The organism is Calothrix anomala FACHB-343 (assembly GCF_014696435.1).
Lineage (GTDB): Bacteria > Cyanobacteriota > Cyanobacteriia > Cyanobacteriales > Nostocaceae > Aulosira > Aulosira anomala_A.
Window position 1 is genome coordinate 57,672 of sequence record NZ_JACJQG010000011.1, and the last position, 57,671, is coordinate 115,342.

Below are 57,671 nucleotides of genomic sequence, written 5' to 3' on the forward strand. Positions count from 1 at the left end.
TTGTAGAGTATTTACAGCTTGGGTGTAAGCTGCGATCGCGCCTGGTTCATCTCCTTGTACTTTCAATAATCGCCCTAATTGCCATTGCCAACGGTATGCAATTTCTGGTGTATTAATTGACTGTGCTAGCACCAGCGCTTGTTGAGTTAAGTCTTGAGCGATCGCCCATTGTTGAGTTTGCTCGTAAAGTCCCCCCAGTTTCCCCAAAGCATAGGCTTGTGCTTGTTTATCTCCCAAGGTTTTTGCTTGTTGGAGGTTATTCGCGACTAATTGAGCAATATTTTCTGTGGTTGGCGCATTGGGGAGATTTGCTTGTTTGAGGCGAATTAAACTCTGAGCTAAATTCAGTTGAGCATAAATTGCTGTTCGACTAGGAGGTAAATTTACCAATTGCGGTTGAATTTGACTCCATAATGCTTGCGCCGGTGTCCATTGCTTAGTATCAATTAAAGTACTCAGTTGATTTAATTGCGATCGCATTTTCAGCATTGAAGAAGGTGCAATATTTACAGCTTGTTGATATAAAGCCAAAGCCGATGTTGCATCTTGGTTAGCGCGCGCCACATTTCCTAAATCAATCAATGTCGCACTCATCTCTGCTGGCGATTGTAACTTTTGGGCGATCGCTAAACTTTGTTGCAATACCTGCTGTGCTGCTGTCAAATTCCCCACTAATCGCCAACTTGCTCCTAAACTGCGTAACCCAGCCGTTTTGATCGGTGAATCCGGTTGTTTTTGTAAAATTTTATTTACCTGATTTAAGGTAGATAAAGCTCTGCGATATAGTCCCAACGCCTTTAAAGCCTGAGATTGATTGATCAAACTACGCAGCACCCCAGTCTCATTTTTTACCTGAGTATAAGTAGCCGTGGCTTGTTGCCAAGTCAAGAGTGCAGCTTCAGATTTTCCTGTTGCTAACTCCAGACTACCTTGGGTGTTGAAAACTTGAGCCAAGACTTTTAAATATTCTGGCTCTGTATGTTTTCCCTGTAACAATTCTCGACTACGAGTAATTGCTTGGGTAGCTTCAGTCCATAAACCTAATTGCTGGTAACTCAGTGATAGATTGCTCAAGACTCTGGCTTGATTGAGTCTATCCCCCTGTGATTGATAAATCTGCAGCACCTGCTCCCAGATTTTGATTGCTGCTAAAAATTGCCCAGCATCATAATATTGTCTGCCTTGCTCCTCCTGCTGTGCCACATTGGATGATACTTGCATCAGTGATGGTGGCGAAGCATCCATTTTGGCGATCGCAGGTAATAAACTCCCAACTAACCCTAAGAATATCCAGAATATAAAGACAATTAACCGAATATATAATCGTTTCCAGCTACTTTTTTTGAAAAAATAATAGAGATTAATCTGCATAACAATTAGTTGAGGGCGACCAAGTACTATAGGGAGTTGCAGTAGCAGACTGTGCTGATAAAAACACCTCACCACGTGAATTTACTACTAAGGCTTGGGCTTCGACGATGGAATTAGCACTAGAAATATCTGAGGTTTGAGAAGGTCTTTCAGCAATATTTCGCCAACTTTTGATCGGATTAGTCACTAAATCTTGAAGCAGACTATCGCTACTGAGTAAAGCTTCGGGATTTGGTGATACTCCTCCTCGTCCAGTCACAACAAACCGATTAGCAATTTGCTGTTGCTGACTGAACGAACTCGCACTACAACCTTGAGAGATCAATTTAGAAGTATCGGTAATTTTTAGAGGTAAGTTGAATAAAGCCGAAGTAGGATCGGCATTCAAAGTTTTAATTTCAACAACACCACTAACACCAAAAGTAGAACTAGCAGTAATATCACTTAAAGCAGTCTGTTGTTGGCGAAACTGTAGCCCAAATACATTCTCAGCTTGAATGTGAATGTTACCCCCCCATCCCTGAAATGCATTAGCGGTAATATCGCTATTTCCTAAAGGATCTGCAATTAAAAAAGTGGTATTAATCTTGATATTTCCGCCATTACCCTGTTTGCTAGCAGTACCAGCAGTAGCAGAAATCAAGCTATGATTCTGAATTTGCAGAATATTGCTGACTGTGAGCGCAATTTCCCCCCCATCATCAGCCGTGGTTTCCGCTAAAATTTCTCCACCGCGATCGAGTAACAGATTACGGGCTGTTAAATCGATATTACCCGCTTTTCCATCTCCAATTCCTTGGACAAATAAGCCACTGTTTACTTGACCATTAGGAGAGCGATTAATTAAGTTGACTGTATCATAGGCATTAATAGTTACATTACCGCTAGTACCTGCACCCAAGGTAGAAGCAGAAATCCTCGCCCCATCCAGGATAAATAAATTACCTGTATCAACACTCAAATTACCAGCCGGAGCATCACCAAATGTAGCGGTAAATAAACCACTAGATGATCGATCCCTTGGAGAAGTCCCCAGCAATCGAATTGTGTCTGTAGCTGTCACCTTGAGGGTACCGCCAGGGGCGTATCCCTGAGTTCCCGCTTGAATCTGCGCCCCATCTCGAACAGTTAATTCCCTTGCATTAATAGTGACATTACCACCCCAGCCCTCATCTCTAGTAGAGCTAGAAATTCGCGCCGTATTTCCTTGCAGTAGCAATTCTCCAGTATCTATAAATACGTTTCCTCCTCGACCTTTAGCACCAGGTTCTACCTGAGCAAATAAGCCACTAAAGGTGATATCCGTAGAGTCTCCCAAGATTGTTACCATCTGCGGAGCAATTACAGAAAGACTGCCTGCATCGCCAGTATTAAAAGTACTAACCGATACTTGCGCTCCACCTTGGAGCGATAATTTGTTAGTTACCAAGAGAATATTACCGCCCTGACCGGTAGCTCCTAGCTCAACTTGGTTAAATACACCGCTAGCTTGAGCAACAGTAGGAGAACTGAGGATATCTATTGCTGGAGCGTAAATTTTAATACTGCCTGCTGCACCTTCAGCAAACGTCGAAGCTGAGATCCTGGCACCATCACGGATATTCAAGATTGGGGTTTCGACAATGACTTCCCCAGCCTGAGCAAAACCAGTAGTTTCTGCGGACAAACCGCTAGAGTAAAGCGTATTAAATATTTCTCCTGTTCCGCGTAAGTCAATAGACTCAGTTGCTTTAACTATGATTGAACCACCAAAACCGCGATCGCGAGTATTGGCTACTATTTTTGCACCATCTTCAATACTCAATTTTCCAGCTGCAATTCTCACATCCCCACCAGCACCTAGTCCTCTAGTCTCTGTGCCTAAAATACTCAAGTTTGCCAATTTCACATCATCAGCGCGAATAGTTAAGTTACCACCAAGGCCAATATCTTCTGTTTCCGCAGAAACCATTGCAAAGGGGCCTTGAACTGTTAGTTTCACAGCTTCTAAGTTGACATCTCCACCGCGCACTGAAGCAGATGTCAGAGCCTGAATCATAGAATCATTCAGCGTTAGTTGGTTAGCTCGGATATTGATTCCACCACCGCTTTCGGTGCCATTCGCATCTGTATTAGCTAAAAGTAGTGTTTCATTTAAGGTGACGACTTGACCTTGAATTTGGATATTCCCACCACCAGCACCGCTAACGTTAATCTCAGCGCCATCTAGCTGAATTGTTTGAAACTTATTCGCACCTGTATATCCCACAATAAATCCTTGAGGACTTGGGGTCAGGCTAACAAAACTGTCATCCCCCACACTACCCAATTCCACCCGACCACCAGGCGCAACTAGTAACTTGTTAGCTACAGAAATATCACCGCCAACTAAAGCTAAAGTTTGACCAGGCTGGACTGACAATTCTGGTGTAGCTAAGTCTGGACTCTCTACTGTTATATCTCCAGATTTGCCAGCAAATTGTAAACCCAAGGGAACACTGACAGTTAGTAAAGGTGGCGCAGGATTAATCGCACTAAATACATCACCATTAGATAGCTTTAAACTACTAGCAGTACTAGCAATAAATGAGCCTGTAATATCTAGGGAAGCATTCGCGCCAAAAACAATACCATGAGGATTAATCAAAAATAAGTTTTTATTCGCTTGGATTAAACCATTGATTTGAGATTTTGAGCCGCCGGTAACACGGCTAATAATGTTCTCAATACCTGGGTTGTAATTATTGAAAATAGCAGAACCACCTTCAGGTACAGAAAACTCTCTAAAGCTGTGAAACAGGTTACTACCTGCTTGGGTTCCGCCTGTAATTACAAAATCCAATCCCGGTTGAGTACCTGGTGAAACAACAGTTTGTCCATCAGGCAGCTGATTATCTGGAGAAATTTGGGCAATTGTTGGGTAAATGGTGCAGAAACAGCTAAGAGTAATTCCACCTGCCATCAGTAGGTGGCAATAATAACGTCTCAGCGCTGGAATCATTGCTTGGTTGCGCATTACCTAAAAACATTTGAGAGAAAATAGAGCTTGATTGACCAAAATTTACGATCAATTTATCCGTTCTGATAATGTGGATGTTTCTCCCAATCAAAGATGTCTTCGTCTGTATCACCAGACTGACGCCAAGTAATTCTCCCTCGCAATGTATCTAATAAAGTTTGCTCAACCACATCATTTAAGTTATCCCAAGATAGATCTTCACGTTGCAGCAAAACTTTGAGTTTTTGCAAAGCCGTCATTGCTGCATTCTCCTCCTCAAAAGAGAGAGGCCCGTCACCCCGCAAGGGATCTCGCTGTACAGCCATGATTCCCTGCCTCACAGCTGTGACAATTTGTGGGCGCAACTCAGTTTTCCCCCGATGCCATTGCCTTTGCCAGCCTCGCTTGCTAGTCGCATACAGCGCAGGTAGGCGATTTAATGCATAGGCAATTACCTCTGATGGATTAGTGTATTTGGCAGTTTTCGCAGGTAAAGCTTGAAATTGTTGCTCTACTTCCTCTACAACTAGTACTTCCATCACATTTCGAGAGTTTTTGGTAAATGCACGCTGCTCTTTAGACTGCTGGACTGAAGCATGACCCTGATAAACCATACAAACAACTCCGTATACAGAAATACAATTTTCACTTCTACTTACGGCTTTATATTTCCCGGAGATTGAGTCTAACTAACATGTTGTTTCACGCTTGCATATGTATGTAAAATAACTAAGTACAAGGCAATGATGAACAACTCTTGCTGGATGCATTAACGTTTAAAGATAGTAATATTTGCGTGGTAAAAATTTAAATTTTAGTTATGGATATATATTTACCGAACACAATTAATTCCTATTATGAAGTTAAAGTAAAGCATTATGTGTGATGAAAAAGACATATAACCGAGTATGTATTACTGTGTAACTATTGACATAACAAGAATTAAACAGATTTAATCTAAAATTAATGTATAAAATAATACTCTTTGTCTATAGTTTTAATTAATTTTGATAAAACTGTAGTGAAGTCTTCTGATTATCACCTCAGAGAAATTGCTCTGTTATATATTTTGCAACTGATATAAAGTTAAGTTACAGATGTGCATAAGTAAGTATTCTGATTCCTTAACTCAAAAAATTAGTAAGCATCATACTTTTTAATTGCTTCATTGCACAAGATTTGAGCATTAAGGCTATTTTCAGATGTTCTGATTGAGCATCTCTAATATCGAATATGAGCCAATACCTCGAGCAAAATGTTCAAAAAAACTTGTTTACTTGCAATCTAAAAAGAAAATCATGAAACCTAAACTCAAGTACAAAGCAAATCTGTTTACGCAACTTACACTAACCTTAGTTTCATTAAGTATTATTGCTCCAGCCCAAGCGATACAATTCAACTTTACCTATGCTGCAAATACTCCTCAAGAAATCAGAGATGGGTTTGATAAAGCTGGTGATATTTGGACTTCTAAACTAAAGGACAAATATTTTGATATTAATTGCTTTTGTAATCGTGATAGCACAGTCAATATTTATATCAATTTTCAAGAATTATCTAACAATCAAGCTTTAGCAGGAACAATTCCAACTATGCTAAAGGTTGGGTATGATGATTATCTTACAAGCAGCTTTCAAAATATTACTTCTAATGATGATTTGCTAGCAATGAAAAATATGCAAATCAATAATACAGATAAAAGTGTTTTTGCTAACAAAACTTTAAGTGAACTGCAATATATTAACAGAAAATCTATTAATTTTTTTGGCTCAGAATTCAGCATGGTAATGGATAACTTGGGAGCCGTGAATGTCCTTAATTCTCAACCGATAACACCATCTGGTAATCGGATCTTAGATAATAACGATAATTATAACAATAAAACTATTTGGCTGAGTACTGCTAATGCCAAAGCCTTAAATCTGATTGCTGGTAATGAGAGTGGATTTGATGCCCAAATTTTTCTGGGGAAATCAATGCTAAATAATAATGGAGAATTAATTAACTATTCCCAATGGTTAGCGCAGCAATCAGGAGTAGATAATTTTGTTCAAGATTCTATTTGGGACTTCTCAAGAGTTTATTCTCCAGAGGCTACTGTTGCTAGTAACAAATTTGACTTTCTTAGCATAGCTCAACATGAAATAGGCCATGCATTAGGTGTAGTTAGCGGTGTTGATGTTTTGGAATCATTGGTTGCTACAGTTACTCCAGATAATAGTCTACCTTTACAAGATAACGATCTAACATTTGTCTCGCCAATAGACTTGTTTCGCTATTCTGACATTAGCAAGAATCAAGGATTGTTTGATTGGTCGTATGGAAATGGCAAGTACTTTTCTCTTGATGGTGGTAAAACTCGTATAGCTAATTTTGATGGTGGAGATTATCAAACAAGCCACTGGAGTGCTAGTGAAGGTAAAATTTTAGGAATTATGCACCCAGTGCTGAAAAAAGGTGAAAAATTAGAAATATCAAATCTTGATTTACAATTACTAGATGTCATCGGCTGGGATATCAACTCACAATCTCTGGATACGATTGCAGTAGATGTTAATACCAACCTAGCAAAAAAACTTTTAGTTAATACTAGTATTAGCAGTGTTCTGGAAAATTATATTTTTAGGGGTGGTAGAAATTCTACAGTTAGTGGAATGACTTACTTAGAAGCATTCGCTATGAATTATTTATCATTAGATGAATATGAAGCAACCCAAACACAATCTAGTATAGATGACATGATCCAAAATGCAGACTTAAATCAAGACTTTATTAGTCATAGTCATGATATTACCTCTGTTCCAGAGCCAAGCACTAACTCTGGTCTGGGAATATTAGGATTAATGGGCTTGGGCTGGTTATTTAAGCGTTGTAGACGATTAAATAGTCTAAATGATTAGCATCATAGACTTAGTAATTAGCTAATAAAATATTAAATTAAAAAATTATTTATTAAAAAATTTTAGTTGTGATTTTTTACTTAAGTAGCATTGCGGAATATACTTAGATATAAAAAGTCATTGTTAACATAAAGTCAGTAATTTAATTATAGTAAATTGCTAACCAATAGAGTATTTATGGAATAGGTATAACTCAGAGAAAAAAATTAAATCAAGCTTTAGGCTGGTGAAGATAATTATGAATCGCAAAGCATTGACTGCTCTCTGTTTGACATCTCTACTTACCCTTTCTTGTGCTATTCCTAATCAGGTAATGGCTGATGACACTCAACCAAAAGAGGGCTTACCTGGACGCCGAATGGGAGGCGGAACCCGTGGAGAATGCTACAGTAATGCAGGCAAATTAATGGCGTTGGTTCCAGAAAATAATCTGGTTTTAACCCAACAAGCTTATCCAAATATCCTATTTTATATACCTCAAACTTCTAAGCCAACATCAATAGAGTTTGTGCTTAAAGACGATAAGCGTCAATTAGTTTATGAAAAAACTTTCACCAAAGATGCTGCGGAAACTAAAACCGATTCTGGAGAAGTGATTAATCTCAGATCTCTGGATTCTCAATCTCTACCTGAACTGACAATTAATCAGAAATACCATTGGTATTTATCGATTATTTGCGATCCGGAAAATAGAGCTAACGACATTGTTGTACATGGATGGATTAAACGAGTAGCTGTTGACAAAAACCTGGCGCAAAAGCTAGAGCGAGCATCTGTGTTAGAGCGCACTCATCTTTATGCTCAAGCTGGCTTGTGGCAAGATGCGCTAGCTACATTAGCAGAACTCCGGTACGATCAACCTCGCGATACAAAGTTGGCTACTAGTTGGACACAGTTATTAAACTCAGAGAATTTAAATGCGATCGCTCAAGAGCCACTATTGAGTATCAAAATTTACAAACAACCTTAATTACTAACACAGTTATATTTTCATTAAGCAATTCACTCATACTAGTGTCAATACCGGGAATAATCATCATAGGCTGCGTTAGCAACATAACGCAGCCTATGATGATTTGAAAGTACTTTCTCGGAAAATCTAACCAGCAACTTTTGCACTCAAAAAAACCATCAAACCAAGTACAAGATTACTTTTAGATGAGTTTTCTGTAGATTCTTAGGGAACAATCTTATACAAGGAAAGCATCAGTTTGTAGAAGTTTTTGCCGCAATTGATACGGTAGACATCACTTCATCTGAGCATTCACTGATTAAAGTCCACTCTATCAATCTAGTATTGTGGTGATTGCTAAATACTCCAGAAAATTTTTGTCTTTAGTATCCGTTGTTACTAAAAATTGCCAACGCCAAGTGAATCGGTCTATCTTTAAACTGAGTTTGGGGCAATCGGTTTTAGTAACTAGCATTCTGATTACTGGATTAGTGCTGGGTGTCAGACAACTCGGCTGGTTAGAGTTCTTGGAATTGGTCTGTTTTGATAATATGGTGCGTCTTGTAGGCGATGCAGGCCCCGATCCACGATTGTTAGTCGTGACAATTACAGAAGCAGATCTTCAAGCACAGAAACAGTGGCCTCTTAGCGATCGCACTCTGGCTGAAGTATTAACAAAGCTGCAACAGTCCCAGCCTACAGCGATTGGCTTAGACCTTTACCGCAATCTCCCACAACCACCGGGACATGAAAGTCTGATGCAGCAACTTCAAGCGCCTAATGTTATTACTATTACTAATCTTGGTGATACTAATGCAGAAGGAGTTTCTCCGATTCCTGGCTTATCTCCAGAACATATTGGTTTCAATGATTTTGTGATTGACCCAGATGGAGTTGTACGCAGGAATTTGATATACGCCTACCAAGGTCAGGAACAATACTATTCTTTTTCGCTGCGTTTAACCTTGAAGTACCTCGATCAACAGGGTGTAACTGCTAAAGTTCATCCAAATGTACAGTTAGGCAATATTATATTCCCTCCATTAAATTCTAATTCTGGTGGATATCACAATATTGATAGTGCAGGCAATCAAATCATGATTTCCTATCGATCGCCTAAGCAAATTGCTCGTCAGGTGTCATTAACACAAGTGCTGCGGGGTGAGTTTCAGCCAGAATGGGTGAAGGATAAAGTAGTATTAATTGGTACAACTGCCTCTAGCTTAAAGGATTTGTTCTTCACTCCCTACAGTGCTAGCAAATCTGCAAACCCAGCTATGCCTGGGGTATTAATTCATGCTCAACTTGTCAGTCAACTTCTCAGTACTACTTTAGATAGACAGCCTATTTTCTGGTTTTGGCCGGAGTGGGCAGAATATTTATGGGTATGGACTTGGGCATTGATTGGGGGTGTTATAGTCTGGCGAATTCGTCAGCCCTTAATCCTGGGAGTCATGGAAGTAATTTCTTTAGGCGTTCTATGTATTATTTGCTTTAGTATATTTACACAAGCTGGCTGGATACCTATAATACCAGCAATGTTAGGGTTTGTAGTTACAGGCGGAAGTGTTTTGGCTTATAAGCTGAGGTACAATTCGCTGCATGATGCCTTAACTAATCTGCCAAATCGCGATCTGTTTTTGAAACAATTAGAATGGGCGATCGCGGATACAAAACTCAGTCAAAATGCTCGCTTTGCTCTACTATTTTTAGACATCGACCGCTTTAAGGTAATTAATGAGAGCCTTGGTCATCAGGTTGGCGACCAGTTATTAATTAAGGCCACTCAAAGATTAAAAGCTGGTTTAGGACGCAGAGCGAAAATAGCAAGAGTTGGTGGAGATGAGTTCGCTATTTTGCTAGAAAATATTACCGATAGTCAAGAGGTAAACTGCATAGCCGATCAAATACACAAGGCGATGAGCTTGCCATTTTACAATAATGGCCAAGAAATATTCACTAGTATTAGTATTGGTATCGCTTTTAGTCAAACCGAACTGGAATCTGAACCAGTGACTTTGTTACGCGATGCTCATACTGCTATGTATCGAGCTAAAGACCAAGGTAAAGGGCGTTATGAGGTCTTTGCCACAGGGATGCATACACAAATTTTTAAGCGTTTTCAGTTAGAAATAGATTTGCGTCGAGCCATCGAAAAGGAAGAATTATATCTCCAATATCAGCCAATAGTCTCTCTAGAAACAGATAAGATTATTGGCTTTGAAGCACTTGTCAGATGGCAACATCCTGTGCATGGATTTGTCTCGCCAGCTGAGTTTATTCCGGTTGCAGAAGAAACAGGGTTAATTATCCCTTTAGGTAAGTGGATTTTACTGTCAGCTTGCGATCAATTATCAATTTGGCAGGCTCAATTTCCTTTAGATCCACCATTGATGATGAGTATTAACATTTCTGGACATCAGTTGAGTCACCCAGATTTGGTGGAATACATTGAAAAAATCCTACATCAAAAAAGCATAGATGGAGAAAATTTAAAATTAGAAATTACTGAAACTGTAGCAATGAATGATGTTGAAGCTGCAATTAGTATATTGCTAAAACTGAGAACTTTAAATTTACGGCTAAGTATTGATGATTTCGGTACAGGATACTCTTCTTTAAGTTATTTACATCGCTTTCCGGTCAATACTTTAAAGATAGACCGAGCTTTTGTTAGCCGAATGGAGGATACAAACGAAGATGCAGCAATAGTTGAAACAGTAATTATGTTAAGCCATGCATTAGGAATGGATGTAGTCGCCGAAGGTGTAGAGACAGCTGAACAAAAAGCAAAGCTTAAAAAGTTAGGTTGTGAGTATGGTCAAGGTTATTTCTTTTCTAAACCCTTAGATAGTGAGAGTGCAACTGTATTACTCAAGCAACAGTTTGAAAATATTACCGATCCTAATTCATAAGCGTAAAAATAAACAACCTAAAAAGCGCCCCCATTTCTGGAAGGCGCTTTTTTTATTTTGCTAAGACTTTAAGATTAGCCGTTGATAGCAGGAGCGCTCATTGCAACAGGAGCAACTTCAGCAGCAGCTAAGTCTAAGGGGAAGTTGTGAGCGTTACGCTCGTGCATTACTTCCATACCCAAGTTAGCGCGGTTGATTACGTCTGCCCAAGTAGCAATAACGCGACCTTGAGAATCAATTACGGATTGGTTGAAGTTGAAACCGTTCAGGTTGAACGCCATTGTGCTGATACCTAAAGCGGTAAACCAGATACCGACTACAGGCCATGCAGCCAAGAAGAAGTGCAGAGAACGGCTGTTGTTGAAAGAAGCGTATTGGAAGATCAAACGACCGAAGTAGCCGTGAGCCGCAACGATGTTGTAGGTTTCTTCCTCTTGACCGAACTTGTAACCGTAGTTTTGAGATTCGGTTTCGGTTGTTTCACGAACCAAGGAGGAGGTTACCAAAGAACCGTGCATTGCGGAGAACAAGGAACCACCGAATACACCAGCTACACCCAACATGTGGAAGGGGTGTAACAGAATGTTGTGTTCAGCTTGGAACACAATCATGAAGTTGAATGTACCGGAGATACCCAAGGGCATACCGTCGGAGAAGGAACCTTGACCAATGGGGTAGATCAAGAATACTGCGGTAGCAGAAGCCAAAGGAGCAGAGTAAGCTACGCAGATCCAAGGACGCATACCCAAGCGGTAAGACAATTCCCACTGACGACCCAGGTAGCAAGCGCAACCTAGTAAGAAGTGGAAAATTACCAATTGGTAAGGGCCACCGTTGTACAACCACTCATCTAAGGAAGCAGCTTCCCAAATGGGGTAGAAGTGTAAACCAATAGCGTTAGAAGAAGGAACAACTGCACCGGAGATGATGTTGTTTCCGTAAATCAAAGAACCTGCAACTGGTTCGCGGATACCATCGATGTCTACAGGAGGAGCAGCGATGAAAGCGATTACGAAGCAAGCGGTAGCGGCTAGCAAGGTGGGGATCATTAATACACCGAACCAACCGATGTAGATACGGTTTTCAGTGCTGGTGATCCACTCGCAAAACCGATCCCATACACTGGTGCCAGAGCGCCGTTGTAAGGTTGTTGTCATTGTTTTATGAGTGCAATTTTTGAGTAAATAATTTTCGGTGAAAATTGATTCACCGATACTTAATAACTTTACATGAATTTAGGTTAAAAATGTAATTTATTTTTTTATAAAATTCTTCACAATACATTAAGAATGCTTATGTAAATTTATGTAAATAACTAATATTAATTTAAGTAAAGTTATATTTATTTTCATGTATTTATTAAACAATAATTTTCTGTTTTTTACAAGTTTTTTACAAATAAAATGGGTTTGTTTGATTCCAAAATCCCCACACTTAAAGGGTTAGGAGTCTGTCATCCGAATTTAAATAGTGTTTGCAGCGCATCAATATATTGAGCGCATAGCATTGCTCACCTGTATCAACTTAAGCTAAAAACCTTTCTCTATCTCGTTTCCAGCCTCTGGCTGGAAATGCATATTGCGAGGCTCTGCCTCGAAAGCTGATAAATTGAGGCGGAGCCTCAAGATAATCGCTCCCACGCAGAGCATGGGAGCCAGTTAGGATAAGGGTTTTGCGTTAAGTTGACACCAATGAGCAATGCTATGCCCCTACCATCTGTGGCATTGTTTTTTCAAATTGGTATCAAGGGTCTAAGCAGATTCTTGATTTCCGATATTGATTTAGAAGCAAGTAATTAAAAATCGAAATAGATATATGGCAAGCTACCTTCAGGAGCTAATAGCCATACTGCGTAGAAGCAAAGCGGTACAAATACAAGCTTCACAGGCCAGTTGAATTCTATCTTCAGGCGATTCTTAAACCCGTAAACTATTGCCATTAGCAGAGCTAAAAATATTAATCTGCCACTCAGTTGAGATTGGCTGAGATTTAAGGCTTCTACATAGACTTTTTGGGCAAACTGTACGTCGCCTGGATAACCCCAGAGATGACGAAATACTAAAGTAGATTCTTGGAGATTGGGTAGTCGGAACCAAATCCAAGATGTGAACACCATCACTTGAGTCAAGAACCAAGCGGAAAATATGCCGAGAGGCTTTTGCCAAAAATGCTCTAAACTTTCATAGCGATCGCTTAATGCATCGGTAAGGCGATGAATAATCAAAGCTATCCCATGATAAGTGCCCCAGACGATAAAACCCCAGGTTGAACCATGCCAAATACCAGCAATTAACATAACGATGAGTAAATTCCCACAGGTGCGCGTCAAGCCTTTGCGGGAACCACCCAAGGGAAAGTAAACATAGTTACGCAGCCAATCGCCCAAAGTCATGTGCCAGCGTCGCCAAAAGTCTGCAATACTGGTGCTGAAGTAAGGAAAATCAAAATTTTCGGGTAAGACAAAGCCGAATAACATAGCACTGCCGCGAGCAATGTCTACGTAACCATTAAAATCGAAATATAACTGTAAGCCATAGGCAAAGGTAGCCAACCACAAATCTGTACTACCTGCTCGTTGTAAGTTGCCAAAACACAAATCTACAAAAATTCCTAAATGATCTGCTAATATCCCTTTTTTAACTGCGCCTCTAGCAATTAACCACAGTCCTTCACTGACTTGGGCAGCAGCAGGTAATTGTAGTGTATTAATTTGAGTTGCTAAGTTGTGATAGCGCGTAATTGGGCCAGAGATGAGTTTAGCAAAGAATAATTTATAGGCAGCAAATTTGATAAATTGATTTGTGGCTGGCGCACCGCGATAAACATCAATTAAATAGGCGATACATTCAAAGGTAAAAAATGAAATTCCTAAAGGGGCAATAAATTTAAAAGCTCCATCTGGGGATGTTGTTGGTAATGTAAAAACAGCTTTTAAAATTCCCGGTAAATATTTAAATCCGAGTAATAGTAAAACATTTAAAACTATTCCTAACCACAAAAGCTTTAAACGATTGAGGTTCCAGTCAGCTTGGACAAATAGCCATTCTTCATTAGAAATTTTGCTATTTTGGGAACGTTGACTAGGTGAACTATTTTTGCTAATCTCCAATCCCAGACGGAAATTAATAAAGGTCAGGGCTAATAATAGCGGTATGTACTGAGCATTAAGAGAGGCATAAAATATCAGACTGGCGATTAATAGAGTCCACAATCGTAATTTCTGCTCTGGCAAAGTCCAGTAAATTCCCAGGACACTGAGCAAAAATAGTCCGTAGAAAATAGAGATGAAATTCATTTTTTAGTCAATGGTCAATGGTCAATAGTCATTTGTTATTTGTCATTTGTCATTTGTCAAGAAGGTGATGGGCAATAATGATTTTTCTTTTGCGTTATCACCATTTCTATTTTGCTGACCAAGGAATCATAGGATCGCGAGCTAGCTTTTTCGAGACTTCGTAGGCTCCAAATCGGTTGAGGTGACTGGGATCGGAAAAGTAGTCATTGACTTTAGGCCAGAGTTTACTGATATCTCGATAAATAAAGTTGGGATTGTTAGACATCTGTAACATGTATTGTTGAAATTGCTGCTCGTATTTTTGCCGGATTGGGTCTAAATAATCGGCAGTTAAGGGCATGTTGACAAATACTAAAGGAATTTTCCGCGCCTGAGTAAACTCAAGTAGGGCGTTGAAAGCTGCGTCTTGTTCGCCTTCTATTTGAAATGATTGATAGTCGTTATCGTAATTCCCTGTAACTTTGGGGTGTTTTTGATAATATCTGGCGGGATGGAAGCGGACTGATAAAGCGAGGAAACCATCAAAATCAACGGATTGCTGAGAGGCTTCTTCTTCGGGCGCATCGTTACTTAACTGTATAGATGCTTTACCTTGGCGGGGGCGATCGCTCATTAAGGGTAAGGAGTTAAGTTGTTTTTGTAATAACTCTTTAATGCGATCGCGGTTGGGATAGCTAGCCGAAACAGCCGCAACAGCTTGATTGAGCCAGTGATTAGCTATTTGATAGCTAGTCATTTCTGGTTTTGGGATTTTGGTTTTTTCGGCTTCGGATGACTTGGCGGGATCTTTGAGCAAGTCATCAGTCGTACCGGTAGCGATCGCTTTTTCTAACGCTTTTTTATAGCCAGGTGATGAAGCGATCGCGGCAAAGGTGATATCTTTGCGCCCGCTATTAAATGCACGGGAACCATCCGCCCAGAGAATGAGTTTTGGTAGTTCTTCTGGTTCTAGTACCCGGCGCACAATAAAGTCTACAACTTGGGCTGTGGCTCCATTGACACCAAAGTTAAATACATCAATGTTAGGGTAACCCTGTGTTGCCAAAGTTTGCGACAGGGCGGCGGGATCTACGCCTCTGAGGGCGCGGGATGAACCAATAATCAACACGTGGGGAGGATTACCAGTTTTCGCCAACCGCTCTTTATATAGGGCGATTTGCTCATCTAATTGCCGAGCATTATAACTAGGCATTTGCGATCGCGCTGCTAACAAAATTGCTGTGGCTGTAGCTTTTTCTTTTAATGGTGCAGCTTCTAAATTCTGGGTTTCAATATCCTCATTTTGAGTAAAGCTCGAAGAATTAAATACAGAAGTTTTACTCTGACGGGTTTTATTGTTATCGGTATTCGCCAAAAATGCTGTTCTCTGACTATTATTAACAGTTGGCTTGGGGGATGGTTTTTTCGCCGTAGATGATGGACTGGGAACAGTAGTAACTGTTGCTGGTGAACTGGGTAAATTCCGGGTAATGATTTGCCCCAATACCCAATCAGTTTGCATAGTTAGCAATAATCCCAAAGTCCCCCATACCAGGGCGATTTTAATTCCTTGTCCATCAGAGTTATCGTCTGTGGGCTGACCAATTTCGGAAAATAGCTGAGTTTGTAAAAGTAACTTTTTAACTTTGGTAGTGGTTGTTGTCCACCAATCCCGCGTCACTTCTTGAATAAAGGTTTGTACTTCCTCTGTTGTCAAGTCGGGACGTAAGATGGGTTCAGTTGATTGGGAATGTACCAAATCTTTAATGTAAATTGCTGTGGCAGCAAATTCGGGAGTCGCTTCGGGAACTAAACGTTGGCGGGGCTGGAAATCTTCACCGTGATGCCATGCTGGTTCTTTATCACCTGCACGCCGCCCATATACACGTACTCCCAAAATTCCCGGCACTTTTAACTGCCTGATTAACTGTACAACTTTGGTCGCTACTTTTTTCCGGGCTGGACATACAGGCGCATCACACATCACATGTAATAAATCACCTTTCACTAGGGGCATGACACGCATCCCGCCTGTTTTCAGCCGCCAATCTAAGTCAGGATTTAATAACCTTTCTAGTAAAAAATCGATCGCCGGTTGATCGCCAGCAGTAGCTAATTCCAAAGCCGATGGGGCTAGGGCTGGATGCTGGGTAGCGGGTAAAGAAATCCAATCAATCCAAGCTGGTTGCTTGTCGGTGGTTTTTTTACCATATATAGTAGCGGCTTTGATGCCTTGGGGGGCGATCGCTTCGAGTTGAGAAACAATGAGCGGCAAGCATAAATGTTTCTCTGGTGCTGGGGCGGTTTCTAAGGGATCGACAGCCGGGGTACAAAAAATATGTAATGTTGATTCTTGCAACGAAGCTTGGACAGCCACTTTTAACTCTGATAACATCTCAGTTAACAGTCTGGCGATCGCTTGCACATCTCCCCACCGCGCCCATTCCTTGAGCATCACCTCTGGTGGCGTTAAATCCACCCGCAGCAACCAATCAGGGGTAGTTTCACCATTTACTTGCGAAACAATAATCGCATCTTCATAACCCGATAGCTTGAGATGTCTTAACTTCTTAGCTACTGGTTCCGCTAGCAATGTGGCATCGGGACTATAACCCGATTGACAAAAAATCCACAACCGTTGTCCCTGTTGCGGCTTGACTTTTACCTCTACAGCCACACCCAAGGTACTCAGAGTTTCGCTGAGATAGCGGGCAATGCCATCTGGATGTCCTTGTTTGGCTAGGCTTTCGTTAGAAAGAATCAGCGCCCCGCCCGTTGATTGGGATTTTCTCTCATCTTCTAACAGAGCTTGTTTCACCTGTTCCAAGTGTTTTTCGAGTTGATTTAAGTAAACTCGATGACACCATTGCGCTCGCGATTCGCCTTTTTTTCTACCGTAGACAAATACTTGGTATATTGAGGTTTGTTCGCTGTTTGTGAGGATATCTAAATCTGTTTGTTGGAGTGCTTGCAACAAGTCAGATAAAATGCGCCAACGTCGCGGGCACTCTGTCCCTTCACAAAGGATATGTAGGTCATTTCCCTGCAACCGGACTTTCACCCCAAAAGTGTTAATTCCAGTTGCTTGGCTTACCCATTGCACTATGGATTGCTGGCGATCTAGTGATGCTGTTTTCATGGGCAATTAACTTGAGAGGAAGCGAGTATTGGGGTATAGTGCCTGCACTTGTAAACTAGAACCATACATTTATCACACCCTGACGTTTGGTTTTAACACTTTTGTTACCTTCTTGGCTGACAATATGGGCAAAGATAGATATTCATGAACATTTGTGATTTTCGCCTATGTTAAATTTTCCGTTGATTTTACAAATCTGCAAACTCCCAGGAATTAACAATGTCTCCTGCTAACCACAAACCCTCAACTAATCCGGAATTAAATTTATTGCTATTTAGCATTCCCCAATCTTTGCTTGTACAGCTAGGAACAGCTTCGATGCTGATGCTGTTGACAGCTAGCAAAGCTTCGACGACAGCCCTAGAAGCTATGGGACAAGCAAGTGTGGAATTATTTCGGGGCGATCGCCTACCCATACTCGACTTTCCAGAAGATAACGAAATAAACAACAGTTAAATATTTTACTCTTAGACATTAAGCCACTCTGGACTACTTCCTTGAGTGTTGATTACAGAACATAGCATTCAAAACAATAATTGTCTTGCAAAAATAGAGAATATGAGTTCCCTTTTATACTCTTTGTCTCAGGCGGCGAACATCTACCCCGCATCGGAATTGTTTTTGCGTCACCGCCTCCAAATAGTGGAGGAGTTGTGGGAGTCAGTACTCCGGCAAGAATGTGGGCAACAAATGGTAGATTTATTAGGTCAACTGCGCGATCTATGTTCGCCAGAAGGACAAGCTACTCATGACCAAGCTGCATCAGCTGTCAAGTTGATTGAACAACTCAACATCAACGAGGCCATTCGTGCTGCTCGTGCTTTTGCTCTGTATTTTCAGTTGATTAACATCATAGAGCAGGAATACGAACAACGGCAGCAGCTGACTCGTTATTCTGAAGCCGAGACGCAAATAGAAGATCCAGACATTCTCCCTAATATTACCTATTCCTCTAATCAACGGGAAAATGATGCTCCTGTAAATCGGGGAATAGGCGCAGATTTATTAGCAAAGAGTTGGGTAGCCAAGCAAAAGGAGAAACAAAAAGGGACTTTTGCAGCTTTATTCCCCCATTTATTTAAATTGAATGTGCCACCCCAGCAAATTCAACGCCTAATCGCCCAATTAGATGTGCGTTTAGTGTTTACGGCTCATCCTACAGAAATTGTGCGCCATACAATTCGGGATAAGCAACGCCAGGTGGTAAACCTTCTACAACAGCTAGATATCATCGAACATCGCGCCGGGAATGCAACCGGGGGTTATCCTTGGGAAGCAGCAGAATTAAGAGAAAAATTACTCGAAGAAATTCGTCTGTGGTGGCGTACCGATGAACTTCATCAATTTAAGCCTACAGTCTTAGATGAAGTAGACTATGCTCTGCACTACTTCCAAGAAGTTTTATTTGATGGCATTCCCCAACTACATAAGCGGTTCAAATACGCTTTGAGCAAAACCTTTCCTTGGCTGGAACCACCGCAGAAAAACTTCTGTTCCTTTGGTTCTTGGGTAGGTTCAGATCGAGATGGGAATCCCTCAGTCACGCCAGAAATTACCTGGCAGACAGCTTGTTATCAGCGCAAAATGGTGTTAGGTAGATATATTAACTCCGTCAAGCAGCTGGTGGAATTATTAAGCGTGTCGATGCACTGGAGTGATGTCTTACCAGATTTATTAGAATCCCTGGAGTTGGATCAGTCCCAGCTGAGTGATGTCTATGATGCCTTAGCGTTGCGTTATCGCCAAGAACCCTATCGCTTGAAACTGGCTTATATCCTCAGAAGGTTAGAAAATACCCGCGATCGCAATTTGGCATTATATAACCGCGAAACACCCAAAAATGAAGACCACCCGATGTATCGTTCGGGGGCGGAATTTTTGACAGAATTGCGGTTAATTCAACGTAACTTGACGGAAACAGGTTTAAGCTGCCGAGAATTGGATAATTTGATTTCTCAGGTAGAAATTTTCGGCTTTAACCTCACCCAATTAGATATTCGTCAAGAATCTTCCCGCCACTCCGATGCACTCAATGAAATTCTCGAATATTTACAAGTCTTACCGCAAGCGTATAATGACTTGACAGAAGAACAGCGAGTAGCTTGGCTAACAGGAGAATTACAAACCCGCAGACCGTTAATTCCCTCAGAATTGCCATTTTCTGAGAAAACTAACGATGTGATTCAAACATTCCGGGTAGTGCGATCGCTCCAGCAAGAGTTTGGTGCCAACATCTGCCAAACTTACATTATTAGTATGTGTCGCGAAGTCAGCGACGTACTAGAAGTTTTACTCTTAGCCAAAGAAGCGAGACTGTTCGATCCAGCGATCGCTGTCGGGACAATTCAAGTTGTACCTTTATTTGAAACGGTAGAAGACTTACAACGCTCTCGCAGCGTCATGCGTCAGCTGTTTGAATTACCTTTATATCGTGCTTTATTAGCAGGAGGTTATCAACAGCTTGAAGATAAGGGAGAAACAGATCAAGCCAACATCACCACCTGTCCGTTAACCCTGAATCTCCAAGAAGTCATGCTGGGGTATTCTGACAGTAATAAAGACTCTGGTTTTTTAAGCAGTAACTGGGAAATTCATAAAGCCCAAAAATCCCTGCAACAAATAGCCGAACAATATGGTGTTAACCTGCGGATTTTCCACGGACGCGGCGGTTCCGTCGGTCGGGGTGGAGGCCCTGCTTATGAAGCGATTTTAGCCCAACCAGGCCACAGTATTAACGGCAGAATCAAAATTACCGAACAAGGGGAAGTACTGGCTTCTAAATATTCCCTGCTAGATTTGGCATTGTACAATCTAGAAACCATTACCACAGCGGTAATTCAAGCCAGCTTGCTGCGTACAGGCTTTGATGATATCGAACCTTGGAACGAGATCATGGAAGAACTAGCAGCGCGATCGCGTGTTCATTATCGCTCCTTGATTTATGAGCAACCCGATTTTATCGACTTCTTCCACCAAGTAACCCCCATCGAAGAAATTAGCCAATTACAAATTAGCTCTCGTCCCGCGCGTCGTCCCTCTGGGAAGAAAGATTTAAGCAGCTTACGCGCTATTCCTTGGGTATTTAGTTGGACACAAACCAGATTTTTACTACCTTCCTGGTATGGTGTAGGTACAGCATTGCAAGAATTTTTGCAAGAAGAACCAGAAGAACACTTAAAGCTATTGCAATACTTTTATGTGAAATGGCCATTCTTCAAAATGGTGATTTCTAAAGCCGAAATGACCTTGGCGAAAGTGGACATGCAAATGGCGCAACATTACGTCCAAGAACTCTCAAATCCTGAAGATAGACCGAGATTTGCCAAGGTATTTGAGCAAATTTCTAGCGAATACTACCTCACAAAAGATTTGGTCTTAAAAATTACTGGACACAACCGCCTACTAGATGGTGACCCAGTATTACAGCGTTCAGTTCAGTTACGCAATGGCACAATTGTACCTTTAGGGTTTATCCAGGTTTCTCTACTCAAGCGCCTGCGACAATCACGGAATGCAGCTCCCTCTGGCGTAATTCACTCCCGTTACAGTAAAGGCGAGTTACTGCGGGGAGCCTTGTTAACCATTAACGGAATTGCGGCGGGAATGAGAAATACGGGTTGATTTAATAGTCAATAGTCAATAGTCAATAGTCAATGGTCAATGGTAAAGAAACTATAAACTATGGACTTTTGACTCTTGACTTAGAACTATGGACTCTTGAGAATTGACTAATGAAAAATAGAACTTTAATATGCTCCCTAGTAGCGATCGCGTCAGGGATTATTGGTGCTTATATTTCTGGACAAACTACCCTCATGCTACATAGTCAAAAGTGCCAAAATCAAACTTGGGCTATGCAGCAGTTGTGCAACACTTGGGTAACGCCAGGAGCAATATGGCAAGGTAGCACTACAGGACTATGGATGGGTACAATTTTAGGCGCATTTGTCGCTGGTATGGCAACCAGCCAGAATCGAAATTATTGACATCCTCACCGCCGTAGAACGGCGATGATTCTTCGCCACGCCAGCAACCTACAGATGGTAGGAGAACTGGTCGCCGAGTGGGGTTGACGCTTCATTGCAACGTGCTACCGAAGTAGTCTTACAGTCGCTCCACGTCCGTTTAAAGTCCAGGATGTCCTCCCGCGACTAACCGACATTGAAATATGAAGTTTGACTTTTTCCTCTGGGATGGATTGATGTTTCCTACCATTGCCCATTGGTTTTTCTCTACGCCTGCTCTCATCGTAGCTGTTTCAACGCGTCTTGAGCCTAGAGGGGGATTGTTAAGTCCAAGTATATTATACCAGAAAGCCGTCCTAGAAGGACGGGGCTTGTATCCCATTCTTTTAGTCAACAGTCAACAGTCAACAGTCCATAATTCACTAACAAATGACCAATGACAAATGACTAATGACTATTCGTAGGCATTTGCAAATGTTTCATAGCCTTCCAAGATTGCGTACTCGTATCGAAACAGTGCCATTCTCCGCTTTTAACTTCTTGGTAGCAAAACAGAGTCCGCTCCTCTCCATCTAAATAATCAGTTAAATAATAGACAATGCCGCGAAAAGGATAGATTTTTCGGCTGAGTCGCTTGGCTACAGCTTGATTTGGACACTCAACGACGAAAACCGACTTTCCATCCAGGTGACCCAAAGAGAATATACACATGCGCAAGATGGCTCTGAGCCAACTTTCGGAGTTGTCAAAATAATCATTAATAATTTTGTTAGTCAGAGCTTGTTCGAGCTTACGATCCTGGTTTTGAGGAGTTTGGGCTTCAGACATAGCGTCACCTTTAGCTATACCGATGGTTTGAGATTAAACCAAAATCTTTAAAAGTGACAAGAGTATAGCCACCTTACTCCCCGACAGCCAGGAAATTTAGTCGGTAGTTTTTGGCGTCAGCATGGCTGGTACAATCTACTTATTTGTCGTCAGGAACCTCAGCCTAAAGGTATGAGGCTTGTAAGAGAAATCTAGCAAGCCATCCTGACCAGACCACCCTTCACAGTCGTTGGGTAAACGTTATTTGAGTCACGACACCTTGGGAGAGTGCGAAGTCTCCCAAGGTGTCGCTTGTGACTAAACAGTTCTAAGGTAACTGGAACAGTGTTGCAAGCCTAAAAAGCTCTTGTAACAGGTCGTTCGCGCAGCGTCTCCCCTTGGGAGAAGCTAACATTACCCCGCAAGGGAGGCGCAAAAAAGCGCAAAACGCTATGTGTACAGGGTTGTCAAACTTGAGACGGTAACTGTCCTGTCGAAAGTGCATTACAAAAGTACACCAAGTCGAGCAACCCTAAGGCAGTAGCGCTAAAACTGTAAAGCCGTCCTAAAAAGACGGGGTTTCTACCCATTTTTCTGATGACTGCTGAAACTAATCAAGTAAATCAAACAACCACAGGTGCTGATGCTATTGACGAAGCGATCGCACGGGGAATTGATTTTGACGGTTCTCCTATACCAACCGCCAAATTAGACCTATATACCAAAGTCATGGCATTAGAAGCAAACAGACAGCGTAGTGGTGTCTCAAATACCATGCGATCGCGCATTGTCCGCATTGGCGCAAAGCATATTCCTCAAACCGAACTAGATACATTGCTAGTTGATGCTGGTTTTGCACCTTTAAAAGAAAAAGAAATCGCCTTTTTCTACGGTGGTAAATAGCAATATCATTCGTAACTAATAATTTGTAATTTGTAGTTAAAATAAATCCGGTTACTCAGGTAAGCCCAATCAATTAACAATTAATTGTTAGTTATCTAATATTTTAATTACGAATTACGAATTACGAATTACGAATTACGAATTACGAATTAGTAATTATTTCTGCAAGTTTATTGGTCACATTACTTATGCCGAAAGCAATTTGGAATGGCGCTACTTTAGCCGAGAGTGATAAAACTGTAGTTGTAGAAGGTAACCATTACTTTCCACCGGATGCTATTAACAAAGAGTATTTTCAAGATAGCAACACTCACACCACTTGCCCTTGGAAAGGTGTAGCCAGTTACTATAGCATTGAAGTAGATGGGCAAGTTAATCAAGATGCAGCTTGGTACTACCCCAGCACCAAAGAGAGAGCAAAAAATATTGAAGGCTATGTTGCTTTCTGGCGAGGTGTGAAAGTCGAAGCTTAAATCAATATTTATTTCCGTTAATGATATGGTGGTTGATGCAATTCAACCACCATATTTTTAATTTGGCGATCGCAATATTATCTGGCGTTTGTGGCGAAATAATAGTCTTTCCTCTTCAAATTGCTGTAAAAGTCGTGTAACAGTCACTCTAGTTGTATTTAATACTTCTGACATTTCTTGATGAGTTGCATTCAAGTCAATCAGCGTTCCCTCTTCTACCTTACGACCAAATTTACGACTTAACCATAGTAAAAATTGCCATAACCGCACAGACATAGGTTTACAATGCACTATGCTTAACAGTTCCTCTGCTTGTTGAATGTGCGAGAGTAAAGCATTGACATCTTGATACCAAAGATGAGGCGGTACCACACTTACTTCTACATTAGTTAAACACTCAATTTGATACGGTTTGACTTTGGATAAAGGAGAACCAATCAAATCACCCGAACCCCAATAGCCTAATGTAATAAATGTTCCTTCTTCACTCCATGTTAAGGTACGCACTGCACCGCGTTCGATTCGCCACAATACATCATTACGTGGTGGTATAATTTCGCGCCTGGTAAATAAACGATAGGGTATTTGTTCTTTAATATCAGAGTTATAGGAGACATTTGTAGAATACATCATAAAAACATTTGGGTAGAGAATATTTGGGGCTTGCTAATGAAGGTATCGAAAGGATGGCAGTTATAAGCATGGGCTTAGAATAATTTAATACTTGCAATGACATTAGCCAAAGCAGATTTAACACACAAAGAATCTATGTGTAAATATGGATTGCGAGACATAACCATAATTATTCTCTGGTTATGAATAGCACAGAAGTAAAGAAATAACCATACCTCTAACTAGATATTTAGGGAAATTCACAGAATTATTTCCTGATTCTGCTCAGAAGCCTCCCATACCCAATGCCCAATGCCCCATTCCCAATGCCCAATACCCATTTTTAAGACATATCTAATGATTAAGGTAGTTAGGCGCAGATTGACACTCCCCTGGCTGATTAAGTATTGTTACGCTCACTTAATCGCAAAGCCAGGGGATTCTACATTCACAGACTCGCCGTTAGACAGCAGAGTTACCCCAACTGCCCAAGAGGGCAAATCTCCTGTAGCGTAAGTTCCCGTGTGCCTCACGGTACTGAGTCCCAGTCTCAAAATGTTGATTGCTGCGTTGATATCCCTGTCTTCTACATATCCACAATGAGGGCAAACATGGGTTCTAGTCGATAGAGATTTTTTCACCTTCTTACCACAGTTAGAGCAATTTTGGCTGGTGTTGTGGGGAGGAACTGCAACAGTCACCTTCCCATATTTATGACCAAAATATTCCAACCAACTGCGGAAAGTGTACCAACCAGCATCACTAATTGATTTAGCTAGATGTCGATTACGGAAGAGCCCTTTGACATTTAAATCTTCATAGGCTACCAAGTCGTTAGATTGGATGACGGAGTAAGCTAATCTCTTGCAATACTCTTTTCGTTGCCTACTTACTTTTAAATGTTTCCGAGCATATCTATTTCTAGCCTTGTGGTAATTGTTTGATTGCCTGATTTTGGCTTTTTTCTTCTGTTGACTGAATTTTTTGGACTTCTTGCGGTTGGCTCGTATAAGATGTTTTTCGGACTTACGGTAGAACTGGGGTGATGATTCTACATTACCTTTATTGTCAGCAATGAAGTATTTTAATCCCAAGTCAATACCAACAATTTGATTAGTAGGTTGACTTTCTACCCTGACATCAATATCAATTGCGAATTGAGCGTAATACCCGTCAGCACGACGCACTAAGCGCACTCGCTTAATTTGCTTGATATCGTAATAGTTAAGGTCGTAGGTTCCCTTTAATTTCAGAGTTCCGATTCCTTTTTTATCCGAAAATGTTATGGCTTTTCTCGTGTCTGACAGTTTCCACCCAGTCGATTTATATTCAACAGAACGGCAGTTTTTCTTAAACTTTGGAAACCCTTTTTTGCCCTTAATTTTCTTCTTACAGTTATCGTAAAATCGAGCTATTGCAGACCAAGAACGTTCAGCAGCAGATTGTCTAGCCATTGAGTTTAATTCATCAGCGAAAGGAAATTCAGATGCTAAAACAGCACAGTATTTATTAAGGTCATATCTGCCTATATCTTTGTTATCCATCCAATAGCGTAAGCATTTATTTTGGATAAACTGACTAGTACGAATTGCCTCATCTATAGCTTGATACTGTTTTTCTTTTCCCTTAACTTTGAACTCGTAAACAATCATGGGTATCGACCAATTAACCACATGTTTATGTTACCATAACTGACATAAATACATCAAGAAAAAGAAAATATCACAAAGGCGTTTACGCCTTAAACCGTTTTCATCCTTGGGCTAAAGCCGCAAGGTTTTCAACGAGTATCCTTATAAGAATCGGTAGTTCTCAATGAAAAGGAGTTTGCGCCATAAACTACTAAACCGTCAAATACAATAAAAAATGCCGAAAAATTGTTGTTTATTGAAAGCAGCGGGAAACTCCGATCCGTGGGTGCGCAGGGTGCGCGCCCCGCCACTTGGGGCATTGGGCATTGGTAATTTCTTCGCTATGCCCTATGCCCCATTCCCTATGCCCAAAAACTCCATCCCCTTGTGGGTGGAGTTTTTCATTCTCTAGCAATGACGATATCGTTGGATTTAATGACTGCGTAAGCTTCTGTTCCTTCCTTTAAATCCAACTCTTCTGCTGATACTCTAGTGATCATCGAAGTTAGCTCAACTTTGTGAACAATCTCTAAAGTCACTTCTGTATTTACTGCTCCTGTAATTACCCGTTTGACAACTCCTTTTAAAATATTGCGCGAACTAACTTTTAAAGGTTTTTTGATACTAGTAATTTCTACCTCAGGCGTATAAACAGATTTGGCGACTGGTGCGCTTACAGCTGGAGAAGGGTGATGACTCAACCCACGTACCAACTCCCGCAGAATTTCTGTTTTAGTCCTTTGAGACTGATTGCAGAACTCTTCTAGTATTTTACGTTCCTCTTCTGAGGTTTGAAATGTTACCCATCCTTGTTCTTTTCTTGGCATAGCTTTACCAATTTAGTTGGTATATGATTCTCATCTTGCTATGATCTTACCAAGGGTGAATCATTTGAAACAGAACCAATCTGGTGTGCTATGGATAAGTTACAACTAAGATGTTTGTTTTAAGCGTGCTTCATTGATAGAAAATGTTGCACGCTCAATTTTGGGGATGGATAAATTTACCGTAAGCGATCGCTATCTGCTTTCCCTGATAACAGTATAAAAATAGTCTTATATCTATTAGAGAAAATACTGTTATTGATGCTGAATAATTGATTTAATTAAAATGGTGGCATTTGCTAATTGTCAATCAACATTTGCACAAATTAATCCACAATTGATACCAACTTTAGAGATGATATTTGAGATTTTACCTGGGAAATATGGAACACAAAATAGTACATATTACCATTTGGTATCAAAGCTCAACATGGTAAAGAAAGTTTACTCATGACTAAATTTTGAATTTAATTATGAGATGTGACGCTACCATTAGCAGAACCAATAATTTCTTGTAGGGTACGCAGTAAATCTTGCTCATTATAAGGTTTAGAGAAGTAAGCACGTGCCCCTAATTGAATTGCCAGTTTGCGATGTTTATCGCTACTCCGAGAAGTTAACATGGCTACGGGAATATTTTTCATCTCATCGAGGGATTTCACCCGACCTAAAAAGCCATAACCATCAAGACGAGGCATTTCAATATCACAAATTACTGCTTGCACTTGCAGTCCGCTTTGCAGCTTTTCTAAAGCATCTTGACCATCTTTTGCTTGTTCTACCTGATAGCCTCCTTTTTCTAAAGTTAAAGCTAAGAATCGCCGGACATTAATCGAATCATCGACGATTAAAATAGTATTTTTCTGATGGGAATTCGTAACTGGTTGTTTTTCTTCTTGAGGGAAGAGGAACGCTGTTTTTAAGCGAGTTGATGGTAATTGATTGTTGCGGGAATTTTGCTGATTGCTAGAAATTTTATAGAGTAATTCATTGGTATTTACTAGTACTACTACTCGACCATCACCGAGAATAGTACAGTTGCTAAAGCCTTCGGGTAAAGGTATGTTACCTTCTACTTGACGGATCGCAACTTCTTGCTCACCCCAACAACGGTCAATTTGCAGCGCGACAAATTGATTGTTGCTTTTAACTATTAAAATACTGCTAGCATTAATCGCTGGGGGAGTTTCTAATTCTGGATTATCGTAACGGGGGCCATTAAACTCTAGGTAGTTACCCAGGCGAATAAATGGCAACATATTATTTTGCCAACTGATAAATTCGTTACCCGCGATCGCAAATACCTGTTCAGTTTGGTGTAAAAATATTTCCGCCACCACATCCGTAGGAAAGGCTAAGAGCATTCGATTGCTTTCTACTAACAGCACTCTAGCCACCGACAGGGTAAATGGTACTGATAAAGTAAAGGTAGTACCGACTCCTAACTCGGTATCAACTTTAATATCTCCCCGCACGGATTTGAGATTATTACGCACTACATCCATACCCACGCCACGACCTGATAAAGTGGTTACTTGGTCGGAGGTGGTAAACCCTGGTTCAAAGATGAGTGATAACAATTCTTCATCGCTAGCGCTAGCTAATAAAGAAGCATCTAACCCCATACCTAAAGCGCGATCGCGGATTTTCTCTAAAGAAATACCCCTACCATCATCGCGGATTGTAATCACTGTGCGATCGCGTCTGTGAGTGGCTTTAATTTCAATTAAACCTTGCTCTGGTTTACCTATGTTGTAGCGAGTAGCAGGATCTTCAATTCCGTGATCGAAAGCATTGCGCAACAGATGCATCAATGGTTCGTTTAAAGCCTCTAAGATGCTGCGTTCAATTAAGGTGTTACCACCATCAATTTTCAGCTGCACATTTTTGCCATACTCTACATTCAAGTCTCGTAAAGCACGGGGAAAACGTTCTACCAAATCTGATAACGGACGCATCCGTACCTGAGTTAACTTGGTTTGCAGCTGCTTTGATGTTTTATTTAACTTCCGCGCAATGTGATCGGTATCATCAACGCTCAGTTGTACGTCAGTGGTAACTTCTTGTACCTGAACAATAGTTTCCATGACTTCCTGCGATAGCAGGTTTAACTCGTTATAGCGATCCATTTCCAAGACATCAAAACTCGTATCCATGTCTGGAGAATGGGGTTGTTCCTCGCTAAAAGACAGAACGCTAGATACGCCTACAGATTGAGTAGCAATTCTATCGTAAGCAGCACGCAATTCCTGATTTTCCCGATCCAGACTTTGGACGCGCTGGCTGAGATTGCGGACGAGTTTCCGTAATCTTTCTAGTTGTAAGTTTAGCCCATTGCGCTGAACGATCAATTCCCCAAATAAATCATTGATTTGCTCCAGCTGGCTGCTGGGAACCCTAACGGTATTTTCATGAATTTCCCGTTCTTTGCCATTACCAATAGGTTCGCCTTTGCGCTCCACCAATTTATAATCGGCGAGAGACATTTCTCTAGCAGCGACTATACTAGTTTCTGCGAGTTTAACAGGCTCGGCAATTGGCTCGGCGAATTCTACATCCACAGTCGCAAAATGAGTGAATGCGATCGCCTCTTCTTCGTTCTCTAGTTCCTCTGTTTCCTCGGTGAAAATTTCTGGTGCAAATAAATTGGTTGCAGCTGTCTCGGTTGGAAGCAATTCTGCTGCTGGGAAGGATGACAGATCCAAATTCACCAAATCTCCCAGATAAATCGCTGTTGGCAGACTATCTAGTTGATTTGTCAGTACCAAAGCTTGCGATCGCCGCCATGCTTGTAAAGCTAACTGAGCAATTTCTGGTACTTGTTGGGGTGGTGCTGTTTCTAAATACTGGGTTACCGATGCACACAGCTCAGTAAAAGCTGGTAATTGTAGCATTTCCCCCAAACCGCCCAATTCAGCCGCCATAATTGCGACTTCTTCCTGCAAACAAGGCTGTCCTGCATCTGCCAATACCGCTTCTAAACGCTGTAAACAACCTTCTACCTCGGTTTCAAACAGCAACGGTATAATATCTTGTCCGTCCTCCGGCGAGAGCATGGTTGTCACATCTTCCGGCACCGGATCGCCCAAACGCTGATGCAGTTCATCAAACACTGGGTAACAAAAAGTTTCTAGCCACTGGTCTTCAATAGTACTGCCTTCAGAAAGCAATTCTACTATTTGCCGCAACCAGTCCACCCCAGATAACAGTAAACTTTGTAACTGAGTATCAATTTCTAAGGAATTTTTGCGCGTTTTTAAGACTTTAAAGGAATCTTCTAGACGGTGGGCTAAATCGCTCAACGTCCGGAATCCCATCATCCCCGCACCACCTTTAATTGAATGTGCTGCTCGGAGTGCCCCGTTGATTTTTTCGGAATCGATGCGATTACTGGTATCAATTTCTAACAATACCCCTTCTAAGGTATTGAGATAATCAATTGCTTCTTCCAGAAATTGCATCTGGATTTCCAGTTCTTTGTCCTGTGACATAAATTTTTTAGTCAATAGTCATTAGTCATTAATCATTGGTCAATGTCAAGGGTCATTAGTCATGAAACTGGAGACTGTTGACAATTACTTAACTGACCTTAAATGTACCCACAGTCTGTTGCAACTCTTGGGAAATTTCCACAGTTTGTTGCAAAGATTCGGAAACTAAGCGCGATGAATCGCTAGTCCGTTGTGAGACAGCCACAATTGCTTTCATTAAATTGCTAACCGTGTGGGAAGTTTCGACCTGCGATGTAGTCGCTACTGAGATTGACTGTACCAGATTGTCAATTTGCCGCGATACATCCAAAATTTGATTGAGACTGCGTTTAGCATCTTCAACAATTCGCGTACCTTCAACTACCTGGGTAGTACCAATTTCCATTGCTTGGACTACATCGCTGGTTTCCCGTTGGATGTTCTCAACAATTTGTTCAATTTCTTGGGTAGCGGCGGCGCTTCTAACTGCTAATTCGCCTACTTCTTCCGCCACTACGGCAAAACCTTGTCCTTCTTCCCCAGCGCGAGCGGCTTCAATTCCCGCATTAATCGCTAACAAGTTAGTTTGGACGGCGATTTGATTAATCAAGGACACCACACGGGAAATTTGCTGAGAAGATTCTCCTAAACGTTTCACCTTCTTGGCGGTTTCCCCAACAGTTTCTCGTAAAGAGAGAATGTTTTGTACTGTCAAATCCATTGCTTGTCCGCTCTTGGTAGCAGTTTGGGCAGCTTGATTGGCAATTACCGCCGCTTGCTGGGCATTTTTGGCTACCGCTTGGATGGAATGAGTCATTTGATCCACCGCATCCAAAGTGCGGTTAATTTCCGCCGCTTGACTCATTGCTTCCTCTGCTAGCTGACGGATGGCTGATTCATTGGAGCCAATCGCCGTATTTACTTGAGAAGCTGCATTTTGCACTTGGGTGACAATATCCCGGAGACTTTCGACAATGGAGTTGAAAAAGTCGGCTACAGTGCCAATTTCTCCTGCTGTTACGTCCGCCCGCACTGTGAGATCGCCACTAGCAGCCCCTTCAACATTACTCAGTAATTCTAATAGTTGGGTTTGTAGCGCTTCTTTTTGTTGGCGTTCTTCTTGAGTATCTTGTTGGGCAGCAGATTTAGCTTGTTCTAATTCTTCTAAGAGCCTAGCTTGTTCTAGAGCATAGCCAATTTGGATGGCTGTTTGTTTAAATAAATCAATATCTGTAGGTTGCCACAATCGCGGACTTTCACAATGATGGGCAATTAACAGACCAAAGAGTTGATTTTGGCTGATAATGGGGGCGATTAAATTGCCTTGAACTGCGTATTTCTCGAGGCTTTGAATGTAACAATTGGCATTATTGAGATGCGGCTCTTGATAAATGTTAGCGATCGCTCTAACTTTGCCTTGTTGATACAGTTCTACATGGCGTTCGCGAAAACAGGGATCGTCAATCCGCGCGCCGAGCATTTTCGGCCAGCCATCGGCTACAGATTCTGCCACCACTACCCCATCCCAAGTACCTGGATTGAGCTGATAAACAATTACCCGGTCTGTTTTTAAGGCTGGGCGCACTGCGTTGACTGCTGTGCTGTAAATATCTTCACTTAGCAGCTTTTTGCGAATTTCTAGGGTTATATCTGCAATAAATTTGATTCTCTGTGCTTCTTGCTCTTTTTCTCCTAGCAGTACTTGTAATTGCTCTGCCATTCTGTTAATATTGACACCGAGAATGCCTAACTCGTCTGTTCTGTCTACCTCTAAACGAGTATTCAGTTGACCGTCGCCAAGTTTGCTCACCGCTTCAGCTGCAATCAAAATTGGCTGGGTAGCGCGTTTTGCTAACCAAGCCGCGATCGCTGCGACAATGACTGCGGTTAAAGCTGTGCCTAAGGCGATCGTCAACAATAATTGTCTTTGGGGCGCAAATGTAATATCTGTATCTGTCGCAATAATGGCTCCCCATTTTAAATCAGGTAAACCGTCAATTGTCCTTGAGGGTACATAGCTGATAAATTGCTGTTTGCGGTTCAGATTGTTAACTGTAACAAAATTACCAATTTTATTGTTTTCTTTCAGTTGGCTCAACCCTGGAAAATCCGCTTTAGCGTCTCTACCTTCTTGATTATTTTGTGTAGCTATAAAAATTTTGCCTGCTGGATCGACTAAATTATAATCATGTCCTTTACTAGCATAATTTTTAATAATCTCTTCTATAGAACTTACTGGCATTCTGGCTCTAATTACGCCAATATATTCCCCACTGACTACATCTTTCAAAGGTGCGGCGATATGAATGCTTACTAAACCAGTAGTTTCTGACTTTTCTGGCTGACTAACAATCACCGTATTTTGTTTGAGCGCATCTTGAAAATACTGACGATCTTTGTGATTTTCTAAAGGTGCGCCTGTAGATTGCGCAATGACGTTACCTTCCATATCAAAAATCGCAATACTATCATAAGCTTTATCAGCTTTGATGATGCGGTCTAAAATCTCTTGCTTACCTTGAGCAGTAATAATTGCTCTTACTTGCGGATTTGTTAAAGATGGGAGATTCGCCAGTACTTGAATATCCCCATATCTCGCCAACACGTAACGGTTGACTTTATCTAGCAAGCTCACAGTTTCCGCTTGTTGAGACTGGGTAATCTGCTGATTAATTGAGTGATTAGCAAAGCTATAAGCGATCGCGCCAATTACCAATGTCGGTAAAGTCCCAATGGCGATCGCCAATACTGTCGTTTTAGTATTTAAACTAAGTCTTTGAAAATAACCGATTATCTGGTTCAAGGGAGAGGAATGGGATGGTGAATAAATAGGCTTTATTGATTGTTTAATTGTCGGTTCAAATACTCTTTGTGATGCCATCAATGATGAGCGATTTTGCCCATCATTACCCTTAGCCGTGTCAGTTTTATGAAACATACATTAATTCTCCTAAATATGTGAATAAGAACACTATTATTTGTGAATTACTAGTACACCCTAATCACTGCGGAGAATAGAAGAATGCACAATAGATTGTGCATCTAATACCAGTAAGGTCTCAGATTGTTGAATAATACATCCATTAAGATAAGGTACTAAACTAGATGCAACTTGTCCTATCGGAGAACAAATCTCATCGGACAAAAACTTAGCTGTACCTTTTATCTCTTGTACAACTAAGCCCAACAGCATTGATTCTACTCGCACAACGATTACATTATATTGCCGCAGCCTACTGCTTAAAGATTCTAAATTTAGCATTCTTGGCAAATCTACTATCCAAATTATGCGACTCCGCCAATTCATTAATCCGACGATGCAAGCAGGCATATTTGGCATTGAAGTCACAGACTCAACAGGTACAATAATTGCTTCTTGGGTATGCTTCATTGATAAAATAGCAGCAGTCTGTTGATTAAGTTGAAACTTAATGTAGCCATCTCCTAAATTTTGTGGGCTAGACTGTGCATTTAAAGTATTATTTGAACTATTCATGGATTAATTGCTACTGATTTAATAGCACGTATAAGTTGATCCCTGGTGTATGGTTTGGTGAGGTAGGCATTAGCACCTTGCTTCATTGCCCACAAACGATCGATTTCTTGATTTTTAGAACTACAAATTACAATTGGTACGTTCTTTGTCACTGGATGTTTTTTCAAATACCGACATAATTCAAAGCCACTCATTCCTGGCATGACTACATCAGTGACAATGACATCCGGCTGTTGTAACACAGCTTGCTCTAAAGCCTGTTTTGCCTCTGTAGTTGGGATCACATTGTAGCCACTTTCTGTCAGAAAATAACTCATTAATTGCAATTCGCTGGGGGAATCTTCAACAATTAGAATTGTGCTAATCAAAGTCAGACTCATTGCTAAATCTCCGAATAATTCTCATTGTTTTCTGATTTCTTTGATAGATAGTTAGTGGAAATTAACTATCTATGAGAAAATTAATTGATATGTTTAAAGACCATTTTTAGCAAATCTGATTGTGTAAATGGTTTGGTTAAATAACCAGAAGACCTTACCATTTTTGCCTTAGCTCTATCAATAAAGCCTGTTTTTCCCGTCACCATAATAATTGGCGTGTCCTTAAATTGCGAATGTCGGCGCAATAAAGAACATAGTTCATAGCCATCTAAATTTGGCATTTCAATGTCGAGTAAAATTAAATCTGGTTTACTCCGAAGTATTTGCATTAACGCTTTGACTGGATCGTTAATTAACACTACATGAAATGTTTCTTCATCTAAAAAATGTTTGATCGAATTCAAAACAGTCTGGCTATCATCAATACAAGCTATTGTATACATGCCTTTACCAGCATGTTTTTGGGAGAATGTATTATTTTTCTCCCCAGTCTGAGAAAAATTTGTGGGTTTAGAACTAGGTTTTGCTAATGGAGTTTGAGATAGCTTGTTTGTCGGTGGATTTAAAGTACTCCCCGCCGCAGGTAGGGGTGATTGGATTGGTAATTGACGATTTCTCAACTGTTTTTGACAGTGTTCAACAATTACCCGCAAATCTAAATTACAAAACTTAGGTAAGCCATCTAGAGTAATTTCTGAATTAAATTCATAGCTTCCTTCTTTTAAAGCTAGGAATGACTCCAATACTTCTTTTGCCAATTCTTCAATTAAATCTGCTGCTTGCATAGGGTTAATATAATCCTGAGCAGCTAGCCAACAGATAGCATGATAATCAGCATTTGATGTGGACTGATTTTCATTATTTGTTTCAAACATCAGCCGCATTTGCACTCTCGCAGCGCTGTTGAGTGTGGGAATTTGCTGACTCAAACGCCGTAAGTGGTTATCCAGCCTTTCAAACACTTTATCTGAATTAGAGGCATAAGTTAGTTTACCGTCCTCTAAATATATCGACCAAGAAGTCGTCTCTGTATATACCTTTAAGCATCCTGTAGCACGCCGACTTGTGAGTTGTGCCAACAGGGATAATGGATGTAATTTCTGGAACAACTTGTAGCTACCTATAGGAGTTGTACTCATTGTGCTTTTACTTCAGCTAAATTCAATACTTGTAGACTAAACTTGTACAGGAATTTCGATACAATCCCCACCAAGCAAAAAAATCTTAGTGCCATGTAGCATAACATACATAAATATTTATCCTCGTTTGTAAATAAAGTTAACCCTAGCTTTGTTTTTAGATTATAAAGTCTTAGTCAATTATGAAGTTATTGTCAATTTACTTACTTATACTGAGATTATCAGACATGCTTGGATAAAGATTAAATCAAATTTAAAGACTGGATGAAGTCGATGGCATTTTAGTAGCCTTTTGTAAACTTTTGAAAGTAATATTACTACCTCCCAAAACAGCAGTTACTGAGGAGTATCAGCATTATTACTGAAAAAACTGGACGTGAATTCAGATCGCTATTGACATCACATTCAGTATGTTTACTTAAATGTGATGTAAATTACTCCTGCTCTTAATCTACTATCATTAACAGCAGTCTGCTAACGATAGCAATCAAAATCAGCTTTTGATACCAATAGTAATCTAATGATTGCTGTTTATAGATTGTTGTCATAGCCAGGGAAACCCCAAGCCAAAAAATGCATCTGTGGCATTTTTGGGAAATTGGTATGAGATTTGATGATGCGCACCCCGATGACAACTACTCTATGACATAAAGCCCCATACTTAATATTAATTTTCACATCAGGTGATGAAAATTTTTACTTGGGGCTGTCTTTTTAATTATAAGTGCGGATGAAAGGACTTGAACCTTCACTCCTCTCGGAACTAGAACCTAAATCTAGCGCGTCTGCCAATTCCGCCACATCCGCATCAGTTATTGATTCTAACAGACAAATTCTTAATGGTCAATAGTCTATTGAGTCAAGATTGATGACTGTGGACTATTGACTCTTAACTACGGACATCCTCATGCTTTACGGCTACATCATCGCTACTCTAGGTAATCGATGCTTGAAACCACAAAGAATTTCCCAAGAAATAGTATTTAGTTTCTCTGCCCATTCGTCAGCAGAAATTTTTTCTTTGCCTTGTTCCCCTAGTAAGGTAACTATTTCTCCTTCTTGGATATCTTCTATAGCGCTCACATCTACCATCAACTGATCCATTGTAATTGTGCCAATTTGTGGCACTCGCTGACCGCGAATCATCACTTGCATATTGTTAGAGAGATGACGGGGAACGCCATCAGCATAACCAATCCCAACAACAGCTAGCCGGAGTTCTTGGGGGGCGATAAATTGATGTCCGTAGCTAACACCAGTTCCAGCAGCAATTGTTTTTACTTGGGTGACACGGGCTTTAACTTGTAACACAGGTTTGAGCTTAATTGTTGCTTGTAAATGTGGTGATGGATAAAGTCCGTAAACTGCTAATCCGACACGCACAATGTCGTAATGTAAGCTGGAATTTGCCAAGGTGGCGGCGGAATTAGCTAAGTGTAAGCATGGCGTTTTTATCCCCATTGCTTGAATTTGGGCGATCGCTTCCTCAAATCGTCTATGCTGTTCTTCCATTACCGTAGTATCGGGACTATCAGCTGTCGCCAAATGAGAGTAAATACTGGCAATCTGCAAATGCGGTAAGCTTTGCACTAATTTGACAAATTCTCCCGCTTGTTGCCAATTAGTTCCTAACCTGGACATACCTGTATCTAATTTGATATGTACGGCTAAGGGTGAACGCTCGTTCATCGCTTCTAAGGTGTTAGAAAATACCAAAGCTTGTTTGGGGCTGCAAACTGTGGGTTGTAATTGCCAATGAGCGATCGCCTGAATTTGTTCTGCTGTGTGGGTTGCCCCTAAAATTAAAATTGGTGCTTGAATACCCGCTTCTCTTAGCTGAATACCTTCGGGAATTGTCGCTACACCTAACCAGCTAGCTCCTGATTCTAAGGCTGTTTGCGCCACCGCTACCGCTCCATGTCCATAGGCGTCGGCTTTGACTACCGCCATCAGTTGAGTGCGCGCTGAGAGTAACCCAACTAACTGTCTGACATTATGAGACAAAGCTGCTAAGTCAATTTCTATCCAAGCGCGTTGCGAGAACCAAGCATAACTATCACAATCTTGCCCGGAAACTATCCCAGGAATTTGCTTGCTACTTAACATTTTCCTTCACTCCTATCACACCAATAATTTGGCTGCTAGACAATCTATCTATTCCATTGCCAACAATGGCATCAGATTAATCTGGCAGTTTACATTCGATTCGGGAATTCTCACAAGATTCCTACATAGTTAATTTGTACTTTTTCTCAAGATATATTGCTAAAAGTAGATTTTTCTATGCTGTTTTTGAGTAGAAAATTATTTTTTAGTATTTTTTATTACTAAGTAAAATATTCTCTAGAGGCAAGCATCCTCAGATTTCTAGAAAATAATTCCCCCATTTAGGTTACTTGTAAAGCATTAGATAAATTTCTTACCATCAACAGAAGATAGAGTTGGTAAATTATGGCGAAAGTATAATTTATTCTCATCCCCCAACTAGGGTATATATGTGTTAATATATGTAAAACTAATACCTTGAGCGTTTACCAATGGGTAAGGTTTTAGTCCTAAACGCCTCTTATGAACCGCTCAATATCACGAGTTGGCGTCGTGCTGCGGTTTTGTTAATTAAAGGTAAGGCAGAACGGGTCGAACATAACGGTAAATTCTTATACTCGGATTTCCCATTGCCAACTGTAATCCGGTTGCGACATTATGTGCGCGTTCCCTATAAAGAGATTCCCTTAACTCGCCGAAATATCTTGCACCGTGACGGACACACCTGTCAGTACTGCGGTTACACTGGGGATGAATTGACTTTAGATCATGTCATTCCGCGATCGCGTGGCGGTGGAGATAGTTGGGAAAACATGGTTACAGCCTGCGTGCGTTGTAATGTCAAAAAAGGAAGTCGCACGCCCCACGAAGCACACATGCTTTTACGTCATCCGCCTCGCCAACCTTACAGCAGCCTTTATTTTGAGGTTAGTAAACACCTGAAGAGTGGCTTACATAAAGAGTGGAAAAAATATGTTATAGGTCTTTGAGCCAACTGAATCAATTGATGTTTGTCTGATGCTGGTCATTTTTCTTGGGTAACTAAAAATTAGTCATTGGTAAACCCAAATGACTAGCGATAGCTCATGGCTAAACGATGTTATTGCTGGGTTTGGCGTCTAAATTCACAAGCCCTGGCAATGCAGCAATTACATCTGGTAGCTACGCTTTGGCTTGGGTACAGACATTGCTGCTAAGTCATTCGGCTGCTACATTTAATTGCCAGCCCCTTATTATACACCTTTTTTCACCAATTTGTATGTATAGATGCTAAATTAGCAATAATCTTAATTTAGTTAAGAAAATGACATTTTTAGTTAACAATAAAAATAATTGTTAATCGTTGAGGATTCACTAGTATAAAACTATCAGCGATGAAATTTGACTAACAATCTATTGCCTGTGAAATATGAAGTTAAAAGCCTGCTGAGAGGACATCAGTCTCAAAATGTGAAAACCAAATCGACGCGATCCGATTGGTAGCATAATTGTGTAAATAACACTGGCTAAAAGCAAGCCTTTAAATTCACAATTTTTGTGCTGTTAATGGGCAAAAATTAGTCCAGTTAACCGAAGCAGTACCGCTTTATTTTCTTTATAAAAAAGAAAAAACCAAAAAATGAAAAAAATTCTCTTAATTTAACCTGTATTAGGAAACACTAAGTACACTGGTTACCAAAACCGATTTGAATACACTAGTGGAATTTGGTAAATGCTAGCTATTTTCACTGATAAAAAATAGACCGAGATATATAGTGCCACCATTCTCTATTTTTGCGAAGATCGTAATGTGTGGCCCGATCAGTGCAACACTGATTTTAATATTTCTTAACTAAACAATGGAGCCTCACGCTTACAAAAACCTTCCATATGCAATTGAATCCATCTTTGATGCAGTTTGAGAGTTTGTCATTGACCACAGAGCCGAACCAAGAGGATGCTGAAATAGACGCAGTCCCGATAGTGGAAGTCCCAGTTAGCAAAACCTCCGTACCGCCATCGACAAGTGAAGGAGGTATGTATCTAGTTCAGCGTGGTAATTCCTTGGTGTCTCAGAAGTCAGAGGAACTGCAAAAGACACTTTTAGCGCACCGCCACGAGCGTCAACTCATAATTCTGCAAGATTTTCCCGATCCAGATGCCCTATCTTGCGCTTGGGCATACCAGCTCATTGCCCAGCAGTATGATATCAAATGTGAAATCATCTATGCTGGCACCTTAAGCCACCAAGAGAACATTGCTTTAGTCAAGCTGACTAATTTACCTGCCCAGCGCTGGACATTACAAAGCATTAAAAGTAAAGACTTGTCATCTTACCAAGGCTTCATCTTAATTGATAACCAAGGAACCACAAGTCAGCTATTATCGGCGATACAGCAAGCAGGTGTACCCCTAGTTGCCGTGATCGATCATCACAGCATCCAATCGGATCTCAAGCCAGAATTTGTCGATGTCCGTCCTTATGTGCGCGCCACGGCAACGATTTTTACCCAGTACCTCCAAGCAGGGTTACTCACCTTAGATAGCAGCATTAACCAGCATGTCAAGTGTGCTACTGCCTTGATGCATGGCTTGCGATCGGATACAAATCGACTGATGCAAGCACAAGAAGAGGACTTTATGGCTGCTGCGTATCTCAGTCGATTTTATGATGCCCAACTACTGAACGCTATTTTACAAGCGAATCGTTCTAAACGGGTAATGGATGTGATTGAGCGCGCGCTCAAAAATCGCATCGTCCAAAATAACTTTTCTATTGCTGGTGTGGGTTACATTCGTTATGATGACCGCGATGCTATTCCTCAAGCTGCGGATTTCCTCGTGACAGAAGAAAACGTTCATACGGCTGTAGTTTACGGTATTGTTCACGATGAGGATGACGAACTAGAAGTAGTGATTGGCTCCTTAAGAACCACCAAACTCACCCTAGATCCTGATGAATTCATTAAAGAAGCGTTCGGACAAGATAATAACGGGCGCTTTTTTGGTGGAGGACGCACAGGCGCAGGCGGATTTGAAATTCCGATGGGTTTCTTATCTGGCGGCAACGAAAACTCAGCTTATGCAAAAATGAAATGGGAAGTATTCGATACTCAAATCAAGCAAAAGCTGTTGAAGTTAGTCAATCCCAGAGACAACCCAATTCAGTCAGAGTAAGCCTGGAAATAAAAGACAAGAAATCTATAGGTTGAGTCCCTCAACCTAGACTGAAAGATGATAATTATTCATCTTTAACTTAATATAGCTTTGATCCCAGAAATAAATCTCTGGGCGTGGCGTTGCTGATTGATGGGATGAATTTTATTTTGTGCCTTTGTGCGAAGAGTCAATCTTTAGCTTTGGTCGAAAATATCAATTCATCCCACATTTATGTAACGCCTTATTCATAAATTAGTTAAATATACTCAAACTTTTTATTTGCTAAATAGCTAATATCATGATATTAATGATTACTTGATGTTGTATCTGATGGAAACTATAGTTTTTCTGTGCAATGGCGATGCAGAATATTACATTGAAAAAGGAATTATTAAAAATAGGGAGCTTCCTAACTTAATAAAGTCAGTAATTTCATCAGGTGATTACTATAAAACATCTTGGAGTTGTGGCAATTCCAAATTTATACAAGTTGGTGATAGAGCATATCTTCAGAGAAGTGGTAATATTGGCAATCAACCGAGTGGCTTTATAGCTGCTGGTTATGTCATAGCTGCACCAGAAGATGAGCAATTAAGACTTTTAGACAGCAAATATTCAGATTTAAGTGCAGCATATATATCTGATTATGATAGATATTTTGCTGTTAACATACAGATAGATTCAGTTGTAGACTTTGATTTTCCTTTGGAACAAAAATTTTTAAAAAACTTACCTATATTTCAAGGAATAAATTTCAACTTTGGGGGAAGCGGCTGTAGATTCAATAGCAAATCTACTTCCTTTTTAGATTCAGAATGGGAGAAGCATTCACTAATACAGCAAAGGCAAGGAAGAGGACGTAGACTTGTTGATATTTTCTTTGAGCAGGGAGAATATTTTAAGCAAAACAAGGACTACCAAGCTGCAATAGATGCTTATAAATTAGCTTTAAAAGTTGATTCAAAATATAGTAAGGCAATTAATAGAATTAAAAATTGTGAATCAATTATTGGAAGAGAAAGCAAAAATTATAAGTCCCCAGAACCAACATTTAAGCCGACATACCCAGAATTATCACAAGAGAAGAATGAACTATTACTTGCTAGAGAAGAACTTGATAAAGAAAATTTCTTCAGTGTTAGAAGTGATGCTGATGCCAGACAAAAAATTACAGTATCAATAGCGAGGAGGCAGGGACAATCTAAATTTCGGCAGTCTTTGTTAGATGCCTATTATTGTAAATGTGCAATTACAAATTTTGATGCTGAGGCAGCGCTTGAAGCTGCTCACATAATTCCTTACATTGAAACAGAAAATAATCATCCATCGAATGGGTTATTATTACGTGCAGATTTACATACTTTATTTGACTTAAACCTTATTGTCATTCATCCAGAAACAATGAAGGTATATATTGCACCAACTCTCCACAAAACTCAATATCGAGGAATTAATGGGATAGAGCTACGTATTCCTAAAAATGAAGTTTTCCGTCCCAAAAAACAGTATTTAAAACAACGCTTTGAGCAGTGTAAATGGTTTCAAAGTATGTAATTATTTAAACTTGATTCTATTTAATTGGAAAAGGTCAAAGAATGACACAGCAAGAGATGTTGAATGAGTTTTTATCCCTTCCTGCAGAAGCACAAAATTAAGTAATGGATTTTATTGCTTTTTTGCGACAAAAATATACAGTAGTTAAACCTGCTTCTGAGAAAGCAAATGTTGATTTGGTAGATGATAGTTTTATTGGTATGTGGCGCGTAGGCGTAGCCCGTCGTAGACATCGCCAAGATTTAGCTGATAGTACTGCTTGGGTGCGTAGTCTTCGTTGATAATGTATCCCTAAAGTAGAAAACCCTAAAATATACGATGGAATTATATTTAATTCGTCATGGGATAGCCGAAGAGAGAACCGCTAGCATTAAAGATGAGGAGCGAGTACTCACTAAAGAAGGTAGACAAAAAACCGAAAAAGTAGCTCAAAGACTAGTTAAGCTAGATTTACACTTTAATTTAATCCTGACAAGTCCCTTAGCTAGGGCGCAGCAAACCGCAGAAATACTCATTCAAGCAGGACTAAGCGAGGATCTGGAAGAATCTCATCACCTTGCACCTGAGGGAAATATTCATAATTGGCTTAAAGACTGGCTAGAACCGAGAAATTATCCCCAAAATACCCAAATTGCCCTGGTTGGACATGAGCCTTGTTTAAGCCAATGGGCGGAAATTCTTCTTTGGGGAGAAGCCAAAGCCAGCTTAGTCTTGAAAAAAGCAGGTATGATCGGGATAAAACTACCAGAAATAGGCTCTCCTTTGGGTCGTAGTCAGATGTATTGGTTGACACCACCCAAGTACTTGCTATAACTGTTTTCTAACGGTTATGAAAAGACTTAAGGTTATAACTGTCACTGTTATTGCAATAACGATTTCTGGTAAGTTAGCCTGAGCAAATCTTTCACAAAGCAGATGGTGTTGCCATGTCGGTGTGCGAATATAAACCCGGTTTGGAAGGCATTCCGGCTGCCCAATCCAGTATCAGTTATGTTGACGGGCAGAAGGGAATACTAGAATATCGTGGTATCCGGATTGAGGAACTAGCAGCAAAAAGTACATTTTTGGAAACTGCTTATCTTTTAATCTGGGGTGAACTGCCCAGCAAGGAAGAATTGAAAGCATTCGAGGATGAAGTTCGTCTCCACAGGCGGATTAAATATCGCATCCGCGATATGATGAAATGTTTTCCAGAAAGCGGTCACCCAATGGATGCGCTACAAGCCTCAGCAGCAGCCTTAGGCTTGTTTTACTCGCGCCGAGATTTACATAATCCCGTCTACATTCGGGATGCAGTTGTTCGCTTGATAGCAACCATTCCCACAATGGTGGCGGCCTTTCAGTTAATGCGCAAGGGTAATGACCCAGTGCGGCCAAGAGATGACTTAGACTACTCAGGTAACTTTCTCTACATGCTCAACGAGAAAGAACCTGATGAGTTAGCAGCACGTATTTTTGATGTCTGCTTGATATTGCATGTCGAGCATACAATGAATGCTTCTACCTTTAGTGCCAGGGTAACAGCTTCGACCCTCACAGACCCTTATGCTGTAGTTGCTAGTGCAGTGGGTACCTTAGGCGGGCCGTTGCATGGTGGAGCCAATGAAGAAGTCATTCAAATGTTGGAAGAAATTGGCTCAGTGGCAAATGTCCGTCCCTATGTAGAAGACTTGCTGCAACGTAAAGCCAAGATTATGGGTTTTGGGCATCGCGTCTATAAGGTAAAAGACCCCAGAGCCACGATTTTGCAAAACTTGGCGGAGCAGTTGTTTTCCAAATTTGGGGAAGACAAGTACTATGAAATTGCCCAAGAGATGGAACGGGTAGTAGCAGAAAAACTGGGTCACAAAGGCATTTATCCTAATGTTGACTTTTACTCCGGTTTGGTGTATAGGAAAATGGGAATTCCCACAGACTTATTTACACCAATTTTTGCGATCGCTCGTGTTGCTGGTTGGCTAGCTCACTGGAAAGAACAGCTAGAAGAAAACCGCATTTTCCGTCCGACTCAGGTTTATAACGGTCGTCACGAAGTTGCCTATACTCCGATTGACCAACGCTAATGAGCAGATGGACTGCTTATTATAGCAGCTTTCGACCAAAGGGAATCAAAAACATTGAAGAAAGCAGAAACCGTTGCCACAATGGAAGCGGTAACTTTGTCCTGCGGCAACGGTATTAGGGGGTTAGCTGCGTGAATCCCAATCATTGCTATAAGTAGAACTTGTGGTTGATTTACGAGGGGCTAAAACCATCCAACGGTATACTAGGCATGGGAAATAGCAATCAAAATTCAATCAGGCGTCGTCTCGGTAGAGATATTAATGGGTGAACTTACAGATATTAATTTAACTAATATTTTGTAACTCGCCATCACAAGATGACTTAAAGAGCGGAAACATGAACTCAGGAATTGACCTTCAAGGAACTTTTATTAAATCCCTGACGGATTTAGGACTACCACCAGACGCAGCCAAAGCTATTTGGATGCCTCTGCCAATGATACTGATGCTCATTGGAGCCACAGTAGGGGTATTAGTAGCCACTTGGTTAGAGCGGAAAATTTCCGCCGCCGCCCAACAGCGAATTGGCCCGGAATACATGGGGCCTTTTGGCTTGCTGGTGCCGGTTGCCGATGGTATCAAGCTGGTATTTAAAGAAGATATCGTCCCAGCCAAATCTGACCCCTGGTTATTTACCCTGGGGCCAATTATTGTTGTAATTCCGGTGTTTCTGTCTTTTCTGATTGTGCCCTTTGGGCAGAATATCGTAATTACGAATGTAGGGATGGGGGTATTTTTGTGGATTGCCCTGTCTAGCATTCAACCAATTGGCTTGTTGATGGCTGGTTATGCATCAAATAATAAATACTCCCTCTTAGGGGGCTTACGGGCAGCCGCGCAATCAATTAGTTATGAAATTCCCTTGGCGTTGAGCGTACTCGCGATCGCGATGATGTCTAACAGCCTCAGCACCGTTGATATTGTTAACCAGCAATCTGGTTACGGTATCTTAGGCTGGAACATTTGGCGTCAACCAGTTGGGTTTCTGATTTTCTGGATTGCAGCTCTAGCAGAATGCGAACGCTTACCCTTCGACTTACCAGAAGCGGAAGAAGAACTAGTAGCAGGTTATCAAACCGAATATGCCGGGATGAAATTCGGTTTATTCTACCTGGGTTCCTACGTTAACTTAATTCTTTCTAGCTTACTGGTTGCTATTTTATACTTGGGCGGTTGGGATTTCCCCATTCCCATTAGTGCGATCGCTAATTGGGTAGGAGTCAGCGAAGCCAACCCAGTCTTGCAGGTAGTAACTGCTTCTTTGGGTATCATTATGACCGTACTCAAAGCCTACTTGCTAGTATTCGTCGCCATCTTATTGCGCTGGACAGTACCACGGGTACGGATTGACCAATTGTTAGATTTAGGATGGAAATTCTTACTACCAGTTGGTTTAGTTAATCTCCTATTAACCGCAGCCCTGAAACTAGCTTTTCCTGTAGCCTTCGGTGGTTAGTCATAAGTCATCAGTCATACGTTATTTCACAAATGACAAATGACTAATGACCAATGACAACTGACAAAAGAGAGAGTAAAACACGATGCTAAAGTTCCTCAAACAAGTTGGCGATTACGCCAAAGAAGCAGTGCAAGCTGGTCGTTATATCGGTCAAGGCTTATCTGTTACCTTCGACCACATGCGGCGGCGGCCTATTACTGTCCAATATCCCTACGAAAAATTGATTCCTGGCGAACGTTTTCGCGGCAGAATTCACTTTGAGTTTGATAAATGTATCGCTTGTGAAGTTTGCGTGCGCGTATGTCCCATCAACTTACCTGTTGTTGATTGGGAATTTGACAAAGCCAGCAAAAAGAAAAAGCTCAATCACTACAGTATTGACTTTGGAGTTTGTATTTTCTGCGGTAACTGTGTGGAATATTGCCCTACTAACTGTCTGTCTATGACAGAAGATTACGAGCTTTCCACCTACGATCGCCATGAGTTGAACTATGACAACGTCGCCTTGGGACGCTTACCCTACAAGGTAACCAATGACCCAATGGTGACACCATTACGCGAACTAGTTTACCTGCCTAAAGGCGTAATGGAACCCCACGATCTACCTGCTGATGCTCCCCGTGCTGGCGCGCTTCCCCAAGACTTGGTAGAAAAAGCAGAAAAATAAATGTCAAAAGTCCCCAGTTAATAGTCCATAGTTAAAACATAACTATTGACTATTGACTATTGACTATTGACCCTTGACCCTTGACTCTTGACAACTGAATTGAGGACGAAAAACAGTGAATCTAGCAGAAGGAGTACAGGTTGTTTCCTTTGGTATACTGGCTGTGATGATGATTGGGGCAGCTTTAGGCGTGGTGTTGTCTTCGAGCATCGTCTATTCTGCCTTTTTGCTTGGTGGCGTATTCATCAGCATCGCTGGCATGTACCTGTTACTCAACGGTGATTTTGTCGCCGCAGCACAAATACTGATTTATGTTGGTGCAGTTAACGTGCTGATTTTGTTTGCGATTATGTTGGTGAACAAGCGGCAGAATTTTGCACCCTTTCCTAGTGCTGGGCTGCGGAAAATATTTACAGCTGTGGTGAGTCTGGGATTATTTGCGCTTTTAAGCACAATGATTTTAGCAACTCCTTGGGCTTATGCAACCGCTCCGGTAACTAATGAAAGTTCCATAGTGTTAATTGGGGAGCATTTCTTTAGCGATTTTCTCCTACCTTTTGAATTGGCTTCCGTTTTGTTGTTGATGGCAATGGTGGGAGCGATTATTTTGGCGCGTCGCGAATACTTACCAGAACCAACTAGTTCCGAACTGCCACAAACAGTGTTAACTTTGCCAGAACGTCCTAGAGAAATGGCAGCAATCGGTAACATTAGTAATGAATCTGGTGAAAATCCTGTCTATCGTGGCGGTTCTCGGCGCGAATAATTAGCTAACCCCAACTCACAACTAAATTCTGAATAAAAACTCAAAAGATTCATGGAACTCCAGTACTTTTTGTTACTCGCAGCCGCTTTATTTTGTATTGGCATCTATGGTTTAATTACTAGTCGCAACGCTGTGCGCGTGCTGATGTCAATTGAGTTACTGCTTAATGCTGTTAATTTGAATTTAATGGCATTTTCCAACTTTCTTGACTCAACATTAATTAAGGGTCAGGTTTTCACCGTATTTGTGATTACCGTGGCCGCAGCCGAAGCGGCGGTAGGTTTGGCGATCGTGCTTGCCATTTATCGCAACCGCGATACCGTCGATATGGAGCAGTTTAATCTCCTCAAGTGGTAATTGTGCGTGCAACTAAAGCAGGTAATCATTGCTTATAAAGCGCGAGATGCCCAGAGTAAACGCTGGGCAGAAGTCTGTGCTAAACAACTAGAAAATCGCCAATGTCAGGTGTTGATGGGGCCTAGCGGCCCAAAAGATAACCCTTATCCGGTGTTTTTGGCTTCGGTGGGTCAACCAATCGATCTGGCATTGGTACTTGGCGGTGACGGTACGGTTTTAACCGGTGCCAGACATTTAGCTCCAGCTGGCATCCCCATTTTGGGAGTGAATGTGGGAGGTCATCTGGGGTTCTTAACCGAGTCAGTGGAAGAATTTCAAGATACAGAGAAAGTTTGGGATCGGCTGTTTGAAGACCGCTATGCAATTCAACGGCGGATGATGTTACAAGCAGCAGTGTTTGAAGGTCAAGGATCGCATTTAGAACCAGTAAGCGATCGCTATTTGGCTTTGAATGAATTCTGTATTAAGCCAGCCTCCGCCGATCGCATGATCACCTCAATTTTAGAAATGGAAATTGACGGGGAAATTGTCGATCAATATGTTGGCGATGGTTTAATTGTTTCCACTCCCACTGGTTCTACTGGTTACACCGTTTCTGCTAACGGCCCAATTATGCATGATGGTATGGAAGCAGTTACCATCACTCCCATCTGTCCCATGAGTCTTTCCAACCGTCCCCTAGTCTTACCCCCTGGTTCTGTGGTCAGCGTTTGGCCTTTGGGGGATTACGATTTAAGTACCAAGCTGTGGACAGATGGTGTTTTAGCTACTTCAATTTGGCCAGGACACCGCGTTGATGTGCGAATGGCTGATTGTCGAGCCAAATTTATTATTTTGCGGGAAAATAACTCCTACTACCAGACACTACGCGAAAAATTGTTGTGGGCAGGTACGAGGGTTCGCTACAGTAATAATCACCGCAATTAATAGTAAATTCATCAGTAAGTTCATGTTTTTTGGGATCTGCGTTTCTTGACTTTCCCAAGTGATAATGTAATACCAATTCATAATTACGAGATTCGGAGAGAAGGTAAGTTTTTAGGTTATGAGTTTTCCTGAATCTTAGAGAATTGGTCAAAATTAACTTGTCAAAACAGCAAGTCTACAGAGAAATTTGTAGGCTTGCTCAATTTATGGATATAACTAGGCTTATAAATTGCCCAAGGAAAAAATTCTGTATCTTATTGCCAGATTTTTGAGGCAATTATGCTCATAATAATAACACCCATTCCTCACACTTTAAATTATTTAGTTGTTTGAAAATAAGGAGAAATTGTCAAATCGGCTACTTAAAATCAGTTCGTCAGTCTACCATCAGTTAAAAGACAATTTATCTAAATTCCCATATATCCAGATGTTTCTGGACAATCATCAAATATTCGCATATTTCAAACATCAAAAACTATAACATTTCTCAATTATTCGTGAGATGTAAGACACCCGAATTCTTTGAGAATTTGGATACTTAGTATCGATAATTTTCTCAACTTCACTATCTCCGCAGAGACTCAATTATAGTAAAGTATTTTCCCATTTCCAGTAATCAGACAGATGGAAATTTCTTGTCCCAACACTGATAATCAACGGAATTCTGCGTTAGCCTTAAAAGATTTTCCTGTACTTCAAAACAAAAAATATATTTTAAAACTAGCTACGACTGAAGCAGAATTAGAATCAATATATCGCTTACGCTTTGAAGTATTTAATCTAGAATTAGGTCTGGGTTTCTCTAATTCTAATATTAACCAAATGGATCGAGATAGGTTTGATGAGGTTTGCCATCATTTGCTGCTGATTTCGCAAGTGACTGGTAAAACTATCGGTACTTATCGGATGCAAACTTATAAAATGGCTTCTCAAGGATTAGGTTTTGATGCTGCGGATATTTTTAATTTGAGTAGTATTCCAGAGAGTATTCTGCAAATGTCTGTAGAGGTTGGGCGTGCATGTATCGCTAAAGAATATCGCAATATTCAAGCACTTTTACTACTTTGGGAAGGACTAGCAAATTATTTAATTTACAGTCAAAGTAAATATTTTTTTGGCTGTGCATCTTTACTGACACAAAATCCTTGGGAAGCTGTTTGTGCTTATCATTATTTTCAATGTAATAATTGGATGCATCCCCAGATTCTTGTTTATCCTCATCCAGAATATTCCCTAGAAATATCACAAAATTGTCCTGAATTATGTAATGTTTCTCTTCCCAATATTATGCAGGCTTACTTAACTATTGGTGCTAAAATATGTAGTCTTCCAGCTATTGATAGGCAGTTTCAAACTATTGATTTTTTAACTATATCAAATATAGAAGAGTTTACTAAATGGCATTCTCGAAAATGAATGAGTTTTCAACCGCAGAGGCGCAGAGAACACAGAGAGAAACTCACCAAGTACGCCAAGAATGCCAAGACAAGAGAAAGCAGAAGACTCTCACAAGAAACCATCTTCTCTAGTCCCTAGCCCATATTGTGGGAAAATTGGGATGCTCTGATTGAGTTTCTATAGTAGCTAAGGGAATTTTGAAATTAACCTAAGAATAGACAGCCTAAATTTTTAATAAATTCTCAGCTTAAATTAATTTTGTGGCTAGTGCAAAGCTTTACATTGTTATTAGAGCAGAATTTACAGAGATAAAATTATGAAGTTTAAGCATTTAGCTATTGTGGGTATGATTGCTGTTATCACTGTAGGCTGTGCGAATGAGAGTAATACCCCTAATACTAAGCAAACAGAAACCCCAACAACTCCTAAATCAACTATAGTCAGTTCTGGTGGAGGAGCGGGAGCTTTTAAAGCTGGGGAACATCCGACTCAGGGAAGGGTACAAGTTATTAGCGAACAAGGAAAACGTTATTTAGAGTTTGATAAAGATTTTAAAACTGATAAAGGCCCGGATTTATATGTGATTTTGCATCGTTCTGATGCACCACCACAATCGGGGATTAAAGAAAAGGATTATGTGAGTGTTGCGCAGTTACAAAAAATTAGCGGTACTCAACGTTATGCTGTACCGGAAACAGTGAATTTAGCTGAATTTAAATCAGTAGCAATCTGGTGTCGCAAATTTAATGCTACTTTTGGTTATGCTCCTTTAGCTAGTAGTTAAAGCTCGATTCAATCAGTAAAAATAGTTTTTTAAAAAGTGTGAGCGCAAAATAATCAACACTTTTGATTTCTCTTAGGCGGCTATATTGAAAGTAGCGGTATGAGTTAGCTTGTCTAGTTTTGACTACTAACTACTTAAAGATTGTGGATGTTCTGTCAATAGGTATTATATGCAATTAGCTGATTTTTTGGTGCTGATTCATCCAGCGATCGCGGTTGTTATTTTCTTCCCACTTTTGGGTAATGTTGTCAATCTAGCATGGCAAACGCGCCAACGCCGTTTACAGACTTTGGCGAAGGCTAAAAGCAAAATACCACCACTGGTGGGGCCGGAACATAAACAGTTAGGTGATTGGCTGGCTAGTACAGTTGTTGGTATAACTTTAATTGGTTTAGCTTATGCAATTGGTAAAAATATTATTAAGCATCAATTGTGGGTTACTGCAACTAGTCAAGTTGTATTGATTGGCTTAATTTTTGCTGCTACTATTGCATTTTTTATCTTACTATTTCGAGCCAAGCAGCGATTATGGCGGGGAATTTTTGCGACTTTAACAGGGATAAATTTAGTAATTATTGGTTGTCAAGATGGAGTTTTTCGTCGGACAGATGAGTGGTATTGGTCGCATTATTATATTGGGATTACGGCTGCTTTACTAATGATTTTTTCTGTGGCTATTGTCCAAGATATTTATCAAGATAGATCCCATCGCTGGCGAATTGCCCATACAATCTTAAATTGCTTTGCTCTATTACTATTTATTGGGCAAGGCTTGACTGGAACTAGAGATTTATTAGAAATTTCTCTGAGTTGGCAAGAACCCTATATTTATCAGTGTGATTTTGTGAATAAAACCTGTTTACCACCAAATACGCAAATAACAAAGTGAATCAAATTCAAAAATTTAGGCAAGTAATCGATCCGGGTTCATTAAGGGTACGCTTAACGATTGGTATTGCTGCATTCTCAACCTTGGGATTAGGAAGTCTGGCTATTTGGACTAGTTTGAAAATGCAGCAAATTTTAATTAATAGCCATAAATATAATATTGAAAGAATTGCCGATCGCCTACCCCGTGATGTAAAAATTTATAGCGAAATGATGCCTCCTGAGCAAGGGTTACAAAAATCTGTCGATAGTTTAACGAATAACGACATATTTATTTGGGTTAAAGGCTCAGAAAATAAAATTATCGCTAAATCGCAAAATTGGAATCAGTTATCGGATACAGCAGCATCGGAATTAATGTCGCTGACGGAGATGTCTGTAAAACCACAAGTCACCCAAGTGAAACAGCGCTATTTTGTTTTGTGCGGTGGTTCCTTACCAGTTAAGGGTAATGTATTGGGTAAATTATTTGTGGTACAAGATGTTACTCGCGAACAGAAGATGTATTTGGCAATGGTGCAAAGTTTAGGAATTGCTAGTAGTTTAGTTATTTTAGTAATTTCTGTGGCGATCGCATTTTATATTCAGCGTTCTCTTCAGCCACTACGCCAACTCAGCCAAATGACAGAAGTAATTTCGGCTGCGGATTTATCAGAAGCACAATTATCTATCGATCGCGCACCTAGCGAAGTTAAAGAATTAGCGCAAACTTTTAATATGTTATTATCGCGTCTCTCCCTAGCTTGGGAGCAAGAACGACAATTTGTCAGTAATGTTTCCCACGAGTTACGCACGCCATTAACAATTGTTCATGGATATTTACAAAGTGTATTAAGACGAAAAAATAATTTAACAACTACGCAAATAGAAGCCTTAGAAACTGCTGCAACAGAAGCAGAACATACAATTCGCCTGTTACAAGACTTACTAGATTTAGCTAGAGCAGATAGCGGTTATTTACATTTTTCTTTAAATCCTTGCGTACTGAATGATTTAGTTGTAGAAGTTGTGGGGATGGCACAGAAATTTAGCGATCGCCAAATTATCATTGAAGCTACACATCAAACAATTGAGGTGAAAGCAGATTATAATCGCCTCAAACAAGTATTTTTAAATTTAATTGATAATGCTGTCAAATATTCTGAAGCTGATACCCCAGTCATTGTAAAATTATATCAGCAAGAAGATGCGGCTGTAATTCAAGTTTGTGACGAAGGTTATGGAATACCGCTTAAACATCAATCGCGGATTTTTGAGAGATTTTATCGCGTTGATGAAACCCGTAACCGCGCTACAGGTGGTACTGGGTTAGGATTGTCGATAGTCAAAACCTTGGTAGAAAGTATGGGTGGAAATGTGACTGTGCGATCGCGTTTAGGTGAAGGTAGTATATTCACAGTCACCTTACCCACTTCATCATCACTCGAAAATCGTTATAGTCACCAAATAAGTTAAAATATCCCGGAAATTTTATCCGAAATATTATGTGATAAATTTCCCAAAAGTTAATTTATTCCCTAGTCATAAGATTTGCTGGTGAGAAACTTATACCGAATTTTTTTCTAATTAAATACGAGTTATATAAGTTTTACTCGTTTTACTAATATTGATATTCATCTAACCATGTTGAGCTTGAGCAGCTTTACGTAAAATATAACTATTGGCGATAAAAAGTAAACCCGCAAATCTGGTTTAAAAGCTGAGTTTGCGGGTGAATTGCCATGAATATGTGCTTAACGATATAACTGTTATACAATTGAGATATATTTTTATTGTAATGCTTGTTACATTAAATATTGGTCAACTAAATACAAATGTATAATGCAGCAAGCAAGGTGAAACTAAATTTTATTGTTCATATAAAATAAAAGATAACCATAATTATACTGTGAGTAATATCACGGATTATGCAATTAAACAAAAATATGGTTGCCAGTAGTCAATCAATGTTTGATTTCTGGTTTTTGCTATAAACAGCTTATTATTTGGTAAATAAAATGATATTTGGAAATTATGAAATACTCCTGGTAGTAATCTCATTTGTCATCGCTACAATTGCCTCATATACGGCATTAGAGTTAGCAGGTAGAGTTACCCCAGATTTACCACTCAAAGTCAGATTGAGTTGGATTATAGCAGGTGCGATGGCAATGGGAACGGGTATTTGGTCAATGCATTTCATTGCGATGTTAGCCTTAAAACTACCAATTTTCGTGGAATACGATCTGCAAATTACCCTGCTTTCTTGGGGGGATGCAATTGTTGCTTCGGGATTAGCATTATTGTTATTCAGCCGCGCCAAATTAAGTATGAAAATGCTGTTTGGCGGTAGTGTGGTGATGGGATTAGCGATCGCTTCCATGCACTACTTAGGTATGGCAGGGATGCGCATGTCTCAAGCGACGATCCATTACAATCAATGGCTGGTGGCTTTATCAGTCGTAATTGCCATATTAGCTTCTGGTGCGGCTTTGTGGTTGGCTTTCTACTTTCGGAATTTGCAAAAGTCAAAATTTGACTGGCTGAAATTAACTAGCGCTTTAGTGATGGGAATCGCTATTAGCGGTATGCACTACACGGGAATGTGGGCGACTAACTTTATTAAGTTAGCGGATTTTGTCTTAGATAGCAATGAGCGATCGCCTAATTCTTGGTTAGCAATTCAAATCGGGATTGCGACTTTTTTAATTCTCGTTGCAACTTTGATTATTTCCTTACTCGATCGGCGCTACACAGAACAGTTAATGTGGCAAACTGCTTTACAAGAAAGTGCGGAACGAGAACAAGCTTTAAGTATGGCAATTCAAAGAATGCGGCAAACATTAGATATAGATACTATATTTGCGGCAACAACTTCTGAATTGCGTCAGGTAATTGGATGCGATCGCGTTGTTGTTTATCGCTTTAATCCAGATTGGAGTGGAGAGTTTGTTGCGGAATCTGTTGCAGAGGGATGGATTGCTTTAAATCAAGCAAAAACGCAAAATCCCGACATTCAAGAAAATGTGATTCAAGACAATCAATGTATTTTTAACAATGACAGCCTCAAATCAAATAATGTAAATCAAGATAATTTTTTGGTTCAAGATACCTACTTACAATCTACACAGGGAGGTATTTACAGCCAAGGGGTAAATTATCGCGTTGTAGAAGATATTTATCATGCTAATTTTAACAGTTGTTATATTGAGCTTTTAGAAAAACTGCAAGCTAAATCTTATGTAATTGTTCCAATTTATGCTCATAGCAAACTTTGGGGATTATTGGCAGTTTATCAAAATTCTGCACCTCGCCATTGGCAAGAAACAGAAATCAATATTATTGTGCAAATTAGTAGCCAGTTAGGAATTGCTTTAGAACATGTGGAATTACTAGAACAAACCAAACAACAATCTATCCTCCTCGAACAAGAAATTCAAGTTCGTTTAGATGCGGAAGCACAACTAAGTTTACAAAAACAGCAGCTAGAACAAGCTTTAAGCGAACGCAAACAGTTACAAACCCAATTAATTCAAAATGAAAAAATGGTAGCTTTAGGGCAATTAGTCGCAGGTATTGCCCATGAAATAAATAATCCACTTAACTTTATTTCGGGAAATTTAAATTACCTCAATCAAGATATAGAAGATTTACTAACAGTAATCAAATGCTATCAACAGGAATATCCAGAGCCTAGCGATAAAATTAGGAATAATATCGAAAATGTAGATTTAGATTATCTCAACCAAGACATGCAAAAAAGTATAGATAGTATGTCTAGAGGAATTGATAGAATCCAAAATATTGTTAGTGGGTTGCGTAATTTTTCGCGGTTAGATGAAGCAGAATTTAAGCTTGTAAACATTCATGAAGGTATTGAAAGTACTTTAATAATTTTACAGCATCGGTTACAAGCAAAACCCGAACGTCCAGCAATTACAGTTAGCAAAAACTATGGTGTCTTACCTTTAATTAATTGTTATCCCAGTCAACTCAATCAAGTATTTATGAATATATTAGTCAATGCCATTGATGCTTTAGAAGATAAAATGCAAAATTACCCTTTATTAGATGATTATCAAATCTTTATCGAGACTAAGCTATTGGATAATTTTATAGAAATTCGGATTGGTGATAATGGCTTAGGCATAGATGAAAAGTATGCGAGCAAGATTTTCGATCCTTTTTTCACGACTAAACCAGTAGGTAAAGGTACAGGATTAGGTTTATCTATCAGCTACCAAATAATTACTCAACTGCATCGAGGAACATTAACTTGTAATTCTGTAAAAGGAGAAAAATCGGAATTTATTATTAATATTCCCATTATAAATCAAAACTGCGGTAATAAAATAATCCAGTAAGTTTGTTGATAAAAAATAGCTAATATTTCCATGCTAAAGCGCAATCATAAATTTGCCTAAATAAATTTATTTTCAGTCGTTATTTAAAGAATATTCAATTAATTTTATTTTTGATCGCCATAAATTATTTAATTTATTTTAGGTTAAATTGGGTGCATATAAGTTAATAATAAAAATTTTAATATCCATGAAAATGAGCCTAACCTGCGTAGGTTGGGTATAAAGTCGTGAAACCCAGCAAATCGAAAATGTTGGGTTACCCTACGGGAAGCCGCTCCGCGTCTACGTCCCTCAACCCAACCTACAATTATTCTTAATTGAACCGTATTGGTATATGAAAATGAAAATGAGTGGATAATTGCACTCATATAGGCAATTTCCACCCGAATTTTGGTGACTTATGGTTAAGAGAACAAAACTGTGTTGAATTAGGCAAATTTTCCCCTAAGGAGATGAATTAGCGGGATTCAGTTCCTTGATTTGGACTACCTGCTACATTATCTTCACCAGGTGCTTCTGGCTTGGCTGTTTCTTTAGCATCACTTTTTTCAGCATCACCTGTTTTGCGAATACTATCTTCCAAAGGGGTTTGATAGCCACCAGAAGCACTAGGGGTATTAGCTTCACTATTGGATTTTTGCTTTTGTTGTTCAGACATAATGAGAATCCTGTGATTAATTATGGCTACATTTTAAGAATTACAGGAGTGTAATTTTATCTATCTAGAATATGGTTCTGTCTGCTTCATCTCTCTATCGGAAGTAATGTTTAATTAGGTTGTTACAGTTAAATGTAACTAGCAAAAAATCCTGATATTTGCATCGATAATGCTACAAAATAATTTAGCTTTACCCTCTGGATGTATTGTCCGCCAAGCAATAGCTGAAGATAATTGGCAGATTCGATTGTTGGTTTTATCGGCTAAACTAGACCCAACGCAGTTACGCTGGCAGCAATTTTGGGTGGTGGAATGCGATCGCCAATTAGTAGCTTGCGGCCAGTTACGAAATTTTGCTGATATTCAAGAACTCGGTAGTTTAGTCGTGGCTAAGGCTTGGCGCGATCGCGGTTTGGGTAGTTTTCTCACCCAGCATTTAATTAATTCAGCCACTCAGCCGTTATATTTAGAATGTCTCGGTCAGCGCTTGGCAGAATTTTACCAGGGATTTGGTTTTGTTCAGGTGGCTTTTGAAGATTTACCGCGATCGCTTAAACCAAAATTTCGCTGGTCGGAATTGGGTAGAAAGTTGATTCGAGTTCCTGTAGTCTTCATGCATTATCAAGGAACAGAGGCGGAGAATCTCACCAAACCCCGCTAAAATCATCAATTAGCCTGGTTTAGCAAAAATCGTCAGCAACACAGGCCCTAATAAATAGTAATGACCGACACAGCTTAATCCAGCAGCAGCACCCATTAATTCTCGTTGATTGGGACTATAAAATTTCACTTTCCCCAAAGCACCCAAATTTACATTGAGTTCTGGCTGACTTTTAACCGTAGTATCAACTAGATAAAACCTTCCACCAGGCGATAACACCCGCGCAACTTCGCTAAAAATCTGCTTTGGCTCTAAATAATGTAAAAAACTGATAGTGTTAAACACCGCATGAAACTGACCATCAGCAAAGGGAAGAGACTCAGCTTTACCTTCAACAAAAATCAACCGGGGACGATGGCGGTTACGCTGTCTCGCTACACGCACCATTTCTGGCGATAAATCTAATCCCGTACCGCGCAAATCGGGAAATTTAGCCGCCAGACGATCCAGCAAGCGACCAGTACCGCAGCCTAAATCTAGGACATGAGGTTGGGGTGGTAAATCAACATTTTCTAGCAAGCGCTTGTGGATACTTTGGTAAAACACTGAAGGTAAAAGCCTGTCATAGCTTGGGGCCCAAAGGTCAAAAGCTTGCTTTTTGTTAGTTATGAAGTCATTGGTCATTTGTCATTTGTCATTGGTCATTTGTCATTTGTCATTGGTCATTTGTCATTGGTCATTTGTCATTTGTCATTTGTCATACCAATTCGCGTTTTTATACGTAATTAAGATTT

Annotated in this window: 43 protein-coding genes and 1 tRNA gene (1 of these 44 only partly in view); 25 read left to right on the top strand and 19 right to left on the bottom strand. The window is 40.3% G+C overall.

Annotated features, from left to right (window positions below; translation table 11 throughout):
• From H6G08_RS08265 to H6G08_RS08275, 3 genes are all read right to left on the bottom strand, one after another.
• Window positions 1-1,371: the 5' portion of a CHAT domain-containing protein gene (locus H6G08_RS08265; RefSeq protein WP_190540386.1), read on the bottom strand. The gene continues 1,233 nt to the left of window position 1, outside the view; only the first 1,371 of its 2,604 coding nucleotides appear in the window; it begins with the start codon at window positions 1,369-1,371; the stop codon falls past the left edge of the window.
• Complete coding sequence (locus H6G08_RS08270) at window positions 1,361-4,351, bottom strand: two-partner secretion domain-containing protein (protein WP_190540388.1); 2,991 nt, start codon at window positions 4,349-4,351, stop codon at window positions 1,361-1,363. The genes H6G08_RS08265 and H6G08_RS08270 overlap by 11 nt, the downstream gene beginning before the upstream one ends.
• Before the next feature lie 71 nt (window positions 4,352-4,422).
• Window positions 4,423-4,962 carry a late competence development ComFB family protein gene (locus H6G08_RS08275; protein WP_242046100.1) on the bottom strand — a complete coding sequence of 180 codons (540 nt, stop codon included), beginning with the start codon at window positions 4,960-4,962 and terminating at the stop codon, window positions 4,423-4,425.
• Window positions 4,963-5,559: 597 nt separating this feature from the next.
• Between H6G08_RS08275 and H6G08_RS08280 the strand changes: the two genes are divergently transcribed.
• From H6G08_RS08280 to H6G08_RS08290, 3 genes are all read left to right on the top strand, one after another.
• Window positions 5,560-7,248: an NF038122 family metalloprotease gene (locus tag H6G08_RS08280; protein ID WP_190540390.1), complete on the top strand. Its 1,689-nt coding sequence runs from the start codon at window positions 5,560-5,562 to the stop codon at window positions 7,246-7,248.
• A gap of 238 nt (window positions 7,249-7,486) precedes the next feature.
• Window positions 7,487-8,218 carry a DUF928 domain-containing protein gene (locus H6G08_RS08285; RefSeq protein ID WP_190540392.1) on the top strand — a complete coding sequence of 244 codons (732 nt, stop codon included), beginning with the start codon at window positions 7,487-7,489 and terminating at the stop codon, window positions 8,216-8,218.
• A 359-nt stretch (window positions 8,219-8,577) separates the two neighbouring features.
• On the top strand, window positions 8,578-11,115 hold the full coding sequence (locus H6G08_RS08290) for an EAL domain-containing protein (protein WP_199322435.1): 2,538 nt from the start codon (window positions 8,578-8,580) through the stop codon (window positions 11,113-11,115).
• Between the two features lie 74 nt (window positions 11,116-11,189).
• Here H6G08_RS08290 and psbA read toward each other — a convergent pair whose 3' ends face one another.
• The 3 genes from psbA to H6G08_RS08305 form a co-directional block, all read right to left on the bottom strand.
• Entirely contained in the window at window positions 11,190-12,272 is a 1,083-nt protein-coding gene (gene psbA, locus H6G08_RS08295) for a photosystem II reaction center subunit D1 (RefSeq protein ID WP_096645715.1), read from the bottom strand.
• 638 nt (window positions 12,273-12,910) lie between these two features.
• Complete coding sequence (locus H6G08_RS08300) at window positions 12,911-14,410, bottom strand: MBOAT family O-acyltransferase (RefSeq protein WP_190540394.1); 1,500 nt, start codon at window positions 14,408-14,410, stop codon at window positions 12,911-12,913.
• Window positions 14,411-14,516: 106 nt separating this feature from the next.
• Window positions 14,517-17,528, bottom strand: coding sequence for a DUF1574 family protein (locus tag H6G08_RS08305; protein WP_190540395.1), 3,012 nt, complete (start codon window positions 17,526-17,528; stop codon window positions 14,517-14,519).
• A 219-nt stretch (window positions 17,529-17,747) separates the two neighbouring features.
• On the opposite strand from H6G08_RS08305, the gene H6G08_RS08310 reads away from it, so the two are divergent.
• The 3 genes from H6G08_RS08310 to H6G08_RS08320 all read left to right on the top strand — a co-directional run bounded on the left by H6G08_RS08310 (window position 17,748) and on the right by H6G08_RS08320 (window position 21,514).
• Entirely contained in the window at window positions 17,748-17,984 is a 237-nt protein-coding gene (locus H6G08_RS08310) for a hypothetical protein (RefSeq protein ID WP_096645712.1), read from the top strand.
• A gap of 102 nt (window positions 17,985-18,086) precedes the next feature.
• Window positions 18,087-21,149 (top strand): phosphoenolpyruvate carboxylase, encoded by a 3,063-nt coding sequence (gene ppc, locus H6G08_RS08315; RefSeq protein ID WP_190540397.1) that lies wholly within the window; start codon window positions 18,087-18,089, stop codon window positions 21,147-21,149.
• Window positions 21,150-21,259: 110 nt separating this feature from the next.
• On the top strand, window positions 21,260-21,514 hold the full coding sequence (locus tag H6G08_RS08320; protein WP_190540398.1) for a hypothetical protein: 255 nt from the start codon (window positions 21,260-21,262) through the stop codon (window positions 21,512-21,514).
• A gap of 426 nt (window positions 21,515-21,940) precedes the next feature.
• On the opposite strand, the gene H6G08_RS08325 is transcribed toward H6G08_RS08320, so the two are convergent.
• Window positions 21,941-22,321 carry a hypothetical protein gene (locus tag H6G08_RS08325; RefSeq protein ID WP_190540400.1) on the bottom strand — a complete coding sequence of 127 codons (381 nt, stop codon included), beginning with the start codon at window positions 22,319-22,321 and terminating at the stop codon, window positions 21,941-21,943.
• A 576-nt stretch (window positions 22,322-22,897) separates the two neighbouring features.
• On the opposite strand from H6G08_RS08325, the gene H6G08_RS08330 reads away from it, so the two are divergent.
• Together H6G08_RS08330 and H6G08_RS08335 are read left to right on the top strand one after the other, a co-directional pair.
• Entirely contained in the window at window positions 22,898-23,203 is a 306-nt protein-coding gene (locus tag H6G08_RS08330) for a small RNA NsiR4-regulated ssr1528 family protein (protein ID WP_190540402.1), read from the top strand.
• Between the two features lie 188 nt (window positions 23,204-23,391).
• Window positions 23,392-23,676, top strand: a complete 285-nt coding sequence (locus tag H6G08_RS08335) for a DUF427 domain-containing protein (protein ID WP_190540404.1) — start codon at window positions 23,392-23,394, stop codon at window positions 23,674-23,676.
• Between the two features lie 57 nt (window positions 23,677-23,733).
• Here the strand turns inward: H6G08_RS08335 and H6G08_RS08340 are convergent, their stop codons facing one another.
• The 10 genes from H6G08_RS08340 to alr form a co-directional block, all read right to left on the bottom strand.
• Window positions 23,734-24,309, bottom strand: coding sequence for a Crp/Fnr family transcriptional regulator (locus tag H6G08_RS08340; protein ID WP_242046101.1), 576 nt, complete (start codon window positions 24,307-24,309; stop codon window positions 23,734-23,736).
• Between the two features lie 395 nt (window positions 24,310-24,704).
• Window positions 24,705-25,940, bottom strand: coding sequence for an RNA-guided endonuclease InsQ/TnpB family protein (locus tag H6G08_RS08345; protein WP_190540406.1), 1,236 nt, complete (start codon window positions 25,938-25,940; stop codon window positions 24,705-24,707).
• A gap of 380 nt (window positions 25,941-26,320) precedes the next feature.
• The gene (locus tag H6G08_RS08350; RefSeq protein ID WP_190540408.1) at window positions 26,321-26,746 is read right to left on the bottom strand and encodes a TOBE domain-containing protein; all 426 of its coding nucleotides are present in this window, start codon (window positions 26,744-26,746) and stop codon (window positions 26,321-26,323) included.
• Window positions 26,747-27,210: 464 nt separating this feature from the next.
• Window positions 27,211-30,234, bottom strand: a complete 3,024-nt coding sequence (locus tag H6G08_RS08355) for a hybrid sensor histidine kinase/response regulator (protein ID WP_190540558.1) — start codon at window positions 30,232-30,234, stop codon at window positions 27,211-27,213.
• Window positions 30,235-30,322: 88 nt separating this feature from the next.
• On the bottom strand, window positions 30,323-33,151 hold the full coding sequence (locus H6G08_RS08360; RefSeq protein ID WP_190540410.1) for a methyl-accepting chemotaxis protein: 2,829 nt from the start codon (window positions 33,149-33,151) through the stop codon (window positions 30,323-30,325).
• Window positions 33,152-33,211: 60 nt separating this feature from the next.
• On the bottom strand, window positions 33,212-33,709 hold the full coding sequence (locus H6G08_RS08365) for a chemotaxis protein CheW (RefSeq protein ID WP_190540412.1): 498 nt from the start codon (window positions 33,707-33,709) through the stop codon (window positions 33,212-33,214).
• Entirely contained in the window at window positions 33,706-34,089 is a 384-nt protein-coding gene (locus H6G08_RS08370; protein WP_096645701.1) for a response regulator, read from the bottom strand. The genes H6G08_RS08365 and H6G08_RS08370 overlap by 4 nt, the downstream gene beginning before the upstream one ends.
• Before the next feature lie 80 nt (window positions 34,090-34,169).
• Complete coding sequence (locus H6G08_RS08375) at window positions 34,170-35,228, bottom strand: response regulator (RefSeq protein ID WP_190540415.1); 1,059 nt, start codon at window positions 35,226-35,228, stop codon at window positions 34,170-34,172.
• 725 nt (window positions 35,229-35,953) lie between these two features.
• Window positions 35,954-36,035: transfer RNA gene (locus tag H6G08_RS08380), tRNA-Leu, on the bottom strand.
• Between the two features lie 111 nt (window positions 36,036-36,146).
• Window positions 36,147-37,334, bottom strand: coding sequence for an alanine racemase (alr, locus tag H6G08_RS08385; protein WP_190540435.1), 1,188 nt, complete (start codon window positions 37,332-37,334; stop codon window positions 36,147-36,149).
• Between the two features lie 431 nt (window positions 37,335-37,765).
• On the opposite strand from alr, the gene H6G08_RS08390 reads away from it, so the two are divergent.
• From H6G08_RS08390 to H6G08_RS08465, 16 genes are all read left to right on the top strand, one after another.
• Window positions 37,766-38,263: an HNH endonuclease gene (locus H6G08_RS08390; RefSeq protein WP_190540437.1), complete on the top strand. Its 498-nt coding sequence runs from the start codon at window positions 37,766-37,768 to the stop codon at window positions 38,261-38,263.
• An 880-nt stretch (window positions 38,264-39,143) separates the two neighbouring features.
• Window positions 39,144-40,430: a DHH family phosphoesterase gene (locus tag H6G08_RS08395; RefSeq protein ID WP_190540439.1), complete on the top strand. Its 1,287-nt coding sequence runs from the start codon at window positions 39,144-39,146 to the stop codon at window positions 40,428-40,430.
• Window positions 40,431-40,742: 312 nt separating this feature from the next.
• Window positions 40,743-41,966, top strand: coding sequence for an HNH endonuclease (locus H6G08_RS08400; protein ID WP_190540441.1), 1,224 nt, complete (start codon window positions 40,743-40,745; stop codon window positions 41,964-41,966).
• A gap of 104 nt (window positions 41,967-42,070) precedes the next feature.
• Window positions 42,071-42,247, top strand: a complete 177-nt coding sequence (locus H6G08_RS08405; RefSeq protein ID WP_199322437.1) for a hypothetical protein — start codon at window positions 42,071-42,073, stop codon at window positions 42,245-42,247.
• 37 nt (window positions 42,248-42,284) lie between these two features.
• On the top strand, window positions 42,285-42,779 hold the full coding sequence (gene sixA / locus H6G08_RS08410) for a phosphohistidine phosphatase SixA (protein ID WP_190540443.1): 495 nt from the start codon (window positions 42,285-42,287) through the stop codon (window positions 42,777-42,779).
• 113 nt (window positions 42,780-42,892) lie between these two features.
• Window positions 42,893-44,029, top strand: a complete 1,137-nt coding sequence (locus tag H6G08_RS08415) for a citrate synthase (protein ID WP_096645693.1) — start codon at window positions 42,893-42,895, stop codon at window positions 44,027-44,029.
• Window positions 44,030-44,366: 337 nt separating this feature from the next.
• Window positions 44,367-45,485, top strand: coding sequence for an NADH-quinone oxidoreductase subunit NuoH (gene nuoH / locus H6G08_RS08420; protein ID WP_190540445.1), 1,119 nt, complete (start codon window positions 44,367-44,369; stop codon window positions 45,483-45,485).
• A gap of 85 nt (window positions 45,486-45,570) precedes the next feature.
• Window positions 45,571-46,155 (top strand): NAD(P)H-quinone oxidoreductase subunit I, encoded by a 585-nt coding sequence (gene ndhI, locus H6G08_RS08425; protein ID WP_096645691.1) that lies wholly within the window; start codon window positions 45,571-45,573, stop codon window positions 46,153-46,155.
• A gap of 115 nt (window positions 46,156-46,270) precedes the next feature.
• Complete coding sequence (locus tag H6G08_RS08430; RefSeq protein WP_190540447.1) at window positions 46,271-46,921, top strand: NADH-quinone oxidoreductase subunit J; 651 nt, start codon at window positions 46,271-46,273, stop codon at window positions 46,919-46,921.
• A gap of 51 nt (window positions 46,922-46,972) precedes the next feature.
• The gene (nuoK, locus tag H6G08_RS08435) at window positions 46,973-47,278 is read left to right on the top strand and encodes an NADH-quinone oxidoreductase subunit NuoK (protein ID WP_096645689.1); all 306 of its coding nucleotides are present in this window, start codon (window positions 46,973-46,975) and stop codon (window positions 47,276-47,278) included.
• A 6-nt stretch (window positions 47,279-47,284) separates the two neighbouring features.
• Window positions 47,285-48,205, top strand: coding sequence for an NAD(+) kinase (locus H6G08_RS08440; protein ID WP_190540449.1), 921 nt, complete (start codon window positions 47,285-47,287; stop codon window positions 48,203-48,205).
• A gap of 624 nt (window positions 48,206-48,829) precedes the next feature.
• Window positions 48,830-49,621 (top strand): GNAT family N-acetyltransferase, encoded by a 792-nt coding sequence (locus tag H6G08_RS08445; RefSeq protein WP_190540451.1) that lies wholly within the window; start codon window positions 48,830-48,832, stop codon window positions 49,619-49,621.
• A 298-nt stretch (window positions 49,622-49,919) separates the two neighbouring features.
• On the top strand, window positions 49,920-50,387 hold the full coding sequence (locus H6G08_RS08450) for a DM13 domain-containing protein (RefSeq protein WP_190540452.1): 468 nt from the start codon (window positions 49,920-49,922) through the stop codon (window positions 50,385-50,387).
• Window positions 50,388-50,556: 169 nt separating this feature from the next.
• On the top strand, window positions 50,557-51,276 hold the full coding sequence (locus tag H6G08_RS08455; protein WP_190540454.1) for a DUF4079 domain-containing protein: 720 nt from the start codon (window positions 50,557-50,559) through the stop codon (window positions 51,274-51,276).
• Complete coding sequence (locus H6G08_RS08460; RefSeq protein ID WP_190540455.1) at window positions 51,273-52,730, top strand: sensor histidine kinase; 1,458 nt, start codon at window positions 51,273-51,275, stop codon at window positions 52,728-52,730. The genes H6G08_RS08455 and H6G08_RS08460 overlap by 4 nt, the downstream gene beginning before the upstream one ends.
• Window positions 52,731-53,272: 542 nt before the next feature.
• Window positions 53,273-55,618, top strand: coding sequence for an MHYT domain-containing protein (locus tag H6G08_RS08465; protein WP_190540463.1), 2,346 nt, complete (start codon window positions 53,273-53,275; stop codon window positions 55,616-55,618).
• Window positions 55,619-56,075: 457 nt separating this feature from the next.
• Here the strand turns inward: H6G08_RS08465 and H6G08_RS08470 are convergent, their stop codons facing one another.
• Window positions 56,076-56,276, bottom strand: coding sequence for a hypothetical protein (locus H6G08_RS08470; protein ID WP_096645497.1), 201 nt, complete (start codon window positions 56,274-56,276; stop codon window positions 56,076-56,078).
• A gap of 169 nt (window positions 56,277-56,445) precedes the next feature.
• Between H6G08_RS08470 and H6G08_RS08475 the strand changes: the two genes are divergently transcribed.
• Window positions 56,446-56,937 (top strand): GNAT family N-acetyltransferase, encoded by a 492-nt coding sequence (locus H6G08_RS08475; RefSeq protein ID WP_190540466.1) that lies wholly within the window; start codon window positions 56,446-56,448, stop codon window positions 56,935-56,937.
• Between the two features lie 9 nt (window positions 56,938-56,946).
• Here H6G08_RS08475 and H6G08_RS08480 read toward each other — a convergent pair whose 3' ends face one another.
• Window positions 56,947-57,561 (bottom strand): class I SAM-dependent methyltransferase, encoded by a 615-nt coding sequence (locus tag H6G08_RS08480; protein ID WP_190540468.1) that lies wholly within the window; start codon window positions 57,559-57,561, stop codon window positions 56,947-56,949.
• Between the last annotated feature and the right edge of the window lie 110 nt (window positions 57,562-57,671).

Excerpts from the sequence above, each read along its gene's own strand:
- H6G08_RS08270 (WP_190540388.1), bottom strand. The coding sequence starts at position 4,351 with ATGATTCCAGCGCTGAGACGTTATTATTGCCACCTACTGATGGCAGGT.
- H6G08_RS08275 (WP_242046100.1), bottom strand. The coding sequence starts at position 4,962 with ATGGTTTATCAGGGTCATGCTTCAGTCCAGCAGTCTAAAGAGCAGCGT.
- H6G08_RS08285 (WP_190540392.1), top strand. The coding sequence starts at position 7,487 with ATGAATCGCAAAGCATTGACTGCTCTCTGTTTGACATCTCTACTTACC.
- psbA (WP_096645715.1), bottom strand. The coding sequence starts at position 12,272 with ATGACAACAACCTTACAACGGCGCTCTGGCACCAGTGTATGGGATCGG.
- H6G08_RS08300 (WP_190540394.1), bottom strand. The coding sequence starts at position 14,410 with ATGAATTTCATCTCTATTTTCTACGGACTATTTTTGCTCAGTGTCCTG.
- H6G08_RS08305 (WP_190540395.1), bottom strand. The coding sequence starts at position 17,528 with ATGAAAACAGCATCACTAGATCGCCAGCAATCCATAGTGCAATGGGTA.
- H6G08_RS08310 (WP_096645712.1), top strand. The coding sequence starts at position 17,748 with ATGTCTCCTGCTAACCACAAACCCTCAACTAATCCGGAATTAAATTTA.
- ppc (WP_190540397.1), top strand. The coding sequence starts at position 18,087 with ATGAGTTCCCTTTTATACTCTTTGTCTCAGGCGGCGAACATCTACCCC.
- H6G08_RS08320 (WP_190540398.1), top strand. The coding sequence starts at position 21,260 with ATGAAAAATAGAACTTTAATATGCTCCCTAGTAGCGATCGCGTCAGGG.
- H6G08_RS08325 (WP_190540400.1), bottom strand. The coding sequence starts at position 22,321 with ATGTCTGAAGCCCAAACTCCTCAAAACCAGGATCGTAAGCTCGAACAA.
- H6G08_RS08330 (WP_190540402.1), top strand. The coding sequence starts at position 22,898 with ATGACTGCTGAAACTAATCAAGTAAATCAAACAACCACAGGTGCTGAT.
- H6G08_RS08335 (WP_190540404.1), top strand. The coding sequence starts at position 23,392 with ATGCCGAAAGCAATTTGGAATGGCGCTACTTTAGCCGAGAGTGATAAA.
- H6G08_RS08340 (WP_242046101.1), bottom strand. The coding sequence starts at position 24,309 with ATGATGTATTCTACAAATGTCTCCTATAACTCTGATATTAAAGAACAA.
- H6G08_RS08345 (WP_190540406.1), bottom strand. The coding sequence starts at position 25,940 with ATGATTGTTTACGAGTTCAAAGTTAAGGGAAAAGAAAAACAGTATCAA.
- H6G08_RS08350 (WP_190540408.1), bottom strand. The coding sequence starts at position 26,746 with ATGCCAAGAAAAGAACAAGGATGGGTAACATTTCAAACCTCAGAAGAG.
- H6G08_RS08355 (WP_190540558.1), bottom strand. The coding sequence starts at position 30,234 with ATGTCACAGGACAAAGAACTGGAAATCCAGATGCAATTTCTGGAAGAA.
- H6G08_RS08360 (WP_190540410.1), bottom strand. The coding sequence starts at position 33,151 with ATGTTTCATAAAACTGACACGGCTAAGGGTAATGATGGGCAAAATCGC.
- H6G08_RS08365 (WP_190540412.1), bottom strand. The coding sequence starts at position 33,709 with ATGAATAGTTCAAATAATACTTTAAATGCACAGTCTAGCCCACAAAAT.
- H6G08_RS08370 (WP_096645701.1), bottom strand. The coding sequence starts at position 34,089 with ATGAGTCTGACTTTGATTAGCACAATTCTAATTGTTGAAGATTCCCCC.
- H6G08_RS08375 (WP_190540415.1), bottom strand. The coding sequence starts at position 35,228 with ATGAGTACAACTCCTATAGGTAGCTACAAGTTGTTCCAGAAATTACAT.
- alr (WP_190540435.1), bottom strand. The coding sequence starts at position 37,334 with ATGTTAAGTAGCAAGCAAATTCCTGGGATAGTTTCCGGGCAAGATTGT.
- H6G08_RS08390 (WP_190540437.1), top strand. The coding sequence starts at position 37,766 with ATGGGTAAGGTTTTAGTCCTAAACGCCTCTTATGAACCGCTCAATATC.
- H6G08_RS08395 (WP_190540439.1), top strand. The coding sequence starts at position 39,144 with ATGCAATTGAATCCATCTTTGATGCAGTTTGAGAGTTTGTCATTGACC.
- H6G08_RS08400 (WP_190540441.1), top strand. The coding sequence starts at position 40,743 with ATGGAAACTATAGTTTTTCTGTGCAATGGCGATGCAGAATATTACATT.
- H6G08_RS08405 (WP_199322437.1), top strand. The coding sequence starts at position 42,071 with ATGGATTTTATTGCTTTTTTGCGACAAAAATATACAGTAGTTAAACCT.
- sixA (WP_190540443.1), top strand. The coding sequence starts at position 42,285 with ATGGAATTATATTTAATTCGTCATGGGATAGCCGAAGAGAGAACCGCT.
- H6G08_RS08415 (WP_096645693.1), top strand. The coding sequence starts at position 42,893 with ATGTCGGTGTGCGAATATAAACCCGGTTTGGAAGGCATTCCGGCTGCC.
- nuoH (WP_190540445.1), top strand. The coding sequence starts at position 44,367 with ATGAACTCAGGAATTGACCTTCAAGGAACTTTTATTAAATCCCTGACG.
- ndhI (WP_096645691.1), top strand. The coding sequence starts at position 45,571 with ATGCTAAAGTTCCTCAAACAAGTTGGCGATTACGCCAAAGAAGCAGTG.
- nuoK (WP_096645689.1), top strand. The coding sequence starts at position 46,973 with ATGGAACTCCAGTACTTTTTGTTACTCGCAGCCGCTTTATTTTGTATT.
- H6G08_RS08445 (WP_190540451.1), top strand. The coding sequence starts at position 48,830 with ATGGAAATTTCTTGTCCCAACACTGATAATCAACGGAATTCTGCGTTA.
- H6G08_RS08450 (WP_190540452.1), top strand. The coding sequence starts at position 49,920 with ATGAAGTTTAAGCATTTAGCTATTGTGGGTATGATTGCTGTTATCACT.
- H6G08_RS08455 (WP_190540454.1), top strand. The coding sequence starts at position 50,557 with ATGCAATTAGCTGATTTTTTGGTGCTGATTCATCCAGCGATCGCGGTT.
- H6G08_RS08465 (WP_190540463.1), top strand. The coding sequence starts at position 53,273 with ATGATATTTGGAAATTATGAAATACTCCTGGTAGTAATCTCATTTGTC.
- H6G08_RS08470 (WP_096645497.1), bottom strand. The coding sequence starts at position 56,276 with ATGTCTGAACAACAAAAGCAAAAATCCAATAGTGAAGCTAATACCCCT.
- H6G08_RS08475 (WP_190540466.1), top strand. The coding sequence starts at position 56,446 with ATGCTACAAAATAATTTAGCTTTACCCTCTGGATGTATTGTCCGCCAA.
- H6G08_RS08480 (WP_190540468.1), bottom strand. The coding sequence starts at position 57,561 with ATGACCAATGACTTCATAACTAACAAAAAGCAAGCTTTTGACCTTTGG.